Genomic DNA, 57,671 nt, shown 5'->3' with positions numbered 1-57,671 from the left:
GATCATGCTCACCCCGAGCATCATCGGCGGCCTCGGACGCCTGGGCGATCGGCTGCCGCTGTCGCTCCGGCTGGCCACCCGCGACAGCGCGCGCCATCGCGGGCGTACGGCACCCGCCGTCGCGGCCATCATGGGCGCGGTCATCGGCGTCACCGCCCTCGCCATCGGGTCGGCGAGCGACTTCGCGGAGAGCCGGCGCGACTACACGCCTCAGGAGCGGATGGGCACCCTCGCCGTCTACCTGAACGGGGCGGGTCGAGACCACCAGGTCGAGGCGCTGGTCGCTCGCCTCCGTGCCGAACTCCCCACCCACTCACCGCGTGTCGTCCGGGCTGCCGGCGGCGACATCAGAGATCACCGGATAGTTGGGATCGCGGGCTGCCGCGAGACCCGAGCGGGCTGCGGGAACACCGAGGAGTCCTTCCTCTCCGTCCGCGTGAGCGGCATGCTGGTGGCGGACGCCGCCACCGTCGAGGCACTCACCGGCCGGGCGCTGACGTCTGAGCAGCGCGCCGTCCTTGCCCGCGGCGGCGTCCTGGTCAGCGACCCGGCCCAGATCACGACCGCCGGGACGACCCGGGTGAAGACCTACCACCCAGAGACGGCCGAGGACGGGACCGGGACCGAGAAGGACCGGCAGACCAGCACGGTGCCCGCGGCAGTGCTGGCCGGGGCGCCCAACGCAGCACACGGCGAGTACGTCAACGTGCTCGCCGAACTCGTCGGCACGGAGGAGACCGCGCAGCGACTTGGCCTGCACCCAAGAACCATCCAGATCCTGCTCCCCCCGACCGGCACGCCGATCACGAAGGAGCTGGAGGAGCGCGTCGACGAGATCGTCCAGGGACTCCTACCCCAGTCGACCGTCTACGTCGAGCGGGGATTCGTCCAGTCGTACACACCAATCCTGGCGATCCTCGGCGGCATCGGCGGACTCATCGTCCTCGTGGGTACGGCGACCGCCACGGCCCTCGCCCTCGACGACGCCCGCCCGGACTTCGCCACCCTCGCCGCGGTCGGCGCCTCACCCCGAACCCGCCGGCGGACGGCAATGGCGCAGGCGGCGGTCATCGCCGGTCTCGGCGTACTCCTGGGAGTCGCGGTCGGAAGTATCCCCGGCCTGGCGGTGACCTGGCCGCTCACGGCGGGGTCTCCCGGTGGGCACATCATCGCCGTGCCGTGGCAACTGCTGGGGCTGGTGGCGGTCGCGGTCCCGCTGGTGGCGGTCGCGGGCGCCGGGATCTTCACCCGGTCCCGGCTGGTCATGATGCGGCGAAGCGAGTAGCGGCCCCCGGTCCCGCAACGCCGCGACCCCTGCGAGACCCCACAAATCCAACGAAACGGGCCGGGGCCGGTGGTCCTTCATCTGCGACCACCGACTCCGGCCCACACATTGCTTCGCCCCCTTGGAGTAGGGACTCCCTATCCGACGGCTACCGAAGCCGCCGGACTCCTGGAGTCCCGCCGGCCGCCAGTGGATCGGCGGTCACTCGCGCCGCCGACCCGAGTGTGCCTGGACGCCCGGTGCCTACCTCCGCGATCCCTCACGTGCCGTCGTCCCCATATGCGTCCGAACGGTGACAGCCACGCACTTGCCCACGTCACCTCCGGGCACGTCCATTCGCGCCCGCAGTAGAGGCATCGGGGCCCGTCAACCGTTCTCCGCATCCCGGCCAGCCGCAGCCTTGCCCATCCCTGATCCGGTCGGTGAAGGAGCAGGAGGTATCTGGCCTGGGCATCCAGTAATGCCCTCGACCAACGGACCCATCCATAGCCGGGAACGAACACCGGTGCCTCTTGAGTGGCTGAAGGCACCATCTCCGACGTCATCACAGACGCCGCCATATCGACATCGACCTCCCTCTCATGGCCTTGTCGTCTCGGTTTAGACCCGCCCGGCTCGGGTCATACACCGACTAACGATCTGCACTGCGTACACGTGACGGCACAGACGGTCATTAACTTTCTGCGACCTCCGTCGCATCGTCCGACCTCGACGTTTGTACGGGTAGAACCGTATTGCGGCCGTAGTTGATCACACAGCGCTTTGACCAAACTACGAACTGATCATGTCCGGCCGATCACTCCGGCAAGGAGTTTTCCAAGCAATTGTCCGGTTTATGCCGACCTCGCGCACCCCGCGCTTCCTACCCGCCCGACCTCTTACGTCGCGGTTGTGTCGATTGAGTACCTACGGCCTGATCCGTACCATCCCGCCGACGACACCGGTCACATGAGTTGCCCGGCTCGGGATGCGCTCAGCAGCCGCGACCGCTACGGTCGGGGGGCCGGACTGGAGGAACGCCGCGCAGGTGAACGATCACTGTCGGTGCTCCTACCGTGCCTGCCCAACCGACAATCCCGTGAACGCAGCCGATGATGGTGCGAGCACAGCCGGCCGCCAGGTCATCGGAGCGCTCTAAGATGAGCCGTTTCAACCAGACAGGGGTGATCGCGCTGCCGACCGCGTTCCTCGTCGGACCCATCGTGGCTGCCGAGCCGGGAGACCTCTCCGTGGCCCGGCAGTTGCGAGCGCTGGGCTACGACGTGGTGGACACCGACACGGTTGCCGACCTCGCCGCCGTCCTCACCGCCACATCAGCGGGACCTGTCGCGCTGGTCGACCGGCGCTACGTGGGTCACCTCCATGCCCTCCGCCGGGCGATCTGCGACCGGCGGCCGGCGGCCATCGCCGGTCCTGGCACCCTCACCGTCGCCGCGGGTGCGCGCCACCACCTTCTGACCGCACTCTCCAACATCATGTCGGCGGACCGCGCGGACACCACGCACCTGGCGGCCACCACCGAGCGCCAGCGGACGACCGACACACAGACGGAGATCCCCACCCACCTGCGGGGCGGCGCGCAGGTCGACGTCGGCGAGGTCGCCGACCTCCTGGCCACGACCGTCAATGTCGTCCGGATCGACCCAGCGCCCCTGGTCGCCGGCCTCGCCGACACAGCTGAGGAACGGACGGCACTCGAGGCCCGCGCCGCCGCCGTCGACGAGGAGCGGATCCGGCTGACGAGCGCGGTGAAGTCCGAGGACACGATCTTCACGACGTACTTCGTCCGCAGCTACTCAGGCCACGCGGCCCGGTGGTTCGCCCGGCTCGGCTTCACCCCCAACCAGATCACGGTGGCCTCGCTGGTCGTCGCGCTCGCGGCGGCCGCACTGTGCGCGACCGGCACCCGCACCGGCTACGTCGTCGGCGCCCTGCTCTTCCACGCGTCGTTCGCCCTCGACTGCATCGACGGCGACCTCGCCCGCTACACCGTTCGCTACAGCCGACTCGGCGCGCGGCTCGACCTGACCTTCGACCGGGTCAAGGAGTACGCGTTGTACGCCGGCCTCGCGATCGGCGTGGCGCACACCGACCCCTCGATCTGGTGGCTGGCCGCGGCGGCGATGGCGTTCCAGACGGTCCGTCACCAGATGCACTCCGGCTACGAGGAGGTCACGGCCGGGCCAGACGAGGCTCCCGCCCTGGCCAGCCAGGTGCAGGCCCGGCTCAGTGGCGGGCGGTGGAAGGTCTGGCTTCGCCGGGCAGCCGTCCTCCCGCAGGGCGAACGCTCGGCGCTCATCTGCCTCCTCGTCGCGTTCACCACACCGCGGATCGTGTTCGTGGCCCTTCTCGCGGTGGGCCTGCTCGCCGCGAGCTACGGCTTCCTCGGCCGGTTGCTGCGCAGCCTGCGCCGGATGCGCCGCCCGTGGTCGAAGATCGCCGGCAACTCCCTTGGAGCGTTGGTCGACGTCGGCCCGGTGGGGTGGATCGTTCACCACGCCCTGCCCGGACGGTCGCTGCCCGCGCCACTGACCACCCTGATCGCGCTGCTCGCCCTCGCGTTCTCGCTGTCGGTGATACCAGCCGTCGGCGCCTCCTGGGTGATCGTCGGCGTGCTGTGGTACGTCCTGCTGGTGGGGTTCGCGAGCCGGCAACCGCTCAACGGCTGGGCCGACTGGGTGCTCCCGCCGTCTTACCGCGCCGCCGAATACACCCTGGTCATCACGCTTACCGCCCTGGTCGAGCCGAGCGCCCTTCCAGTCGCGTTCGGCTATGTCGCGGCCTGCGCCTTCCACCACTACGACACCGTCTACCGCCTCGGCCAGACCGGCACCTACCCGCCGCGCTGGCTGGTGATCGCCACCGGCGGCCACGACGGCCGGATGCTCCTGATCGCCCTTTTGGCGCTCGGCGGAGCCACGGTCTTCCACGTGGGCCTCGTCCTCGTGACGGTCCTGGTGGCGGCCATCTTCGTCGTCGAGAGCGTGACCGCCACCGTGGCGCAGGTGCGGGCCGATGAGGGCGCCACCGGCTCGGCTGCCGGCGTCCCCGCCACGAGCGGAGGCCCGCGGTGATCGGTCTGGTGCTCGCGGCGGGCACCGGCCGGCGGCTCCGTCCCTACACCGACACGCTGCCCAAGGCGCTGGTCCCGCTGACCGACCCGACGGCCGACGGCCAGGCCGAGCCGCTCACCCCGCTCGACGTGATCCTCGCCAACTTCGCGACGGTCGGCGTGACCGACGTGGCGATCGTGGTGGGCTACGCGGCCGACGCCGTACGCGCGCGGCAGGCCACCCTCGAGCGGCGGCACGGCGTGATGCTCGACCTGATCCACAATGACCGCGCGCTGACCTGGAACAACTGCTACTCCCTGTGGTGCGCGCGCGAGCGGTTCGTCGGTGAGGACGTGTTGCTCGCCAACGGCGACACGGTCCACCCGGTGTCGGTCGAGAACGCTCTGCTCGGCAGCACCCATGCCGAGGGTTCGCTCCTCCTCGCCGCGGACGCCGTCAAGCGGCTCGGCGAGGAGGAGATGAAGGTCACCTGGTCGCCCGAGCGCGGCGTCACCTCCATCACCAAGCTGATGGACCCCGAGACGGCGTACGCGGAGTACATCGGAGTGAGCCGGCTCGCAGCCGGAGTCGGCGCGGCCCTCGCGGACGCGCTCGAGGCGACGTGGCGGCGCGACCCGCACCTCTACTACGAAGACGGCTTCCAGGCGCTGATCGACGCGGGCCAGGTCCGCGTCGACGTCCAGCCGATCGGCGACGTCCCCTGGGTCGAGATCGACGACCACGACGACCTTGCCCGCGCGGCGAAGGTCATCGAGGAGATCGCGTCTGGCACCGGCACGGCACCGACGGCCACGGGCGGGGACGCACCGTGCCCCTCCTAGCCCGGATGATCACCACTCCCGTGGTGGTCGACATACGCCGGGGCGCCATCGCCGACCTGGCCGACCTCCTCGCCGACCAGCGCATCTCGGCCGGCGGTCGGGTCGCCGTCGCGGTGGGTCCCCGGTCGGGCGGCCAGCTCACCGAGAGTGTCAGGCCGACCCTGCGGGAGGCCGACTTCTACACCGTCGAGGGTGGCACGGTCGACGCCGCCCTACGGCTCGCCGGGCAGGTACGCGGCCGGTCCTATGACGCGATCGTCGGTGTCGGCGGCGGCAAGGTGCTGGACGTGACGAAGTTCGCCGCGGCCCGGCTCGGCCTGCCCATGGTGGCGGTCGCGACGAACCTCGCCCATGACGGGATCGGCTCGCCGGTCAGCATCCTCGACAACGACGCCGGCCGTGGTTCTTACGGCGTACCCGCACCCATCGCGGTGATCGTCGACCTCGACGTCGTACGCCAGGCGCCCGCTCGATCCGTCCGCGCCGGCATCGGTGAGGTGCTGTCCAACCTCTCCGCGATCGCCGATTGGGAGCTTTCCCGCGACCTCACCGGCGAACCCGTCGACGGGCTCGCCGTGACGCTGGCTCGCACGGCAGCCGAAGCGGTGGCCCACCACCCGGGCACGCTCGTCGACGACGATTTCCTGCGCGTCCTCGCCGAGGGCCTGGTGTTGTCGGGGCTGGCGATGGTGGTCGCGGGTTCGACCCGCCCGTGCAGCGGCGCCTGCCACGAGATCTCGCACGCGATCGACCTGCTGTACCCCGAGCGCGCTGGTGCGCACGGCGAGCAGGTCGGCCTCGGCGCGGCGTTCGCCTCCACCTTGTGGGACGATCCCGAGAGCCGGTCCCGGGGGACACTGATCGCGAACTGCCTGGTGCGGCACGGCCTGCCCGTGACGCCGGCCGCACTCGGCTTCAGCCTGGAGGAGTTCACGGCCGCCGTCGTGCGGGCACCCGAGACCCGGCCGGGCCGGTTCACGATCCTGGAGCACCGCGACCTCGACAAGGACGCGGTGGTGGCGGCCGTACGCGCGTTCTCCGACCGGATGAATGCGGCGTACGCGACCACTGGCACGAAGGACAGCAACGGCCCAGCCGGGCCGCAGACCGAGGAGAGCACGCCCGACACATGACTACCCTGCCGTCGATCGCTGAGCTTCGCGCCAAGGCACACCCGCCGGGTCTGCTCGACCGACGCAGCGGCGAGCACTGGGCTGGCCGGATGTACATGCGCCGGATCTCGTTGTACGCCACCCGGCTCTTCCTCGTCCTGCGCCTCTCGCCCAACCAGCTCACCGGGCTGATGATCGTCGCGGGTGTCGGTGCCGGTTTCGCGCTGCTCTGGCCGGGTCTGCCCGGTGCGATTCTCGCGGCCCTGCTGGTCCAGATCTACCTGCTGCTCGACTGCAGTGACGGCGAGGTCGCCCGCTGGACCGGCCGGACCAGCATGACCGGCATCTACCTCGACCGGGTGGGCCACTACCTCTGCGAGGCTGCCCTGCTCGTGGGCCTCGGCTTCCGCGCCGCGGGTGGCCAGCCGACGGGGTACGCCGTCCTCGGGCTCGCCGCCGCCCTCGGCGCGATCCTGATCAAGGCCGAGACCGACCTGGTCGACGTGGCCCGGTCCAGGCACGGCCTGACAGCGGTCACCGAAGAGGCGGTCGAGCCGCGGGCGGCGGGTCTGGCTCGGCTGCGCCGGGTCGCCCTGGTGCTGCGGTTCTACCGCATCATCCTGGCGATCGAACTCTCCCTGATCATCGTGGTCGCCGCCGTCATCGACACCGTGCGGGGCGATCTCCTGGCCACGCACGTCCTGACCGTCGCGGTCGCCGTCGTCGCCGGGGTCCAGGTCGTCCTTCACCTGGTGAGCATTCTCGTGTCGAGGCGGCTTGCTTGAGTGCCGCGAATGCAGCCCAGCTCCGGCTGGCCTGTGTGTTCCTCACCATGGGCGACCGTCCGGAGGAGTTGGCCCGGGCCATCCGCAGTGTGCAGGACCAGGCTGGCGATCCGGTCGAGATCGTGGTGGTGGCCAACGGCGTTGCCGCGCCGAAGGTGCCAGACGACGTGCGGGTGCTCGAACTCCCCGAGAACGTCGGCATCCCAGCGGGCCGCAACGCCGGTCTCGAAGCCGCTCACGCCGACATCATCATGTTCCTGGATGACGACGGGTGGCTCCCCTCACTGACGACCGCGCAACGCCTGCGTGAACTCTTCGCGAGCGATCCCAGGCTCGGCATCGTGTCATTCCGGATCACCGATCCCGCGAGTGGGATCACCCAACGCCGGCACGTCCCACGGGTGCGGGTCGGGGATCCCAGGGAGTCCTCCGAGGTCACGACGTTCCTCGGCGGTGCGACGGCGATCCGTAGGTATGTCTTCGACGACGTGGGCGTCTTCCCCGCCGCGTTCTTCTACGCCCATGAGGAGACGGACCTCGCCTGGCGCGCCATGGATGCCGGCTGGCGGATCTGGTACGACGCCGACTGTGTGCTCTGTCACCCGGCCACGTCCCCTACGAGGCATCCACGGTATTTTCGGCTGAACGCCCGCAATCGGGTGTGGTTGGCGAAGCGGAACCTGCCGCGGCCGGTCGCCGCGGTCTACCTGCTGACCTGGGTGGTGCTGACGGTTGCTCGCACCCGCAGTCTCTCCGGGCTGACGGCCTGGTGGGCCGGGCTGCTCGAGGGCCTGGGTACCCCTTGCGGTCGGCGTAAGCCCATCGCCTGGCGCACCGTGTGGCGTATGACCCGTCTAGGAAGGCCCCCTTTGGTATGACAACCGGTCCGATGGCTTCGATGTCCCCATGGCGTCGCCCGGGCCGCATCTGGGCATGTCGTACGCTCGTCGCCATGTGTCCGCCGGATGTGTGCAGGGAGGCTCGGTGAGCACGGCCACCGCTACCCGGCCCGCGACTCCGCGGGCCGAGCTGGCCGCAGAGCACGGTCTCTCGCCAAGCTCGGCCCGTCCACCGCTCCCGCAGTACCTCCGACAGGTGTGGGCGCGGCGGCACTTCATCACCGCGTTCGCGACCTCACGGACCGCGACTCTGTATTCCGGCGCCCGGCTCGGCCAGATCTGGCAGGTGCTGACGCCGTTGATGAATGCCGGCGTCTATTACCTGATCTTCGGCATCCTCTTCAGTTCCAGACGTAACATCGACAACTTCACGGCGTTCCTCGTCACCGGGGTGTTCCTGTTCACGTTCACCCAGCGTTCGGTGACCTCCGGAGCCCGCGCGATCTCGGGCAACCTCTCGCTGATCAGGGCCCTGCACTTCCCGCGGGCGGCGTTGCCCCTGGCGTTCACGATCGTCGAGCTGCAGCAGATGCTCGTCTCCCTCGCGGTGCTCGGCGTGATCGTGCTGCTCACCGGCGAGCCCATCACCTGGGCCTGGCTGCTGGTGGTGCCGGCGCTGATCCTGCAGACGATCTTCAACACCGGCCTCAGCCTCGCCATCGCTCGGATCGGCGCGCGCGTGCCCGACGTCAGCCAGCTCCTGCCGTTCCTCACCCGCACCTGGCTCTACATGTCCGGCGTCTTCTTCTCGATCCCGCAACGCGTGCACGCCGGCCCCCTGCAGGATCTGATGATGGCCAACCCCGCGACGGTCTACATCGAACTCGTCCGCGACGCCCTGATCGATCGGCACGACGCACCCCAGCACGCCTGGATCCTCGCCGTCAGCTGGGCGGTCGTCGCGTTCTGCGTCGGCTTTTGGTACTTCTGGGGAGCTGAGGAGAAATACGGGCGTGGCTGACATCCAGCACACCAACGGCCAGGTGCCCACGGTCATCGTGGACGACCTGCACATCGTCTACCGCGTCTACGGCGCCACCGTCGGCAAGGGCAACGCCCCGGCGGCGTTCAAGCGCATCCTCAAGCGGCAGAAGTCGCCGGCGCTCCGCGAGGTGCACGCCGTCCGCGGCGTCTCCTTCACCTCGCACCGGGGCGAGTCGATCGGGCTGATCGGGCGCAACGGCTCCGGCAAGAGCACGCTGCTCCGCGCCATCGCCGGTCTCCTTCCACCCACCAGGGGCGCCGTCTTCACCGACGGCCAGCCCACCTTGCTCGGCGTCAACGCCGCCCTGATGAGCGACCTCACCGGCGAACGCAACATCATCCTCGGCTGCCTCGCCATGGGCCTCACCCCCGCGCAGGCCAAGGAGCGCTACGACGACATCGTGGAGTTCTCCGGCCTCGGCGAGTTCATCGACCTCCCGATGCGCACGTACTCCTCCGGCATGCAGCAGCGGCTCCGGTTCGCGATCGCCGCGGTGAAGTCCCACGACGTCCTGCTCATCGACGAGGCGCTCGCCACCGGCGACGCGGATTTCCGCAAACGTAGCGAAGAACGCATCCGCGAACTCCGTGACGAAGCCGGCACCGTCTTCCTCGTCAGCCACAGCCTCGACGTCGTGACCAAGACCTGCACCCGCGCGATCTGGCTCGACCAGGGCTCGATCAAGATGGACGGCGACGCCGAGACGGTCGTCAACGCCTACAGCAGCGCGACCCGCTGACCAACCGCACCACAGCCGGTAACGATCGCCCCAAGTCCTTCTCAAAGCGGGGTAGGCGGGGGCGTATGTCGTAGTCTCGTCGCCATGAGTTCGGCGTACCGCAGGGGTGCTCGGTGAGCACAACAACCTCCACCGCCTCCCCGGCTGAGCTGGCGGCACACCACGGTCTCGCACCGAGTTCGGCACGTCCAGCGTTCCTCACCTACGTCAGCCAACTCTGGCAGCGCCGCCACTTCATCGCGTCGTTCGCGACCTCACGGACCGCGACGCAGTACTCCGGCGCCCGGCTGGGGCAGTTGTGGCAGCTGCTGACGCCACTGATGAACGCCGGCGTCTACTACCTGATCTTCGGCATCCTCTTCAATTCCGCCGGCCGGATGGACAACTTCATCGCGTTCCTCGTCACCGGCGTCTTCATCTTCACGTTCACCCAACGCTCGGTGACCTCAGGAGCGCGGGCGATCTCGGGAAACCTCTCGCTGATCAGGGCGCTGCACTTCCCGCGCGCCGCGCTGCCGTTCTCCTCCACGATCGTCGAGCTGCAGCAGATGCTCGTCTCGCTCGCGGTGCTCTGCGTGATTGTCCTGCTCACCGGAGAGCCCATCACCTGGGCCTGGCTGACCATCATCCCCGCGATCGCGCTTCAGACGATCTTCAACACCGGTCTGAGCCTCGCCATCGCCAGAGTCGGGTCGCGGATCCCCGACATCAGCCAGCTCCTGCCGTTCCTCACCCGCACCTGGCTCTATCTGTCCGGAGTCTTCTTCTCGATCCCGCAACGCGTGCACAACAGCACCCTGCAGGATCTGATGATGGCCAATCCCGCGACGGTCTACATCGAGCTCGTCCGCGACGCGTTCATCAACCGCCACGACGCCCCCAACCACGCCTGGATCCTCGCCATCAGCTGGGCGGTCGTCGCGTTCTGCATCGGCTTCTGGTACTTCTGGGCGGCCGAGGAGAAGTACGGCCGCGGCTGAGCGCCGAACCGCTCAGCCGGCCAGGGTCCGCGGGCTCAGCAGGAAGCCCAGTCCCCACGACATGTGCATGGTCGCCACCACCACGGGCAGCCAGGCCTTCGCCCGCCACGACATGTCACGCCCGAAGACCAGCGAGCCCGCCACCACGCCGAGCACGTAGACCGCCGGGACGACGAACCCGACCAGCAGCAAAGGTACGCCCGCCGCGAGTCCAGCAAGCCCGAGGAGTAGGCCAGCCGCACACCCGACCACCGCGGTCGGCGGGGCGAGATAACGGACGTTGAACGTGCCCGGGTGGAGACGTCCGATCGCCCGCCGCCACTTCCCGGTCAGGTAGAACTGCCGGACCAGCGTGGCGAGACTCGACCTCGGCCGGTAGGTCACGCGCAGGTCGGGCGTGAACCACACAGTGCCGCCCGCCTGCCGGATGCGGTAGTTGAGCTCCCAGTCCTGGGCGCGCTCGAACGTCTCGTCGAAGCCACCGAGCCGGTCGAGCGTCTCGCGCCGGAACACCCCGAGGTAGACCGAATCGACCGGTCCGGCCTGCCCGCCCACGTGGAAGCGGCCGCCGCCGAGTCCGAGCGGGCTGGTGTAGGCCCGGGCCGCGGCCTCCTCGAACGCCGACTCGCCTTCGGCCGCCATCACGCCACCCACGTTGTCGGCGCCGGTCTCGAGAAGCACCTCTACCGCACGGCGGATGTAGCCGGGCGAGAGGATGCCGTGCCCGTCGACACGCACGATCACGTCGTACGCCGCCTCCTTGATCGCGGCGTTCAGGCCACTTGGCGTGAGGCCGGCGGGGTTGGCGATCAGGCGTACCCGGGAGTCAGTCGCGACGATCTCGCGGGCGATCTCCTCGGTGCGGTCCTTGCAGGGAGCGATGGCGACGACGATCTCGAGCAGGCCGGGGTAGTCCTGGTCGAGGACCTGCGTGACGGCGTCGCGCAGGTGGCGTTCCTCGTTGAGGACCGGCATGACGACCGAGACCGGGGGCCACCGCACGGCTGGTGTGTCGGGTCTGTCGGTCATGGCGTACGTCTCCTCGAATGGACTCGGCGATCGCCAGCCTTCCGCATCCCCCGGGCTGCCTTGCGGAGCACCAACCTACCGACCAACCCGCATGGTGGGACCGGCGGGCTAGAACCATTTGGTTACCAGGTGCGCACTCTCAGTTGCCGGGTGAACGGGTCCCGGCGATGCTCAACGCTTAGGCGGCGGCGCACACGGCGTTGAGGCTGGTGACACCTTCGGGGGCGGGGGTCGAGGAGGTGCTCGAGCCACCCGACGCGGGAGTCGCGGACGTGCCCGAGGACTGTTTGCGTTCCGCCCCGTCGTTCGAGCTCGCGACGGACGCCCCAGCCTCCCCCACGGGCTTGGCCCCTCCGGCCTGGGAGGTTCCGGCCGGTGTTGGAGTCGGCTTCGACGCGTCAATGGCCTCGCGGACCTTCGTTCTGATCAACGGGAAGTCCGGGCGCGCCGTCTTGATCAACGGTGGTACGAACTGGACGGAGCTGATCTTGTCCTGCTTGGCCTTGAGGGCGAGGTCGACGAACGTGTCGAGTTCGCTCGCCGGGATGTCGGTCGAGACGACCTGCTGGCCGGCCTGGGCGATCGCGCGGAACTTCATCAGGACGTTGGCCGGGTCCAGCTGATGGAGCATCGCGGCCATCACGCAGCGCTGCCGGGCCATCCGATCGTAGTCGCTGGTTCCGGTCCGTGAGCGGGCGTACCACAGCGCGTGGTAGCCGTCGAGCCGCTGGCGTCCCTCCTGGATGGTGCCCCGGATCACTCCGCCCTTGCCGCCGATCGGCACGTCCTGCTTGACGTCGATCGTGACGCCGCCGACCGCGTTGATCAGCTGCTGGAAGCCGCGCATGTCGATGAGCGCGTAGTAGTTGACGTCGAGTCCGGTGACCCCACGGATGGCGTCCTTGGTGGCCTCGATGCCGGGGTCGGCAACACCGGGGAACAGGTCCTTGTGGTCGGTCGCCCAGGTGTAGACGGCGTTGAGCAGGCACTCGTCGCCACAGTCGAAGCCGCGCGGGAACTGCTGGCGCATGACCGTCCCCTCCGGGAACGGCACCCGCTGGAGGTTCCTCGGGAAGCTGAACATCGCCGCACGCCCGGTCTGCTCGTCGATCGACACGAGCGTGATGCTGTCCGGACGCAGCCCCACCCGGTCAGGGCCGGCGTCGGCTCCGAGAAGAAGGATGTTGTAGCGGCCCGCGTACGGATCCTGCACCTTGGTGCCCGCGAAGATTCCCGAGATCGACTCACGCGCCACCGCCACGTAGTGCGACGAGGTGAGGACGAGGCTCACAGCGACGACCGAGAGAACGAGCGCGATGACGGTCGACGTGAGGCGCTGCTTCTGCCTGAGCGCCAGCGGGACACCGAGCCGCCAGGCGTCGATGAACAATCCGAGCCAGCCGAGCGCCAGGAGGACGAGCGCGATCTGGATGACCCGCAGGAACGTGGCGTTCGCGAGGAGCGAGACCAGAGCTCGGGACGACACCAGGCCGACCAGGGCCAGGACCGCCGCGACGCCGAGGACCCCAAGCGCGATCCGCACCGCCACCCGCCCGACCTGGCGGTTGCCGGCGACGATCTGTGCGGAGCCCGGTGCGAAGAGCGTCATGAGGAGCAACGTCACCGCTCGCCGGAAGCGTCGCCCTTCGGTCCTGGCCTGGTTGTCCTGCACGGTCATGACCGCCATACCAACACACCAGACATCTCGGGAAGAATCGCCACGCCGACCTGTTCACGCTCCGATGACCACGATGCGAGTCTTAGGTTGAGCAGGTACGGTGCCCCCTATGCCGAACGGCGGCGACCCCTACGGACCCGACCCTTCTCCCAACGCGGGACAGGAGTCGGACTACGGCTGGCTGTACGACAACCCCAACCAGCCGCGCCCGCGGACTCGATCACGCGGTGAGCGGCGCGGCAACCTGCCTCCGCCTCCTCCGCCCGAGTCCACACAGGTCATGCCCACGAACCCGGGGGCCTACTCCCCCGGCGGCGGGCAGGGTGGCTATCCCCCCGACGGCGGGGGGTACGGCGGCTACCCGCCAAGCGGTGGTGAGTACGGCGGCTACCCGCCAGGCGATGAATACGGCGGATATGCCGGCCAGGACACGTACCCGTCGTCCGGCCGGTCGCGCGCCGAGGACTACCCGCAGCGCTCGACCAGGCCACCCGGTCGGCCACCTGGCCCTCCGCCCGGTCGCCTGCGGGGGCCCCGTCGCCGCCCGCGCGTCCGCGTCCTGCGCATCCTGCTCTTCCTGCTGCTGGCCTACCTCGTCATGCTGGTCGGCGTACCCCTCCTCGCCTGGAGCCGGGTCGACAAGGTGGCCTTCGAGCCAGCCGGCACCCGCCCGGCCGACAGTTCCGGCACCAACTACCTCCTGGTGGGATCCGACAGCCGGGAGGGCCTCACCCCGGAGCAACGCTCCAAACTCGGCACCGGCAACGCCGGCGGTCGGCGTACCGACACGATCATGGTGCTGCACGTCCCCGGTCTCGGCGGCGCGCCCACGCTCGTCTCCATTCCCCGCGACTCCTACGTGCCGATCCCCGGCCATGGCCGCAACAAGATCAACGCGGCGTTCGCGTTCGGGGGCCCGAAGCTCCTCACCGAGACGGTCGAGAACGCCACCGGGCTGCGGATGGACGACTACGTCGAGATCGGGTTCGGCGGGTTCGTCGGTGTCGTCGAGGGCCTGGGCGGCGTCGAGATGTGCCTGGAGAAGCCCATCAAGGACAAGAAGGCACACATCGACCTCCCTGCCGGCTGCCAGGTGCTCAACGGGCCAGACTCTCTGGGGTTCGTCAGGGCGCGGTACTTCGACCCCAAGGGCGACCTCGGCCGGGTCGAGCGCCAGCGGCAGTTCCTCGCCGCGGTGATGAAGGAGACGCTGAGCCCGTCGACGCTGATCAACCCCATCCGCTACACCCGCGTCGGGCTGGCGTCCGGGGACGCGCTGAGCGTTGGGGAGAGCACCGGCGTCATCGACACCGCGCGGTTCGCGCTCGCCATGCGGGCGGTCTCCTCAGGCGCCGGCATCACGACGACCGTCCCGATCTCCGATCCGAACTACAGCACGCCGGCCGGCAGTGCCGTTCGCTGGGACCGGACGAAGGCGCTCGCGTTGTTCCGGGCTCTGCAGGACGACCAGGTGATCCCACCCAGCCTGATCCCGAAGAACTAGGAGTCGCGCGGACAGGGGCGCGGGTAGCGCGACCGCTGACCCGTCGGGCTCCTGGGGGTCCCCGCGAGTTGGGTCCGAAAACTGTAGACCTCACGGTGCTTGGGTCTACAGTTTTCGGACCCAACTCCAGTCGTAGAGCTGACCCAAGATCAAGTCCGAGAAACTGTTCACCGAGACGGCCCACCGTGAACAGTTTGTCGGACTTGATCTTGAACCCAGCCTGCCGTTCCAGCTCACGCCGCGCGGGCGAGCAACGTCAGGACGCCGGAAGCTGGCCCTTCCAACGGTCGCCGGCGTACTCACGGAACACCTGCTGGATCTCAGCGCGCGGCGTAGGAAAGGTGTCGAGCCGGCCGAGGACGACCGCCCCCAACTCCTCAGACCAGCTCGGGTGAAGGAAGAACCTCAGCCGGCGCGTCGCAGCACCATCGGCTAACCGGAGCGCGAGGAACTCCTGTCCTTTGAACGTCGCGAAGCCGGCGGCGGTCACCTCGTCCCAGGTCCAGGCGACGTCCTGCGGCGGCTGACCGCGGTGACTCCGCCACCATCGATGCGGAGTTCGGTGCGGGTAAGGATGAGCCGGACGCAGACGAACGCCAACCACGCCAGAACGCCGGCCAGCGGGATGGCGAGCAGGACAACCTGTCGAGTCGCGACCACCAGGAGCGGAACGCAAAGGGCGACGAATCCCAGGCCCAGCACGCCGACGGTGATGGGCACAGCGCGGCTCACCTTGATCACGGTCGCATCAGAATCCACGACGCCATATCGTGGCAGATCCGAGCAACCCGGCTATTTCAACAGCTGGCGGGCGATCACGACCCGCTGGATCTGGTTGGTGCCTTCGTAGATCTGCGTGATCTTGGCGTCGCGCATCATCCGCTCGACCGGGTAGTCCTGGACGTAGCCGTAGCCGCCCAGCAGTTGCACCGCGTCGGTGGTGACCTCCATCGCCATGTCGGACGCGAAGCACTTCGCCGCCGCGCCGAAGAACGTCAGGTCGGCGTCCGAGCGTTCGCTGCGGGCGGCCGCGGCATAGGTGAGCTGCCGGGCGGCTTCCAGCTTCGTCGCCATGTCGGCGAGCATGAACTGCACGCCCTGGAAGTCGGCCACCGGACGGCCGAACTGCCGGCGTTCCCTGACGTAGGACGTCGCGTAGTCGAGCGCCCCCTGCGCGATGCCCACGGCCTGCGCGGCGATCGTCACCCGGGTGTGGTCCAGCGTCCTCAGGGCGAGCTTGAATCCCTCCCCCTCGACGCCGACCAGCCGATCCGCCGGCAGGCGTACGCCGTCGAAGTAGACCTCGCACGTGGGTGAGCCCTTGATACCGAGCTTCTTCTCCGGCGCGCCGAAGCTCACACCAGCATCAGTCTTCTCCACCACGAACGCCGAGATCCCCCGCGCGCCCTGGTCGGGATCGGTAACCGCGAACACCGTGTAGTAGTCGGAGACACCCGCGTTGGTGATCCAGCGCTTGGCGCCATCCAGCACCCACGTGTCGCCGTGGCGGACGGCCCGGGTCTTCATGGCCGCCGCGTCGCTGCCGGCCTCCGGCTCGGACAGGCAGTAGGAGAACATCGCATCCCCGCGGGCGACGGGCGGAAGGTAGCGCCGCCGCAGGTCCTCTGATCCGGCCAGCAGCAACGGCATCGTGCCGAGCTTGTTGACCGCGGGGATCAGCGAACTCGATGCGCAGGTCCGCGCCACCTCCTCGATGACGATCGCGGTCGCGAGCGCGTCGGCGCCCACGCCGTCGTAGGCCTCGGGGATGTGAGGCGCGTGGAAGTCAGCGGCGCGGAGCGCGTCGTACGACGCCTGCGGGAAGACCGCCTGCTGGTCGACCTCGGCAGCGTTGGGGGCCACCTTGTCGTCGCAGACAGCCCGGCAGGCCTCGCGAATCGCCTCGTGCTCGGGCGTGGGCGCGAACAGCGGTGTGTCGCTCACGGATGCCTCCTTCGGCAGTTCTCGCCCGCATTCGACACCCCGATCCTACTCCGAGGTAACTTTTCCCGCGCGCCTACGATTTCTCGCCCGTACGGGACAGTTCGTCGAGACGGTCCAGCTCCTTGCGGGTGAGCCGAAGGTCCATCGCGGCCGCACTCTCCGTCGCCTGCCGCGGCTTGGACGCGCCCGGTATCGCCACCACCGTGTCGCCGTAGAAGGTGATCAGCCAGGTCAGCCCGACCTGGCTGATGGTGACGCCGTACGCCCGACCGATCGCCCGTAGCTCGTCGATGAGCGGAGCCGTACGCGCCAAGGTCTTGGCATTGAAGCCGGCAAGTGCCCGACGGGCGCCGCGGATCGACCTGATGCGTTCGGGATCCTCGTGGAACTTGCCGGTGAGGAGACCAGAACGCAGCGGCCCGAACGCGATCAGCGTCACGCCGAGCCGGCGGGCGGCGTCGAGCGTCCCGTCCCGCTCGGCCTTGCGGTGCAGCAGGCTGATCTGGACCTGGTTGGAGGCAAGCGAGAGCCCGCGCGAACGCAGCAGGTGACTGGCCAGCTCCATCTGCCGGGCGGAGAAGTTGCTCACCCCCACCGACGTCACCGTGCCCGCGTCGACCAGATCGGCCATCGCCCGCAGCTGGCTGGGAACGGAGGAGAGGCTGCCGTACGGCATGTGAATCTGGTGCAGGTCGACGGGGTAGCCCTGGAGGGAGGCCAGCCGATCGCCGATGGTGGCGCCGATGCTCGAGGCCTTCCGCAACCACGGCGTCCACTTGGTGGCGATCACGACCTTGCCGGGAGCGGCGCCCAGGTCGCGCAGCGCGGTGGTGAGTGACCGCTCGGAGTTTCCCCGCCCGTACATCTCGGCGGTGTCGAACCAGTTGACCCCGCCGTCGAGCGCGCTGCGCACGATCGACGTGACGGTGTCCTTCTCGAGTGCGGGGTAGTACCTCTCCCCTATCCCACGTCCCGCGAACTGCATGCACCCGAGCCCGATCGGCGTGATCTCGAACTCCGTGGCACCAAGCCTGCGCATCCCCATGAGACCTCCATATCCCGTTATTGAGACACAGTGTCTCACTGTCGACGCTGTCAACCACCCGAGCGAGGGGTGGATGCGCGGGTACGGCGTCAGCCGCGACGGGAGGCGTCGAGCACGCCGTGGAGGAAGATCGTGGTGATCGCCGCGCTGGCCTCCTCCAGGCCAAGCTGGCCCTGAACGACCCGGGTCGACGTACCTTCGAGCAGCCCGACGTACGCCGGAATCAGCGCGCTGACCGGCAGATCGGTGCGGAAGATGCCCTCGCTCGCCGCCCGCTCGAACAGCGACTCCAGTGGCGCGACCAGCCCGGACTCGACCGCGGCGGCCTGCTCGGGGCTCTTCTCGAACACCGCCAGCGCGCGGTACTTGCCGACCGCCGCGATGACCGCGCGGGTGAACCGCGCGAGCGCCTCGACGACGGGCACGGTGTCGAGCTTGGCGTCGGCGATCCGTGCCGTGAGGTCCGCGAACGCCGACTCGACCAGGGCCTGGAACAACGACTCCCGGCTGGGAAAGTAGCGATACAGCGTGGCCCGCCCAACACCGGCGGCCTTCGCGATCTCTGACATGCTCGCGGACTCGCCGCGCTCCGCGATGACCGTCGCGGCCACGTCGAGGATGCCGGCCGCGACATGATCGCGGAGAGCTGGGCTTCGTGCCATCGCGCGAAACGCTACCCCAGCGATGCGGCCCTCCAGCGTGACGCATAACCGGAGGATCACGCGTAACCGGAGGACCCCCACATCGTCACCCGATGGCCGCCTACCGGCTACGCCCAGTATTGCTCCCTATCGCACCCAGGTGCGGTAGCCTGCCGGACGCGGGGAGCCCGCCGCCTGAGTCTGACCCAGCCGCTACGGCAGGCGGCACCCAGGCGTGGCGCCGTCCACCGGGAACCACCGCAGTGGCCCACACGCTGGAGGCTTGAGCCCGTGAGTTACCGCATCACCGTTCTTGGCACTGGTTACCTTGGTGCGACCCACGCCGCCTGTCTCGCGGAGCTGGGCTACGAGGTCCTCGGCGTGGACACCGACCCGGCGAAAGTCGCCGCGCTCACCGAGGGGCGGGTGCCGTTCTTCGAGCCGGAGCTCGAGCCCCTGCTGCGCAAGAACGTCGAGGCCGGTCGGCTGCGGTTCACGACGTCGTACGACGAGGCGGCGGAGTTCGGCGACGTCCACTTCATCTGTGTCGGCACCCCGCAGCGTGACGGTGAGTACGCCGCCGACATGTCGTACGTCGACGCCGCCGTCGAGGCTCTCGTCCCCCGGCTCACCAAGCCGGCGTTGATCGTGGGCGAGTCCACCGTTCCCGTCGGCACCGCGGCCCGGCTGGCCGACAAGATCGCCGAGCTCACTCCCCAGGGTGTGCCGGTCGAGCTCGCGTGGAGCCCGGAGTTCACCCGGGAGGGCTTCGCCGTCGAGGAGTTCTTCCGGCCCGACCGGCTGGTGTTCGGCGTCCGCAGCGAGCACGCCGAGCGCGTCCTGCGCGAGGTCTTCGCACCCGTCATCAAGAGCGGCACACCGGTCGTCGTGTCCGACTACGCCACCGCCGAGCTGGTCAAGGCCGCCGCCAACTCCTTCCTCGCCACCAAGATCTCCTACATCAACGCGATGGCAGAGCTCTGTGACGCCTCGGGCGCCGACGTCACGATCCTCGCCGACGCGCTCGGGTACGACACCCGCATCGGGCGGCAGTTCCTGAACGCCGGTGTCGGCTACGGCGGTGGCTGCCTTCCCAAGGACCTGCGCGCCTTCATGGCCCGCGCCGGCGAGCTGGGCGCCGAGGAGGCACTCACCTTCCTGCGTGAGGTCGACGCGATCAACCTCCGCCGCCGGCAGAAGGTCGTCGACGTGGCCGCCGAGATGCTCGACAACCAGTGGGTCGGCAAGCGGGTCGCGGTGCTCGGTGCGGCGTTCAAGGCCAACACCGACGACATCCGTGACTCCCCCGCCCTCAACGTCGCCGGCCGGATCCACCTGCACGGCGCGATGGTGAGCGTCTACGACCCGAAGGCCAACGAGAACGCCCGCCGCTCGTTCCCCACCCTGCGCTACGCCGACTCCGTGATGGACGCCTGCCGGGGCGCCCACGTCGTCCTGCACCTCACGGCGTGGCAGGAGTTCCGGGAGCTCGACCCGGGCAAGCTCGGCGAGGTGGTCGCCGAACGCAAGGTCATCGACGGCCAGAACTGCCTCGACCGGCCGACCTGGCGCGCCGCCGGCTGGACTTACCGCGGGCTCGGCCGCCGCTGACGGCTGAGGGCCGGAATGATCGTATACGTGGTCATTACCCGCCTTGCATGGCGTGGGTGCCGTGTGAGGCATGCAATGACCACGTATACGTGATCATTGCGGGAGGCCCTCACCTTCGTCGCGGACCAATCGCGCCCATTTGGTGACATCCCGGTTAATCCTCAGGGCCAAGCGCCTGCGCCCGGCGGCACCACCCGGCATGATCGAGGGTATGGGCGAACCCTGGGCTGACCCCGAGGTGATCCGCCGCGTCCTCGCCGAGTGCAAGATCTGGGCGGTGGTCGGGTTGTCCAACAACCCCGACCGGGCGGCGTACTCCGTCGCGAGGTTCCTGCAGCAGCACGGCAAGCGGATCGTCCCGATCCATCCGCGGGCGGAAACGGTGCACGGTGAGCCCGGCTACGCCCACCTCGCGCAGGTGCCGTTCGCGATCGACTGCGTCGACGTCTTCGTCCGCTCCGAACTCGCGGGCCCCATCGCGGATCAGGCGGTCGAGGTCGGGGCGCGAGCGGTGTGGTTCCAGCTGGGCGTGGTCGACAAGGAGGCGTTCGCCCGGGCCACCGAGGCGGGCGTGGCGATGGTGATGGACCGCTGCCCCGCGATCGAGTGGCCCCGACACGAACTTCCCGGCTGACCCGCCAACCGCCAACCTGCTCACGCTGAGCACGCACGGAGGAAGCGTCATGTTCGGACTCGACACCTCAACCGAATTCGGTCGGCACGTCGCCAAACGTCTCGAACGAGACACCCTTATCTGGATCACGACGGTCGGGACCAGCTCCAGGCCGTTCCCCACGCTCGTGTGGTTCCTCTGGACCGGCTCGGAGTTCCTGATCTTCAGCCAAGCCGACAAGCCGAAGCTCACCCATGTCGCGCACAACCCCCGTGCCGCGCTCCATCTCGAGAGCAACGGTCAGGGCGGGGACGTCGTGATCTTCTCAGGCACGGCCAGGCTCGACCTCGGCGGTCCCACCCGCGAGGAAGAAGCGGCCTACAAGCGCAAGTACACCAGGGGGATCTCGGGGCTCGGGATGACCTACGAGGAGTTCCGCCAGTCGTACTCCCAGACCGTGAGGTTCACGCCGGAGCGGCTACGCGGCTGGGTGTGATTCACGTTCCGAGCCGGGTCAGGTATCCCCCGACAGGTCCAGCTCGCCCCCGTGACTCCGCTTGGTGTCGATGTTCTCTAGGTACGTCGTGAAGTCCTCGATGCTTCGGGTGTCCTCGCCGTAGACCCGGGATGCCGTGTCGGTGACGTACCGCTCCTGGAGTTCGAGTTGATGCAGCAGCTCCTCGGCCGGTGCGCGGCCGACAGACGTCCGGCCGGCGTACCACCGCGGCAGGTTGAGGTACGACTGCAGGCTGGTGGGGAGGTTCTGCCGGATCGTCACGCCAAGGACATGGAGTACGTCCGGATCGGCGCCGACGTGTTCATGCTCGAGGAGCCCGGCGAGCTTGGCGGTGATCCGGCCGAACCGTTCCATCGCGCCAGCCGGGAGCCGGCCCGACTCCCGCCCGACCCGCCGGCCCAGCTCGGTCAGATCGCGGCGTAGCCGGGAGATCTCCTCCTCACCGACGTCCAGAACGAGGGTGACCTTCTCCGGCGGCGCCGCCAGCGCCCCGGCCGCGTAAAGTCCGACGACGACGATCGGCCAGTACGGCCCGGCGATCCCGGTGAAGGTCACGCCAAGTCCCACGATCCCGCCGATCGAGCCGATCAGGTTCTTGGTCGACGTCAGGTAGCGGATGATTCCGGAGCCGCTACGGCGGTCACTGGTAGCCACGGATCTCCTGGAAGGCCGACTCGAGCGATCCTTCGCGGGCATCGAAAGACCGTCCCCCGGTCAGCGTGGCGAGTTGGTTCATCTCGTCCGTACTGCCCTCGCCGAAGAGAATCGTGAAGATCGGAATCTGCCGCAGTCGTGGCGGGAAAGTCGAATGAGCCTGCTTGAACCCGTCGAGGCGACTACCGGTGGTGTTCTCGCCGTCGGTCATCAACACGATCGAGGTCGCATAGTCGCCTTGAGACTCCGACTTCAGTTGATCGTACGCCTGGAGGACACTGTCATAGACCGCCGTTCCGCCGCCGGATTCCAGTGCCATCGCGGCCGCGCGAATGTCGGCGAGTGCAGTATCCGGTGATTTCTCCGGCACGGTGAACGTCTGTGGGCTCTCGGGAGAAGAAGAGAACGGCAGGAGCGTCACTTCCTCGCGACCGTGGAATCGCTGGAACTTTCCCGCGACGGTGTCGTCGGCACCGGTGAGCTTCACCAGTGCGTTCCGGAGAGACTCGATGCGGTCGCCACTCATCGAACCGGAAACGTCGAGAACGTAGATGGTCCGGGCCGGGCGGCGCAGCTTGTCGAAATAGGTGTTGATGAGTCCGTCAGCGACGCCGAGCTTGGCCGGGAAGGGCAGCTCGACCAAGGACGCCGGACCGAATGCCTTATCGACCTTCACCTGCGGGATCGCCGGGCGACGGTGGGTGCGCACCATGATCTCGCGCTGGACGTCGGGGCTTCGCAGGTAGCCGACCAACGCGCGGTAGCCCTCCGCCACCTGGTCTGTGGCCGAGCTGAGCAGGGTGAGTGGGTAGTCGGCGGTGACCACACCGTCCGAAGGGTAGATCAAGGTCAGCGGCTCGGGCAGTCGGCCCGAGGCGTTGAGCGAGAGCAGCACCGATTCGTAATTGACGATTCCGTCGACCTTGGTCCCGCTCTGCTTGCCGGTCGAGCGTTCGGCATAGGCGTCGCTGAGCCATCCCGAGGAGCCGGCAGTCAGCTTCTGGGCGGAGAAGAACTTCTCCAGTTGAGGGGCCACCTTGTCGACGTCAGGTTGCTCCAAGGCGGCACCAGTGCCAGCGAGTGCGGCCGCCACACCGACGAGTGCGGAGAATCCGGAGTTGGAGGACGCCGGATTGGTCATGCCGTACGTGAACTTTCCGGCGCCCGCTGCCTCGGCCACGTCGGCCCAGGTCACCTGAGCACCGCTGGACCAGCCGAGTTCCTTCGCCTTCGATGCCGCGAGCCCGAGAACCACCGGAGACGTCATGACCTTGGTCTCGGTTGCGGTCTTGCCCGCCGACTCAGGATGCAGGGAAAGATAGCGGTTGGAGGAGAACCAGATCGCGTCGTAGCGGTCGCGGGTGGTGCCGTCGATGACCTGTTGTACGCCGTCCAAGGTGCCGGCGAACGTAAAGCGCACCGTGACACCGGTCTTCTTCGCGGCCTCGGTGAGGATGGGTTCGAGGTCTGCCAGCTCGCTTCCGGCGAGCACGCGAAGCTCTCCCGCCTTCCCCGGGCCGGTCGAGACGTTCTTCTCCTCGCTGGTCGAGCAGGCCGCCCCGAGCAGCGCGCTGACAGCGAGGATGCCGGCCACGAACACGCGCCGACCACGACCTACCCGCGCCCCCCACCATCGCATGACCGGTCAGCCCTCCAGTTCGTTGCGGCTCTGCGAGCGTTCGAGGTAGGAGCTGGCGTGCCCGAGTTCGGTTCGCAGCGCGTCAACGGTGGCTTGCATGTTGGTGACGGCCTGCACCTTGAACGTGTCGATCTTGTCGATGGTGGTGTAGATCTGTTCGAAAGACTTGCGCAACGTCTCGGCACTCACCGCCGGGTCCGCCGCGATCCGCTGGATATCGTCGGTCTGTGCCGCCAGCATGTCGGCATTCGCACGGATAATCTCTTCGGTGGTGCCGCGCAGGGCGTCGACCTGCTCAATGACGAGCTTCTGGTTTGACAACGCCTGCGCGATGGTCACCGCGATCCGCAGGGCCGACACGGTCGTAGTGGCCGCGCGTTCGACGCCCTTGATCAGCTCGTCGTTGTTACGGCGAATCGTGTCGAGCGCGAGGTAGCCCTGCACGCACACGGCGAGTTGGGTGAGCAGGTCCTGATAACGCTGCCGAACGGGAAACAGCACGTCCGCCTGTAGGGCCTTGGCGGACTCTGGATCGGTGGCTTCAACTTCAGCGACCTTCCGCCCCACCGCCTGGTCGAGCGCCTCGGCGAGCACGGCGTACTCCTGCAGCTTGCCCATGGTATTCCACAGGTGCGTGCGTTCGTTTTGAATAGTCGCGTTGTCACGCCGGAGTTCGTCCTGGCCCGACCGCAGCGCGACGACAATCTTGTTGATATTAACGTTGGCGGATTGGTACTTCGCCATGAAATCGCGCAACGAATTGCCGAACGGCAACTTCGACAGCAGCCGTCGACCGGTCAGTTTGCCGATGTCCTTCGGGTCAAGATCCTCAACGGTCCGGCGCAGCTCGACCAGACCCCTTCCGACCTTCTGCTGGGCATCGCCGGCTTCGCCCTTGGCGCCGGCCAGCGCCGCCACCGAACGGTCGAGCATCCGATTGGCGATGCGCGAGGAGGTCGCGACCTCGCCGTGCCCGAGCGTGGTGATGTCGCTGATCTTCGCCGCGAACTCCGGCGAGCGAGGGTCGAGCGCGCTGAGATTACTGACGTACGTCGACGCCCGCTCGGCCAGCGCGGCCCTTGTGTCCTCGGAGATCGGCACGAGGGTTTCGGCTCGCTCCGGTCGCACGGGCGCCACCGGCTCGGGCGGGGTGAGAACAAGCTCTGCGGAGCCTACCTGTGGGTCGACGTCGGTCATCTGAGTTCCTCGTCCTTCGGAGCGGGACCGGCGCCCTTGGCCTCGTAGGTCCTCCCGATCGCGGCCAAGAGCCTTTCGAGCGTCTCGTAGGTGGGCGGGTCGATCAGGTCGACGACATTCGTGCGAACCAGCACTTTGTGGTCCTTCACCACCTGCGCGAACTGTGCCGGCCTGGTCGTGCGGAAGCCAGATGTCGCCGCGAGCTCCTGCAGCTGCGGGTCTTCCACCAGCAGCTTGCCGACCTGAGATCCCTTGTCGTTCAGAGGCACCACCGTGTGCTTGGACAGCACCGATGGCGACGGATACATGAGCACCATGTCGGCCGTGATCGAGCCGTCATCGCGAATGGCGCGGTCGACGAACTGCGCTTCGTAGAGGAAAAGCAGTGGGGTATTTCCCATGCCGAGCGAGAGGTAGTCGTCGAATGGCTGCTCAGACGTGGTGGCGGTGTAGCCCTGTTCGAGGAAAAGTCGCGACACCAGCGGCAGAACCTTCTGGGCATCGGCGCTGCCCTGCACCACCGCATCGCCGTTCAGCACATGGCTGGTGATCGCGAGATACATCGCGGCCGAATTCGAGTTGCGCGGATCGGTCGTACGTACCAACACGTTCTTGCGGACGGGGTACGTCGTGTTGCCGGGAAGCTGATCCCAGCGGGTGCCCTTCTTGGCCAACTCAAGGTATGCCGCCATGTCAAACGTCCAGGTGCCGTCAGCGTCCTTCTTCGCCACCCCCTGGCGAGCCAGGACATCGACGATGGGACGGAACGACGCGATCACCATGGGCGAATAGAAAGGCGCATACGTCTGCGTGATCTTGCGTTCACGCTGAATCTTCTCGGCCGCTGGCGTGCTCGACGGGAAGGCGAAGTCGTACTTGTCGAGATCGACCGAGGTCGCGATCTGCCGCGAGCCCGCGGTGTCGACCTCGACCTTCAGCCCGTGCTGAGCGAACGCGTCCTGGACTCGCTGGTCGTTAAAGAACGCGGCCTTCTCCGACCCAATTACGCCTTTGACGATCGACAGATCCGTCCGGCTCTTCTGAGCCCCGGATCCGCTGTTTCCCAGGTAGATCGCCACGCCGACGCCGATGACGAGCACCGCCGCCAGCACGATCGATGCGGCCCGTTTCACGCGCACTGCTCCATGTCTGCCCCCCGGTCGCACTCATTTGTGCACCACCGGGACAAGTATGCGGAGACCACGCGGATGGCGCGACCTTCGAAATGAAGCAGAAGTGAACATGAAATGACGAATTATCAACGCCGCGGCGGCCAGGGTCAGCGGAAGCCGACGGTGCGCCCGCGCCGGGCTCGGAGCGCTTCGCCCTTGGCCCGGGCGTGTACCTCGAGGTCGCGCTGGAACGCCTCCATCCGGACCCGCAGGTCGGGATCGCTGGCGGCGAGGATGCGGACCGCGAGGAGACCGGCGTTCCGGGCGTTGCCGACCGCGACCGTCGCGACGGGCACACCGGCCGGCATCTGCACGATCGAGAGCAGCGAGTCGAGCCCGTCAAGATGGCGCAGTGCGACGGGTACGCCGATCACGGGCAGCGGCGTGACGCTCGCGAGCATGCCGGGCAGGTGGGCCGCCCCGCCCGCGCCCGCGATGAGCACCCGGAGCCCACGGGACGCGGCGCTCTCGCCGTACTCGAGCATCTCGCGCGCCATCCGGTGCGCCGAGAGCACACCCACCTCGTAGGGAACGTCGAACTCCTCCAGCACCTTGGCGGCGGCCTCCATCGTGGGCCAGTCGGAGTCGGAGCCCATCGCGATCCCGACCGTGGGGGCGGGGGTTGGTTCGGTCGTACCCTCACTCATCGATCTCTCCCGTGAGATAGGCGGCGGCGTGTCGGGCTCGCTCGCGAACGACCTCGAGGTCAACGCCGTACGCGGTCACGTGGCCGACCTTGCGGCCGGGTCTGACTTCCTTGCCGTACAGATGGACGCGCAGGTCGGGATCGCGGGCCATGCAGTGCAGGAATCCCTTGTGCATGTTGGGGTACTTGCCGCCGAAGACGTTGACCATCACCGTCCACGGGGCGCGCGGCCTGGGCGAGCCCAGGGGAAGGTCGAGGACGGCTCGGAGGTGGTTCTCGAACTGGCTCGTGACCGCGCCGTCGATGCTCCAGTGGCCGGTGTTGTGGGGGCGCATCGCCAGCTCGTTGACGAGGACACGACCGTCGCGCGTCTCGAAGAGCTCCACCGCGAGGATGCCCACGACGCCCAGCTCGCCGGCGATCCGCAGCGCGATCCGCTGTGACTCCAGCGCCCGCGCTTCGGGGAGGTTCGGAGCCGGCGCGATCACCTCGTGGCAGATCCCGTCCCGCTGCACCGACTCGACGACGGGGTAGGCGATCGCCTGGCCGGATGGCGACCTCGCGACCACCGCCGACAGCTCGCGGACGAAATCGACCCGCTCCTCGGCGATCAGTGGAACGCCGGACATGAAGATCTCCGCCGTCTCCGCGGTGACGGTCTCGCCGACCAGCCAGACGCCCTTGCCGTCGTACCCACCGCGCGTCGTCTTGAGCACCAGCGGCCAGCCGCCCAGGTCGTCGGCGGCCGCGGAGAGATCCTTCTCATCGACGATGGCGCGGTAGCGCGGGCAGGGGACGCCAAGCGCGCTCAGGCGCTCGCGCATCGCGCCCTTGTCCTGTGCGTAGACCAGCGCCTCCGGGCCGGGACGCACGACCACTCCCTCGTCCTGCAGCCGGCGAAGATGCTCGGTCGGGACGTGCTCGTGATCAAAGGTCACGACGTCGCAGCCGGCGGCGAACGCCCGGAGCGTACGGAGGTCGCGGTAGTCGCCGACCGTCGGCTCGTGGACGACCTGCGCGGCCGAGACGTCCGGCCCCTCGGCAAGCAGCTTGAACTTCACGCCCAACGCGATTCCGGCCTGGTGGGTCATCCGGGCCAGCTGGCCGCCGCCGATCATGCCGACGGTGGGAACGCCTACGAGGTTTGGCACGTCCCGGAGGCTAGCCCACCACTCCCCCGGATCGGGTAACCGCTCGCCCAGGACGGGCGGGATCGTGAAGGGTTTTGGTCGCTATGTGACGGAAAGCCTTCGCGATCTGAGCATCCGCCGCGTCCGCGTCCGCGTCCGCGTTCGGGTTCGGGTTCGGGTTCGCGCCAGCCTTAGGAGCGCGCCGTCCGCACCTCGACACAGCACGCGCCCGGCCTCGGGTCGAGCACCGGCTCAGCCCCTTCGACGCCAAGGCCCGCGAGGAGGCCACTGACGAAGGCGAGGTTGAGGCCACAGACAAGCGCGGGTTGACGGCCTACCAACGCGTGGAAAGGACAGTTGCGCAACGTGGTCCGGCCTCCGGAAGGCTCGCTGTGGGGTTCGAAACCCAGCTGCGCCAGCACGGCGTGGAGTCCGGGTCGCTCGTCGTCCTGACGCTGGAGCCGGCCGATCTGCTCGCCACGCTCCCGGGCGATCCGGAGGGCCGCCGCGCGCGCGTCAGGCCGGTCGTCGACCACGGCGTTGGCCAGGATCTCGGCCATCAGGTCGTAGCGGCGTTCGGGAATGGTGAGGGCGACGCCACCCTCGGCCGCCTCGTAGACCTTGGGTGTCCGGCCCCGGCCGCGCGGCTGGGACGGTGGCACCTCGTATCCCGCCCGCAGGAGACCGGCGTCCACCAGCTTGTCGAGGTGGAACGCCGCGAGGTTGTGGGAGATCGACAACGAGCTTGCGGCGTCGTCACGCGTGACCGGGCGGCCCTGCGCGCGGACGTACTCATAGATCGCACGCCGGCTCGGGTCGACCAGGGTCGCCACCGCCAACCAGGGGCCGCGTTCCGGAGCGGGCATGGTGAGGAGATTATCACCAACGGTCATTGTTGAAATTCGTCGCAACGAGGAGCACCATTAGCCTGACCATCGACGCCCGAGTTGGGGGGATTCCGTGACCGCGCCCCTGCGAGTCGTCCGTGAGGACGCCGACCGCGACCTCGAGGCCGCCGAGTCGGCGGCCCGGCAGTTCCTCCAAGCACTCGGCCTGCGGTTCGACACCGAGAGCCTGCGCGACACGCCCCGCCGGATGGCCAAGGCGTACGCCGAACTCCTCACCCCGCGGGCGTTCGACCTCACGACCTTCCCCAACGACGAGGGGTACGACGAACTCGTGCTCGCTCGCGACATCCCCATCAAGTCCGTGTGCGAGCACCACCTGCTGCCCTTCGTCGGGGTCGCCCACGTCGGTTACCTGCCCAGCGAACGCATCCTCGGGCTGTCGAAGATGGCCCGCGTCGTCGAACTCTTCGCCCACGGCCCGCAGGTGCAGGAGCGCCTCACCAAGCAGATCGCGGACTGGCTGTCGGCCGCTCTGAGCCCCAAGGGCGTCGGGGTCGTGATCGAGGCCGAGCACCTGTGCATGACGCTCCGCGGGGTCCAGGCCGTCGGGGCCAAGACCATCACCTCGACACTGCTCGGGACACTGCGCGAGGACACCCGGTCGCGGGCGGAGTTCCTGTCCCTCACCGCCACCCGTTCGGCCGCTCAGTAACCGCTGGACCGACACAGGCTTGCCAGCCGCGCGGCGAGGGAGCCAAATGATCACGTATACGTGGTCATTGCATGCCTTGCATGGCGTCGACACCATGCGAAGCAGGCGCGAGCATGGGCGCCCCGGCCACCACATCGTTTCCGCCCGCGTTTCGAGCACCCGCGGAAGAGTTTCCAGGACCCATTCGCGCTGATGTAGAGATACCGCCGACTGCTTCGACTCCCTGATGAGCGGGCCATGACAAATGGCACCGCCGGGAGAAAGGAAGCGAAGACAGATGACCATGGTGACGGCACAGATGTCGGTGTCACTCGACGGCTTCTACGCGGGTGCCCGGCACAACGGCGACGGGAACTGGCTGGAGTCGGCAGAGGCCGCGGGCTTCTTCCGCATCACTCGCTGGGTGATCGACGCGAAGGCCTGGCGGGAGCGGCAGGGCTTTGCCGGCGGTGAGCGGGACACGAATTCCGACATTGTCGCCGAGACGTTTGAGGCGGCCGGCGCGTACGTCATGGGACGGCGGATGGCCGACGGCGGCGAGGTGCCCTGGGGAGAGGACCCGCCCTTCCGCGCACCGGTCTTCGTCGTGACCCACCGCCCTCGCGAGACCCTGGTACGCCAAGGTGGCACCAGCTTCACCTACGTCACCGACGGCATCGCCAGCGCCGTGGAGCAGGCTCGGGCGGCGGCGAACGGTAAGAACGTCGCTGTCGCCGGGGGAGGCAGTTTGGTACGCCAGGTACTCAAAGCCGGCCTGCTGGACGAGCTCGAACTCCACATCGTTCCAGTCGTGCTCGGCACCGGGATGCGTCTGCTCGACGCCGACCTCGAACTCGCCGACAAGGAAGCGATCGAACTGACGCCGACCAGGGTCATCCACACGCCGCCCGTCACGCACGTGCGTTACACCGTCAACGGTCGGGCCGGACTCGTGCTCGACGACCGCGGCAGCGGCACCGGCGAGACACCTGGAAGGTCAGCGGCGGACGAGTAACACCACTCCGCGGCGCCCCTGCCGGGCTCATGGGGAACGCCCCCGGAGCTTCCTTCCGGGGGCGGCCACCTGGGTGATGACGCATATCCGAAGAGTCCCGTCACCATGGGGTGATGCGGGCGATACGCGCCCGACACAGCGTCCCCCGACAGTTGGCCATCACCTCCGTCCCTCAGAGGAGAGCCATGGCAGTGACACCGCCGACTGACGCCGAGCTGGACGTGATGATCCGCGCTCGGCTCGCGTCCCTCGGAATCGACCTCGACCAGCTTCCCGCCGGCACCGCCGCCGACCCGGAGACTGGCGCACCAGGCCGGGACTCGGTCCTGGCATCGCTGCGTTCCTTCATGCGCGGCACCGTCACCGCGCTCGCCGCCTACCAGCTTCCGGCGCCGGCGGGTTCCGACCCGGCTACCGGCAGGGCGCTGTCCCAGCAACCCGCGCCGATGCTCTATCCGTCGATCAGCGTCGAATGGCGGAAGCCATGACGACCGAACCCCTCGACCGCACGGTCGACCGCCGGGCGTTCCTCGCCCGTGCCGCCGCCCTGGCCGCCGCCTCGACCGCGGGCGCCGTTGCCCTTCCGGCTCCGGCACACGCCGCCAGCGCCCTGACCACCTCCGGTCCGGCGGCGAGCCGGCTCGCCCCCACGGCACTCGCGCCAAGCGGCGCTCCGGTGAAGGGCAACCCGGCACTGGACCAGCCGAACGCCTACACCAAGCCGCGCCCGGAGGCGATGGCAGACCCGACGGAGCTGACCCTCTCGGAGGCGGCCTGGATGATCCGGGCCGGCAAGCTCACGCCGGAGAAGCTCGTCGAGGCGTACCTCAGCCGGATCGGCGCATGGGACCAGACCTACCAGGCGTTCAACCTCGTCCTGGCGAGCGCCGCGCTCCAGACGGCCCGGACCGCGGCCGGCTCACCACGCCGGGGCGCCCTACACGGCATTCCCCTTGCCATCAAGGACAACTACTTCACCGAAGGCGTGACGACGACCGCCAACTCCTTCCTCTACCGGGACTTCGTGCCGCCGTACGACGCCACGCCTGTGGCGAAACTGAAGGCGAACGGCGCGATCGTGCTCGGCAAGACCCAGATGGGCCCACTCGCCACCACCCGGGCGACCACCCCGGCCGGCGTCATCACCACCGTCAACGCCTGGACGCCGACCAACCCGAGCATCGATCCCGGTGGCTCCTCGACGGGTACGGCCACGGCCGTCGCGGGCCGGATGGCCACCTCGGGCACCGGCACGCAGACCGGCGGCTCGATCACCGCACCGTCCAACGCCCAGAACCTCACCGGACTCAAACCCACCATGGGTCGGGTGCCGCTGCACGGCATCATCCCGTTGAGCTACACCCGCGACCATCCCGGTCCGCTCGCCCGCGACGCCAAGGACGCCGCGATCATGCTGACCGCGATGGCCGGTGAGGACCCCGCCGACCCGCGGACGCAGGGGCTGCCACCGGTGCCCGACCTCATTACCGCCGCGACACCGGTGTACGACCGGGGGAAGGTGAAGCTGCGGTGGAAGACGCGGATCGGCGTGCTCCCCGGCTATGCCAGCGGCACCTCCGCGACCGCGCGGGCCCGAGCGGCCTTCCTGTCCACGCTGGCGGCGATCCCGGGTGCCACGCTCGTGGACGTGCCGTTCCCCGACGAGTGGGATCTGCTGACGGGTAACGCGTTCAACAACGTCCGTCTCCCCGAGCGCGCGGAGCCGTTCATGCCCTATCTGCGCGACAACCTGCGCGGGTTCGGGGTGTCGGTGACCGGCTGGTTGCAGGGCGCGCTGCTCGGAGGGACGGAGTTCCTCACCGGACAGCGAGCCAAGCTGCTTCTTCTCGACCGCGTGCTCGACCAGATCTTCGACACCTGCGACGTGGTGGTGCAGACCGGGCCGGTGCCGTTCGACATCCTGGGCCTGCCGGAGATCGGGTTCCCGATCGGTTTCACCGGTGACGGCGTGCCGATCGGCACCATCCTCGGTGGCCTGCCGTACGCCGAGGACCGGCTCCTGTCCGTCGCTGCGGCGTACCAAGCCAGCACCGACTGGCACTGGCGTCGGCCTCCCAACCCACCCGCCTCGAGTGCGCGCAGCACCACGACGGCGATGGCGGCCCGGGGCACGGTGCCCGCGGCGGCCGCCGATCCGGCCCGCGGGCGGCTCTCCGCCGCTGAGGTCGCCGACCTCATGCAGTGACGAGCCCGAAGGGGTTGATCGGCGGTAGCCGAGACCGGGCCGTCGATCAACTCCGGCAAATGTGCCGGATCTGGTGTGTACTTGGCGTACCGACGCCGGCGGTCCGACTCAGGACAGGTAGGCTCGCCGGACGCCCGTCACCGTCCGTCTCCGCGAGGTGCCGTGAAGCCGATCGACACGCTCTACGGAAAAGTTCGCCATCTCATCCACGAGGTGGCGAAGTTCGGCTTGGTCGGCGCGGTCGCCTTCGTCGTCGACATGGGCGGTTTCAGCCTGCTCCGGTACGGCTTCGACGGCGACGGTCCACTGCACCACAAGCCACTGACCGCGCGGACGATCTCCGTCGTCCTCGCCACGGTGGTCGCCTACCTCGGCAACCGGCACTGGACCTGGCGGCACACCCAACGCCGGGCCGTCCACCAGGAGTACACCCTCTTCTTCCTGCTCAACCTGGCCGGGCTCGTCATCAACCTCGCTGTCCTGGCGTTCGTCAACTACGTCCTCCACCTGCGCGACCCGATGTCCAACGGCGTCGCCAACCTGGTCGGCATCGGGCTCGGCACGCTGTTGAGGTTCTGGTCCTACCGGCGCTTCGTCTTCCGCGCGCCCGCCGGCGCCAGGCTGGACGAGGAAACCGAGACCCGGCTCTCGTCGCCCGCGGGATCCGCCTGATCGGCCAGGCCGCTTGGACCGCCTGGGATGCCCGGTCCGCCTGGGATCTCGGCGTACTGCGCGCTCTGCTCACTCTGGCTTACCTGACCGCTCTGCGCGGCATGCGCGTTCTGCCCACCCTGCGGTAGGAACACCGCGAACACCGCCGGACGACGCGAGATCAGCTCCAACCGGCCACCGCCCGCCTCCGCGAGGTCACGGGCGAGCGCGAGCCCGAGGCCGGTGCCGCTGCGGCCACTGACCGCGCGTTCGAAGATCCGCTGCCCGAGCTCCGCCGGCACCCCCGGTCCCTCGTCGGCCACCTCGACCACCACCGAGCCGCCCAGCGAGGGGCCGGTCATACGCCGCCGGACCACCACTGTGCCCCCGCCGTGGTGGAGGGAGTTCTCCAGCAGGGTCGCGAGGACGTGCCCGAGGGTCCCGGGCGTCGCCGCGACCGACAGACCGGCCTCCCCCGTCACCTCGATGTGCCGCCCCACCCCGTCGTACGCCGGCCGCCACTCCGCGACCTGCTGGCGTACGACCTGGTCGACGTCGACCACCGTCTGCCGGGCCGTGTGCGAGCCGCGGCTCTGGGACAGAAGCCGGTCGACCACGTGGGAGAGGCGCTCGACCTGACCGAGCGCGATCGCCGCCTCCTCCCGGACCACCGCCGGATCCTTCGTCGCGAGGATCTCCTCCAGGCGCATCGACAGCGCGGTGAGCGGCGAACGCAGCTGGTGTGAGGCGTCCTGTGACAGCTGGCGCTCCACCGCGAGCATCTCGGCGATCCGGTGGGCGCTCTTGTCCAGCGCCTGCGCGGCCCGATCAAGCTCGGGTAGCCCGTAACGGAGCCGGTGCGGGCGTGGATCACCAGAGCCGAGCCGCTCCGCCGCCTCGGCCAACTCCACCAGGGAGCGGGACAGCCCACGCGCCTGCCACACCCCGATCGCGACCGCCACCACCGCGGCGACCACACCGAAACCCAGCAGCGCGAAGCGTTCGGTCCAACCGCCACCGAAGTAGTGCCAGCCGTACACCACCACCGGCAGCGCGAACAGCGTCGCGGTGACGAGCGCGATCACGACTGTGGTGACGACGAGCCGGCGTCGCATCAGGCGCTCAACCTCGCTCGAACCGGAAACCGACCCCGCGCACTGTGGTGATGAAGCGCGGATCGGACGCGTCGTCCCCGAGCTTGCGGCGCAGCCAGGAGATGTGCATGTCCAGCGTCTTGGTCGACGACCACCACGTTGTCTCCCACACCTCCCGCATCAGCTGCTCGCGCGTCACGACCCGGCCAGTCTCGCGCACCAGCACCCGCAGAAGATCGAACTCCTTGGCGGTCAGGTGCAGCTCCTCGCCGTCGAGCCAGGCACGCCGGGACTCGACATCGATCCTGACACCAGCGTCCTCGGCCCCGGCAACGGGCTCTGACCACGCCTCGGGGGCCCGGCGCAGCAGCGCCCGCACCCGGGCCAGGAGTTCGGCCAGCCGGAACGGCTTGGTCACGTAGTCGTCCGCGCCCGCGTCGAGACCGACCACCGTGTCGACCTCGTCAGCCCGCGCGGTGAGGACCAGCACGGGTACGCGGTTGCCATCCAGCCGCAGCCGGCGGCAGACCTCGAGTCCGTCCATGTCGGGCAGGCCAAGATCGAGCACCAGCAGGTCGAAGCCGCCGGTTATGAGACTGCCGAGCGCCGCCTCACCCTCGGAGGTCACCTCGACGTCGTACCCCTCCCGCCGCAGCGCCCGCGCCAGCGGGTCAGAGATCGCCATGTCATCCTCAGCGAGAAGGATGCTGTGGGACGTCTCCGCCTCGCCTCGCGGGCGACCTGTCACTCGCCGACCACTCTGCTCGCTCACCATCGAGCCGCTCCAGCTCTCATGGTCGCGTTCGACGACTCGCTCACTCCGCGGGCGACTCGTCCCTCGCCGACCACTCTGCTCGCTCACCATCGAGCCGCTTCTCGTCATTGCCTGATCGTACGGCGGATCAGGTGCTGGGCGGGTGTTCACGGTCCGACCCGCGGCGCGGACACGACCGCTCGCGGCCCGCCGATTGAACGCGACCGGGCGAGGGTACGTGCTCACCAGCACGATGCGGGGGGACACTTTGATGAGATCTACAAGGCGAATGGTCTGGCTCCTTGCGAGCGCTGCCGGGACGATGGCTGTCCTGGCCGCCGGATGTGGAGGGTCTGGAGACCCCTCTCCCACGGCGTCGATGTCGGTGACGGACGCGGCCTCGCCCGGCGCCGCCGTCGTCAAGACCGAGGAGGTCGACGGCATCGGCAAGGTGCTGGTCAACGGCAGCGGGATGGCGCTCTACGTCAACAACGTCGACAAGCACACGTCGATCAAGTGTGTGACCGCCTGCGCGGCCGTGTGGCGACCGTACACCGTCTCCGTCAGCACGGTCACCAGCAAGATGCCGGGCATCAACGGCACGTTCAGCATCGTGACCCGGCCAGAGAAGACCAAGCAGCTTGCCCTCAACAACCGGCCGCTCTACACGTTCATCCAGGACCGCAGGCCCGGCATGGTGCGGGGTAACGCGTTCACCGACACCTTCTCGGGTAAGAAGTTCACCTGGCATGTCGCCACCGCCACCGGTGTGATGGCGACCGCCACCGCGTCCCACCCGATGCACAGCAAGAGCCCGACGTACGGCCGCTGACAGGGCGGGGTTACGACGGTCAGCCGGCGACCGTGCGGGTCCGGGGTCCAGCGCGGAGCACCTGCGAGGGCACCTGATGTCCGACCATGCGTTCCGCGCGGGCCGCGACCTCCAGCAGCAGGTCGAGGTTGACACCGGTCGAGACGCCCATGTCCTGCAGCATGTGGACGACTTCCTCGGTGGCGATGTTGCCGCTCGCACCGGGTGCGTACGGGCACCCGCCAAGACCGCCCACGCTCGCGTCGAAGTCGGTCACACCCATCTGCAGGGCGGTGAGCAGGTTGGCCAGACCCGTGCCACGGGTGTTGTGGAAGTGCAGGGTCAACGCCACGCCAGGAAGCCGCTCGAACGTCCTCGCCACCAACTCCTCCACCCGCGTGGGCGTGGCCATCCCGGTGGTGTCGCCGTACGCGAGCGAGTCCGCGCTAGCGTCAACCGCGGCTTGCGCGACAGAGAGCGTGCGGTCGACCGGGACGTCGCCTTCGTACGGGCAGCCCCACGCCGTCGACACCACGACCTGGCACGACGCCCCGGATGCGTGGGCGAGGTCGATGATCGGACGGAGATCGGCCAGCGACTCCTCAGTCGTACGGTTGAGGTTCGCGCGGTTGTGCGTGTCGGACGCCGAGACGACGACCTCGATCTCGGTCAGCCCGGCGTCGAGCGCTCGGCGGGCGCCGACGAGGTTGGGTACGAGGGCCGAATAACGCACGTCGGGGTGCCTGGCGATCCGTGACCACACCTCCAGGGCGTCGCCCATCTGCGGGATGGCCTTCGGGTGGACGAAGCTGACCGCCTCGATCCGGCAGAGACCGGTCTTGGAGAGCGCGTCGATGAGTTCGATCTTGGCTTCGGTCGGGACCGGTGGTTCGTTCTGGAGCCCGTCGCGCGGACCCACCTCCCGCAGAGAAACCTCACCCGGCAGTCGCATCGCGTCCACCTCCCCCTCCAGTCTCGCTCGACTGGGCAGCTGCGTCCTGGCGCTCACGCTATGGCGCGTCCGTCCAAGTCGCGCGCTATGACTGATTGATCACGTATACGTGATCATTTGGATCCTCGCACCGCAGTCAGGCCTCGACTCAGCTACTCAGCGGGCCACACCGGCGGGCGCTTCTCGTTGAACGCCGCGATGCCCTCCCGGCGGTCCGGTGAGAACGCCGTCGCCCGCCAGGCCGCGTCCTCGATCTCAAGGCCCACCGCGAGATCGACGCCCAGACTGTGCCGCAAGGCCCGCTTGGCGTTGCGGACCCCGACTGGGGAGTTGGCCGCGACCTGGGTCGCGACCTCCATCGCCACGGTCAGCGCGCGTCCGGGCGGCACCAGCCGGTCGACGAACCCGAGGCGGTACGCCTCACTGGCCTCGACCCGGCGCGCGGAGAAGATCAGGTCGGCCGCGCGGGACCAACCGATCCGGCGGACGAGCAACTGGGTGCCGCCTCCGCCGGGTACCAACCCGACGGACACCTCCGGAAGCCCGAACACCGCGGTCTCGTCGGCCACGATCAGGTCGCAGGCCAGGGCCAGCTCAAAGCCGCCGCCAAGCGCGTACCGGTGAACAGCCGCGACCACCGGCACCGGCAGGTCGAGCACACCCCCGAACGCCCGCCGCATCACCGGCCGCTGCCGCCACAGGTCGGCGTCACTGAAGCCGCTGCGTTCCTTCAGGTCGGCACCCACGCAGAACGCCTTCTCAGTGGTGCTCGACATGACGACGGCGCGGACGCGCGGATCGGCGGCCAGGTCGGCGGTTGCCCGCCCGATCGCCTCCGCCTGTGCCGTCGAGATGGCGTTCAGGGCGTCGGGACGGTCAAGAAGGAGTTCTGCCACGTGACCGGCGTCGTCGCGCCGGACCCGAACACCGCCGTACGACGTCTCCGACATGCCCAGCAGCCTAGATGACCCCGCCCGTCGAAGGAGCCAGCCGCGAAGCTCAGCGGCGACGCTCCGGGGTCTCCTCGTCGTCGTCCTCGCGGGCGTACACGAGTTCGGAGATCATCCGCTGGACGTCCTCGACGTGCGGAACGTCGGGCAGGGTCACCTTGCCCTGCTCGCCGGCGGACCAGATGACGAGGGTGCCGCAGCCGAGCAGCCGGTCGATGAGGCCGCGCTCGCTCGAGACGTCGTTGACGCGGGTCAGCGGGATGTCACGACCGGTGCGGGTGATGACGCCCTGGCGGGTGATGAGGCGCCGGTCGGTGACGGCGTAGGTCGAGGCGATCCAGTTGAGGAACGGCCAGACCGAGTAGATCAGGACGGCGAGGCCAGCGAGCACGACGATGCCGAGCTGGACCCACTGTTGGTACTCACCGGCCGGAATCAGCGCCACCAGGACGACCGCCGCCGCGGCAGTACAGAGCAGGAGGAGCACCGGACCGATCATGATCTTCCAGTGGGTCCGCATGCTCATGACGAGCTGCTCGTCCTCGCCGAGCAGCTTGGCCGGAATCCCCATCGGCGCTCCTTGTCCCCGTCTGGTCATACGACAGGCAGATCATGCCGCACGGGAGTTCTTCATCGCACGTGCACCACGTCTCCGGCGCCCAACGGGTGGTCGCCGTCGGCGGCGCGGACGACGAGCCGACCGTCCTCGTCGACGTCGCGGGCGGTGCCGTCGAGCCAGCGGTCGGGCCCGAGCTGCACGCGTACCCGCCGGCCGAGGGTGGCACAGCGGCTGCGGTAGGCACCGCGGAGTCCGCCGCCCGCCCCTGCGTCCGGATCCCCGACGGCCAGGCGCCAGTCCGTGTAGAACGTCTCCAGCGCGCGGACCAGCGAGACGAGCAGGGTGCCGCGGTCGGTGTTCGCCGCACCCGCGATCCGCAGCGACGTGGCGGTCGGGCGCGGCAGCTCCTCCGGCGTCGTCGTGACGTTGAGGCCGATGCCGACGATGGCCGCCGCGCCCTCAGCCGTCTCGACCCGCTCGATGAGGATCCCGCAGAGCTTGCGGTCGTCCAGGAGGACGTCGTTGGGCCACTTCAGGTGCGGGCGCACCCCCGCGACCGCGCTCACCGCCTCGACCACCGCGCAGCCGGTGAGGAGCGGAAGCCACGGCCAGCGCCGGGCGGGTACGCCGGTCGGGCGGAGAAGGAGAGAGAACGTCAGACCCGAGCGGGGCGGGGATGTCCAGCCACGGTCGAGCCGCCCCCTCCCGGCGGTCTGATGCTCCGCCGCGAGGAGGGTCCCCTCAGGAGCGCCCTCGGCGGCCAGGGCCCGCAGGTCGGCGTTCGTCGAGCCGGTCGCGGACACGACGCGCAGGTCGCGGACAAGCCGGCCTGGACCGATGAGCGCCGCCCGGAGACTCTCAGCAGGAAGCGCTGGGCGGTCGAGGTCGACGTACGACGGTGGCATCAAGCCAGGGTATTCCGCGCCGCCGCGCGCCCGCGCATTTGGTGGGTCGGGAGCCATCGGGCTGGGTCGGGGCACCCTTGGCCAATAGAGCCGTACAAGGGTGTCCCCGACCCAACGCTTCACGCTCACGGCGCGGACGCCGAGGCCTCGGCCGCGCGCCTGGCCCTTGGCCGCTCACCTGGACCTCGGCCGGGTACGTCAGGAGAGGAAGATCTCCACGACGGGGACCAGCTCGTTCGGGCGCTGCACCGGCAGCTCCAGGGTGACTGTGCCCTCGGGGATGTTCTTCACGCCGACGTTGCTGTCTGTGGCGACGCCGAAGTACTCCTGGAACCGCACCTCGGACGCGTCGTGCAGCAGCTGCGCGTACTTCACCCGGCCCGCGAGCCCGGGCAGGTGCACGTGCCGGAACGGCCACGCGAACAGATGCAGGTAGAGCCGGTCACCGCGCTGCGTGTAGCGCCCGTCGACCGGCGGGGTGAACTCCGAACGCCCGGCTCCGTAGATCGACCGGCCGTTGCGGCGGGTCCAGCGCCCGATCTCCTCCAGGGTCGCGAGCGCGCGTGCGTCGAACTCACCGCGGCCCGTCGGGCCGACGTTCAACAGCAGGTTTCCGTCCTTGGACACCGAGTCGACGAGCATCCGCACCAGCAGGTCGGGCGACTTCCAGTCGAGGTTGTCCCGGTCATAACCCCAGCTGCCGTTGAGGGTCTGGCACGCCTCCCAGGGCACCTCCTTGCCGTCGATCGTCGGCGCGGTGTGCGGCTGGAACTGTTCGGGCGTGGTGAAGTCGCCCGGGTAGTCGAGCCGGTTGTTGATGAGGGTGTCGGGCTGGAGACCGCGGACCAGCTTGACGAGTTCCTCGGAGTTCCAGTCGTCGCGGCCCTTGCCGGGCAGGCCGTACGCGTCCCGGCCCGGGTAGGAGAAGTCGAACCACATGACGTCGACGTCGCCGTACCGCGTCAGCAGTTCTTCGACCTGGCCGTGGAGGTACGCGCGGTAGATCGCGATGTCCCGCTTGCCCGCCTGGCTGGCGCGGAACTCCTCGTCCTCGATCCGCGGGTGCAGGATGTCGACCGGATAGTGCGGGTGGTGCCAGTCGATCAGGGAGTGGTAGAAGCCGACGCCCAGATCCTCGGCGCGGAACGCGTCGACGAAGGGGCGGAGCAGGTCCCTGCCGGCGGGCGTGTTGGTCGCCTTGTAGTCGGTGAGGTCGGAGTCCCAGAGACAGAAGCCCTCGTGGTGTTTGGTGGTGAGGACGGAGTACTTCATGCCGGCTTCCCGGGCCGCCTTCGCCCACACCCGCGGGTCGTAGAGGTCGGGATCGAAATGCTCGAAGTACGGCTGGTACTTCTCGTCAGTCAGCTGTTCGCGCTTCTTCACCCACTCGTGCCGTGCCGGCAGGGCGTAGAGGCCCCAGTGGACGAACAGCCCGAACCGGCGTTCGCGGAGCTTGTCAAGGGACGCTTGCGGTGCCGACATGGATCGACCTTCCTCCCACACCGGATCAGAGCACCGGATCAGATAGGTCAGATGTCTACCAACCACCATGCTGGCCGGACAAGGGGCCGACCATGACCGGTCCCGGCGAAATGACCACGTATACGTGATCATTCCAGGTCGCACTCGCCACGCCGGCGAACCTGCCAAAGGTCGGATGTCTGGCGCGGGGCTGACCCCCTGCCTGTCAGCCGGTGTTCTGGAGACCGGCCGCGATGCCGTTGACGGTCAGCAGCACCAGCCGGCGCAGTCGCTCCGCATCACCCTCTGACAGGCGTTCGGTCCGCAGCGCACGGAAGGCGCGCAGCTGGAGGTACGACAGTGCGTCGACGTAGGGATTGCGCAGGTCGACCGCACGGCCCAGCACCCGGCGGTGCTCCAGCAACCGCTCGTGACCAGCCACCGCCAGCACCCAGTGGGAGGTGCGGGCATGCTCCTCGAGGACCTGCGCGGCCAGGTCGGGCCGGTTGCCCAGCTCGAGGTACCTCCGCGCGATCCGGGCGTCCGTCTTGGCCAGCGACATCTCCACGTTGTCCAGCGTCACCGCGAACAACGGCCACTGCGCGTACGCCTCCCGCAGCGCGTCGAGGTCACCGACGGCCTCCAGGCCCGAGCCGACCCCGAACCACCCGGTCAGGTTGACCCGCGCCTGCGTCCACGCGAAGACCCACGGGATCGCGCGGAGGTCCTCCAGGGAGGAGATGGCGAGGCCGCGGCGAGCCGGCCGCGACCCGATCGGCAGCTGACCCAGCTCCTCGACCGGCGTGACCCGGGCGAACCAGTCGGCGAACCCCTCGCTGCGGACCAGCCGGTGGTACGCCGTCCGCGCCGCGTCGTCCATCGTGCGGGCCAGGCCAGCGAACCGCTCCGCGGCCCCGGCGATCCGCTTCTCGACTGTCGGCGTGGACGCGAGCAGGGTGGCCGCGGCTACCTGCTCGATGTGCCGCCGGGCGATCGTGGGGTCGCCGTACCGCGCGAAGATCACCTCGCCCTGCTCGGTGAGCTTGAACCGGCCGCTCACCGAGCCCGGCGCCTGCGCGAGCACCGCACGGTTGGCCGGACCGCCACCACGCCCGAGCGCGCCGCCGCGGCCGTGGAAGAGGGTGAGCCTGATCGAGTGCCGGTCGGCCCAGCCGGCGATCGCGGCCTGGGCGTCGTACAACGCGAGCGTCGCCGACAGCGGACCGGCATCCTTCGCGGAGTCGGAGTAGCCGAGCATCACCTCGTAGCGCCGCTCGGTCTCCTCCAGTCGCCGGCGTACCGGCTCTTGCTGGATGGCCTCATCGAGGATCCCGACCGAATGCCGCAGGTCGTCCTCGGTCTCGAAGAGGGGTACGACGTCCAGGCTGATCGGCCGCCCGTCAAGGGCCCGGTCGGCCAGCTCGTAGACCGCCGCCAGGTCCTGCGAGGACTGCGTGAAGGACACGATGTAGCGCCGGCAGGCATCGGGCCCGAACCGCTGCTGGATCTGGGCTATCACCCGGAAGACCGCGAGCACCTCCTCGGTCTCCGGCGAGAGCTCGCCGCCGGTCAGCAGCTCGGCGAGCGCGCGGGCGTGGACCTTCGAATGCTGGCGGACCTCGAGCTCGGCCAGGTGGAACCCGAAGGTCTCGACCTGCCAGATGAGGTGCTGCAGTTCGCCGTACGCCAACCGCCGGGCGCCCGCCGCGGCCAGCGACGACTGCACCGTCCGCAGGTCGGCGAGCAGCTCCCCCGCATTGCCGTAGGCGAAGTCGGCGTTGCGCTGCCGGGTCGCGGACAGCTTGCGGGCGGCGAGGAGCAGGACCTGCCGGTGCGGCTCGCCCGGCGAGCGGCTCGCGACGTCCTCAGAAAGATCGGGATAGGCGGCGCGGGCGTCGGCCAGCAACCGGCGTACGCCCGGATCCGGCGGTGTCGTCTCGGCGTCCGCGGTCAACGCCCGGCCCACCCGCTCGCACACCCGCTCCAGCGCGCGGAGCACGTGGTCGGCCTGGATCGCCATCGCCTTCTGCGTGAAGGCAGCCGTCACGAACGGGTTGCCGTCCCGGTCGCCGCCGATCCACGATCCGAGCCGGACGAACGCCGGCACCTTCGGCGGCTGTGTGCCCGCCTGCTCCCCCGCGATCCGGTCGTCGAGCTGGCGATAGACCTGCGGCAGCACCTGGAACAACGTGTCGTCGAAGACGGTCATCGCCGTCCGCACCTCGTCGAGCGGGCCCGGCTTGGTGGTGCGGATCTGGGATGTACGCCAGAGGAGGTCGATCTCCTCCAGCATGCGGCGGCGGATCTCGGCCCGCTCCCCGGCGCCGAGCCGCGGATCGTCGCGGTCGGCCAGGAGCATCGAGATCCGGCGGATCGCGGACGCCACGGCCCGGCGGCGGGCCTCGGTGGGGTGCGCGGTCAGCACCGGCCGGAACTCGAGTCCGGACAGCAGTGTGAGCGCCTGGTCCTCGCCGTACTGAGCCGTCACCTCCGCCACCGCGGCGGCGACGGAGTCACGGACCGGCGCATCGGCGGTGTCGTAGTCGCGCAGGGCCCGGACCCGGTGGTACTCCTCCGCGAGGTTTGTGAGGTGGAAGTAGCAGGTGAAGGCGCGGGCGACGTTCTCGGCGCGCTCGACGTCCCAGTCGGACACGAGGCGTTCGCTGGCCTCGGCCGCCTCCTCCGCCCGGACGGGATCATCATGGTGGGCGGCGATCGTGAGCTCACGGAGCCGTTCGACGTCGTCGAGGAGCGCCAGCCCGCCGTACTCCTTGAGCACAGTGCCGAGCAGCTCGCCCAACAGCCGGACGTCGGCCCGCAGCGGTGCCGGGACCTCGAAGCGAGCAAGCGCGCGCGTTGGCTGGGTGGTGGGCATGTTCGCAAGCGTAGTCCGCCCACCTCTCCGACGGCCGTCCCGCGGGGTCGTGGCGGACGGCCAACAGGTGAAGCGCGCGCGAACCCGACCGGGCCCGGACACGGTCATCGTGAAACCGCGGGGCGGGCGAGGGCCCGCCCTCCGCGGTTGCCGTGCGCGCAGCCGGAAAGACTCGGCGGAGTAGGCTCGCTGGCCGCAGCGACAGTTGGGGAGGACGCACGATGGGAGCCGGGCAACCTGAGGTTGCGCAAGGCAGCGCGAACGGCGCGGCGGGGTCGAACGCCACCGATATCCACACCACCGCGGGCAAGCTCGCCGATCTCGAACGCCGCCTCCACGAGGCCGTGCACGCTGGCTCCGCCCGGGCGATCGAGAAGCAGCACGCGCGCGGCAAGCTGACCGCCCGCGAGCGGATCGAGTTGCTGCTGGACGAGGGGTCCTTCGTCGAGCTGGACGAGTTCGCCCGGCACCGGTCCACCAACTTCGGCCTGGAGCACAACCGCCCCTACGGCGACGGTGTCGTCGCGGGGTTCGGCACCGTGAGTGGCCGGCAGATCTGCGTGTTCAGCCAGGACTTCACCGTGTTCGGCGGCAGCCTCGGCGAGGTGTACGGCGAAAAGATCGTCAAGATCATGGACCTCGCCCTCAAGACCGGGTGCCCCATCGTCGGGATCAACGAAGGCAGCGGCGCCCGTATCCAGGAGGGCGTGGCCTCGCTCGGCCTCTACGGCGAGATCTTCCGGCGCAACATCCTCGCCTCCGGTGTCGTCCCGCAGATCTCGCTGATCATGGGCACCTGCGCCGGCGGTCACGTCTACTCCCCCGCCCTCACCGACATCACGGTGATGGTCGACCAGACCTCGCACATGTTCATCACTGGCCCGGGCGTCATCAAGACGGTCACTGGTGAGGACGTGTCGTTCGAGGATCTCGGTGGTGCTCTCGCCCACAACACCAAGAGCGGCAACGCGCACTACATGGCGAGCAACGAACAGGACGCGATCGACTGGGTCAAGGCGCTCCTTTCGTATCTCCCACAGAACAACCTCGAAGAACCCCCGGCGTACGACGAAGAGCCGGACCTGTCGATCACCGACGAAGACCGCGAACTCGACACGCTGATTCCCGATTCGGCGAACCAGCCGTACGACATGCACACGGTGATCGAGCACATCCTCGACGACGGTGAGTTCCTCGAGGTGCACCCGCTGTTCGCGCCCAACATCGTGTGCGGCTTCGGGCGGGTCGACGGGCACAGCGTCGGCGTGGTGGGCAACCAGCCGTTGCAGTTCGCGGGCTGCCTGGACATCGACGCGTCCGAGAAGGCCGCACGCTTCGTGCGTACCTGCGACGCATTCAATATCCCGATCCTGACGTTCGTCGACGTACCCGGATTCCTGCCCGGCACCGACCAGGAGTGGAACGGCATCATCCGGCGCGGCGCCAAACTCATCTACGCGTACGCCGAGGCGACCGTCCCGCTGGTGACAGTGATTACTCGCAAGGCCTACGGCGGCGCGTACGACGTCATGGGGTCGAAGCACCTCGGCGCCGACATCAACCTGGCCTGGCCCACCGCGCAGATCGCGGTCATGGGTGCGCAGGGTGCGGTCGAAATCCTGTACCGCAAGGAGTTGGCGAAGGCGGAGAACGCCGAGGAGCTGCGGGCGAGGTTCGTGCAGGAATACGAAGACACCCTCGCGAATCCTTATGTGGCGGCCGAGCGAGGATATGTCGACGCGGTGATCCACCCAAATGAGACGCGGGTGGAGGTTGTCCGGGCGCTGCGGTTGCTACGGAACAAGCGCGAAACCCTGCCGCCTCGCAAGCACGGCAACATCCCGCTCTGACCCTTGCGGCGGTAGCGCTCTTGCAGCCGCGAAGTTGATCAACGGTGGCGAATTCGGACCCGCTCCGCTGCCGATGCCCCAATTGCGGACCGTTGATCAACTACCCTTCCTGGGTTGGCTGGCGGGAGCGAAATCAGGGGTTTCAAGCCAGTGCCTCTGCCTTGCCGCTCATGCCGCGCTCGTCCATCACGTACACCAGCCCCCATGGGTCCGTGCGCTGGGGACCTAGCATGGCAGGGGCGGAGGACGGCCAGTAGCGAAGCCACGGCCGGTCCCCACCTCCATGATCGCGATCACGAGCACAGGAAGGGCGCGCGGATGGCGAGCGACGACAAGCCGTCGAGCGGCACGGAGCCCGGCGCAGAGACGGCCGTCGCCGACCAGCCGCTGCTGCGGGTCGTGAAGGGCAACCCGACGCCGGAGGAGTTCGCCGCTCTGGTGGCCGTGGTCTCAGCCAGGCTTCGTGGTGCGGAGTCCGCCCAGCCTCAGCAGGGCCGGCCGCGAAGCCAACCCGGCTGGGCGGCGTACTGGCGGCGTACCCGTACTCCCCTCCGCCCTAGCCCCGGCGCTTGGCGCGCCAGCGCATTGCCCCGGTAAGGGGACTTCCGTTAATTAGCTGCTCGTTCCCCCGGCGATTCATTCAGGTGGGTGAGGCTACGTCATCCAGCGTTGTCGGTGCCGGGAGGCATGGTCCCGGTCGTGATCTTTCCGAAGCAGAGTGCGCCGCGATTTGGGCCTGGTCGTTTGGTGGTCGATGGCCTGGACGCAACCGTGTGTCGGAAGGCGACCTTCGCGTTTGACCCGGCGCCGGCGCAAGAGCGGGGGTTGCAGGCGCTGCTGGGCGCGTGTTGTGAGGTGTACAACGCTGGGTTGCAGGAACGCCGAGACGCCTGGCGACGCGCCAACAAGAGCGTGTCGCTGTTCGATCAGTTCACTCAGATCAAAGGGTTGCGTGGGGTACGCGATGACGTTCTCGCGTGGGGGATCCAGCCGATCCGTGGGGCGTTGCGGCGGTTGGATGAGGCGTTCGCCGGGTTCTACCGCCGCATCAAGGCGGGGCAGACGCCCGGTTACCCACGGTTCAAGTCCCATCGCCGGTTCCACACCGTCTGCTGGGACGAACCCACATCGTGGAAGGTCGACACCGATCAGCGCAGGTTACGCATTCAGGGTGTCGGCACGATGCGGCTGCCCAAATCCGCTAGGCGCCAACTCGCACGCCTCGCCGATAGTGGTGGTGTTCCGGTGACGCTGAGCGTGACACGCCAGCGTGCCGGCGGCACCAGCGAGCATCCAAAGTGGGTGTGGCGGGCCAGCGTCGGGTTCAAAGACGTCGCACCGGTCCGCGTCACTCCGCAGCTAAGTGACGGGTTGGAGCCGGCCGGCGGACGGCTGGTGGGTGCTGATCGTGGTGTGACGGTGACGTTGGCCACCTCCCAAGGCCAACTACATGTGATGCCGGGCTGGATGCGGAACGCCCGAGAAAGGATCGTCGGGCTGCAACAGCAGCAGGCCTCGACGGTGAAGTATTCGCGGTCCTGGCGCACCCTCAGCACCAGAATCGCCCGGGAGCACCGCAAGGTCGCCCAGCGCACCGACAACTGGGCCAGACAAACCGCTCGGGATCTCGTCGCCGGTGCCGAGGTAGTCGCGTTGGAGAACCTCCACCTGCAGGCGATGACCCGGTCGGCGAAAGGCACCATCGACAATCCGGGCCGGAACGTGGCCGCGAAGTCCGGGTTGAACCGCGCGAGATGCTGGGACGGCTGGCGACATGGGTGTGCGTCAAAGCGGAAGAAGCTGGACGCCGCACCTGGCTGGTCGACCCCGCGCACACCTCCCAGCAATGCGCCCGCTGCGGCCACACCGACAAGAACATCCGGCAGAGCCGAGACGTGTTCGTGTGCCAGCGCTGCGGGCATACCGCGCACGCAGACCTCAACGCCGCCGCCAACATCGCCGACCGAGGCCGAGCCTGCGAAACCGCCTGGCGACAAGCCGGCACACCACCACTACCACGACGCACGCCACGCCTACGTCGACGACGAACCCAAACAGCACGGCACGGGCTAGCGCCCACTTGAACCGGCACGGCACGGCACGACCGGGGCCGGGTCGGCTCCGGGGCCGCCACGTCGGCGGCCGAACGCAGGATTAACCAGTTTATTCCCGCACAGACCCTAACGATCCCACCTCGGTCTCGTTCCCAGGCCTCCTTATTCGAGTGACAGGCCTGACCGAGGCCCTAGGCTGTGGGCCCATGGGGCGGACGAACGAGATCGCAGATCGGTACGTTGAGGAGTACGCGGCGGTCGATCCCGTCACCGCGACGTACGCGGGGATCGCTGGCCACGACGACCAGCTCACTGACTACTCTCCCGACGGGTTCGCCGGCCGGGCTGAGCTGGCTCGCCGCACGCTGGCCGCCCTCGACGCCGACACTCCCGACTCCGAACGCGAACGCGTCGCCGCCGAGGCCATGCGGGAGCGGATCGGTCTCGAGCTGGAGATGTACGACGCGGGACTCTCCACGAGTGACCTGAACGTCGTCGCCAGTCCGCAGCAGGAGCTGCGTGGCGTGTTCGACCTCATGCCCACCGAGACGCCCGAGGACTGGCGGGCGATCGCTCAGCGGTTGGCTGGGCTCCCCGAGGCGCTCGCCGGTTACCGGCGTACCCTCGCGCAGGCGGCCGACGACGGCCGGGTGGCTGCCCGCCGGCAGGTCGAGGCCTGTGCCGACCAGTGCCGATCCTGGCTGCCACCCGACAACGACTTCTTCGGCGTACTCATCGCGCAAGCAACAGTTGACGGATCCACCGCGGGCAGCGCCGGCCTGGTCGCGGACCTTGACCGTGGAGCGGAGGCGGCCCGCCAGGCCGTCGCTGCGTTCGAACGCTTCCTGCGCCAGGATCTCGCACCGAAGGCCCGCGAAACCGACGGTGTCGGCCGTGCGCACTACTCGCTCACCTCCCGGCATTTCCTCGGCGCCGCGATCGACCTTGAGGAAACGTACGCCTGGGGTTGGGACGAGCTGGCGCGGATCGAGCGGGAGATGACGCAGCTCGCGGCACGGATCGTGCCGGGCGGCAGTGTCGAGGATGCGGTGGCGGCTCTCGACGCTGATCCCGCCCGCAAGATCCCTGACAAGGACAGCTTTCGGGCCTGGATGCAGGAGCTTGCCGACCGCACCGTGGAGGAGATGGCCGGCGTACATTTCGACATCCCCGACGAGATCCGCCGCATTGAGTGCCGGATCGCGCCGACCAATGAGGGCGCGATCTATTACACCGGCCCGAGTGAGGACTTCACCCGGCCGGGCCGGATGTGGTGGTCGGTGCCGAAGGGTGTGACGTCGTTCTCCACCTGGCGGGAGGTGACGACGGTCTACCACGAGGGAGTGCCGGGGCATCACCTGCAGGTCGGACAGACCGCGGTACGCAAGGATTCGCTCAACCGCTGGCAACGCATGCTCTGCTGGGTGTCAGGTCATGGCGAAGGCTGGGCGTTGTACGCCGAACGCCTGATGGACGAGCTCGGCTACCTCGACGACCCGGGCGCCAAGCTTGGCATGCTGGACGCGCAGGCGTTCCGGGCGGCGCGGGTGATCGTCGACATCGGAATGCACCTCGGTCTCACCGTTCCGTCGAACGCCGACGGCTGGCGGGTGGGCGAACGCTGGAACCCCCAACTCGGGCTTGAGTTCCTGCTCGCTCACTCGCGTATCGACGAGGAGTTCCTGCGCTTCGAGCTCAACCGGTATCTCGGCTGGCCGGGGCAGGCTCCGTCGTACAAGGTGGGCGAGCGTATCTGGCTGGCCGCCCGGGATGACGCCAAAGCGCGGAAGGGCGCGGCCTTCGACCTGAAGGAATTCCACCGGGCTGCCCTCGACCTGGGCGCGCTGGGCCTCGACCCACTCCGCCAGGCCCTCGCCCGGCTCTGAGTAGAGTCCCGCCGCGGGGACGTCGGCGCAGAAACAGTGGAGCATTTCAGGTGCTCCGCGCCGGGAAAGCTCCACTGCCTCTGCGCTGCCCCGGGCTTCACCGCGTGAGAGCAAGCTGGTTGATCCTGACGTGAGTCAGCGACGTCACGCGCCAAATCCTCACCATGCAATATGAATTCAGCCTGCTTCGTGGGAAGTTGCCACGCGAGGCCCCGCGCATGGACGAAGTTGATCAACGGTCCGCAAATCGGGCACCCCCCACGGTGGGTGTCCGGATTCGGGACCGCTGATCAACTTCGCGCCAACAACTCCAGAAGCCGCGCCCCGGAAGATGGCCTTTGAATAAGCGTGCAGATAAAGCGCCACAGGGCAGCTGGTCACCATTCGGCGAGGGAGCCGTCATCACGCCGGAAGGTCGGTGTACGCCACCGGTGTCCCACCTCGGCGGCCCGCTCAACTTCCTTCTCATCGACCTGGATGCCAAGGCCCGGCAGGGTAGGCCGCGCGACATAACCGTCGGAGAAGCCGAAGACCGACTTGTCCACCAGGTAATCAAGCAGATCCGAACCCTCGTTGTAATGGATGCCGAGGCTCTGCTCCTGGATCAACGCGTTGGGGCTCGCGAAGTCCACCTGCAACGACGCGGCCAGGGCGATCGGCCCGAGCGGGCAGTGCGGCGCCAGCGCGACGTCGTACGCCTCGGCCATCGACGCGATCCGGCGTACCTCCGAGATCCCACCGGCGTGCGAAAGGTCAGGTTGCGCGATCGCCACACCGGCACCAAGGATCTTCTTGAAGTCCCAACGAGAAAAGAGCCGCTCGCCCGTCGCAATAGGAATGGACGTCGACGCGCAGATCTCCCCGATGTGCTCGCTCATCTCGGGGACCAACGGCTCCTCGACAAAGAACGGTAGGTACGGCTCCAGCAAGGGCAACGTCCGCCGGGCCATCGCGATCGTGAACCGGCCATGGAAGTCGATCGCGATGTCGAACTCCGGCCCGCAGGCTTCCCGGATCGCCGCCACCCGGTCGGCCAGGGCAAGCGACTGCGCCGCGGTGTCGACCCGCCGCATCTCACCGCCGCCGTTCATCTTGATCGCGGTGAAACCCTGCTCCTTCATCTTCACCGCGGCCTCGGCCACCTCGGCCGGACGGTCGCCGCCGATCCAGCCGTATACCCGCATCCGGTCACGCACGTGACCGCCGAGCAGTTGGTAGACAGGGACGTCGAACGCCTTCCCGGCGATGTCCCACAGAGCCTGGTCGATACCCGCGACCGCGCTGGAGAACACCGGCCCGCCGCGATAGAAGGCGCCCTTGGTGAGCACCTGCCAGTGCTCCTCGATCCGTAGCGGATCCTGGCCAACGAGATAGTCGGCCATCTCCTCCACCGCCGCGGCGACCGTGTGGGCGCGACCCTCCACGATCGGCTCGCCCCAGCCGGTGATGCCCTCGTCGGTGTCGATCCGGAGGAAACACCACCGGGGTGGTACGAGGTACGTCGTCAGCCGAGCGATCTTCACCAAGGCTCCCCTCTCACGCTGCCCGGATCGAAGGTACCGGAAAAGCCGCACCCCGCAGACACGACCGACCGCAGACGACCGTCCCAGGCGACCACTCTGGCCAGCGCGGAAGGAGCTAAGGTCGACACTGCGGTTGGTTCGCCCGGCCGGTGTCGGCCAGGCGAGGCAAGAGGGAACCCGGTGCGAACCCGGGACTGCCCCGCAGCGGTAAGTGGGAACGACCGCCGTAACACCGCACTGGGCGGCATCATCAGCCGCCTGGGAAGCGACGGCCAGTAGGAAGCACGCTGATCCCGGCACCATCGATCGGCGCCGCACCCGCCCACGAGTCCGAAGACCTGCCAACCGCCCGCACGCCATCCGGCGTGCGGTGGTCCGTGGCCTCGCGGGAAGGACACCGGGCGTACGCCGACGGGCGGGCGATCAAAGCGCCGTCCCCGAACGTTCGCTCTACCCTCCAGACCGCACCGCCACGGGTCTCACCCTGAGTTCACGAGGGAAGGACTCCATGGCAGCAGTGCGTACGACCGTCCTCGGCTATCCCCGCATCGGCGCGCATCGGGAGCTCAAGCGGGCGACCGAGGCGTTCTGGTCGGGCCGGACCGACGCCGCCGGCCTCGAAGCGGCCGCGGCGCGGATCCGCCGGGACACCTGGGAGACGCTCCGCGACGCGGGGCTCGACGACATTCCATCCAACACGTTCTCGCTCTATGACCATGTGCTCGACCAGGCGGTCCTGGTCGGCGCAGTGCCGGAACGCTTCGCGGGTCTGGACGGACTCGAACGGTACTTCGCGATGGCGCGCGGTGCCGCGGAGACGCCGCCGCTGGAGATGACCAAGTGGTTCGACACCAACTACCACTATCTGGTCCCCGAACTCGCCCCCGACACCGTGTTCCAGCTCGACCGTCGCCAGCTCAAGCCGGTCAAGGAGTTCCGTGAAGCCGCGGCCGCGGGCATCCAGACCCGGCCGGTCCTGCTCGGGCCACTGAGCTTCCTCCTCCTGGCCAAGCCGGCGGCGGGGGCGCCGAAGGAGTTCCGGCCGCTCGACCTGCTGCCGCGGCTGGTGGAGGTGTACGCCGAACTCCTGGGCGAACTCGCGGCGGCGGGCGCCGCCTGGGTGCAGCTCGAGGAGCCGGTCCTGGCCGCCGACCGTACTCCCGAGGAGCTGGCCGCTCTCCGCACGGCGTACGACCATCTCGGCGCGCTCGCGCTCGACCGCCGGCCCAAGCTGGTCGTGACGGCCTACTTCGGCCCGATCGGCGAGGCGTTGCCGGTGCTCGGGCGGACGCCGATCGAGGGCATCGGGCTCGACCTCGTGGCCGGTGCCGCCGACATCGACCAACTCGTTCGCGCGGGCCTTGCCCACAAGGCGCTCTTCGCGGGGCTCGTCGACGGCCGCAACGTCTGGCGGACCGACCTCCCGCGCGCCCTGGCGACGGCCGCGTCCCTCCTCGGGTCCGTCCGCGAGTTGGTGGTGGGCACATCGTGTTCGCTGCTGCACGTCCCGCTGGACCTCGACCTGGAGGAGAACCTCCCCGCGTCACTGCGCGGACGGCTGGCCTTCGCGCGGCAGAAGGTCGACGAGGTGGTGTTGATCGGAAGAGCGCTGCGGGACGGACGGGACTCAGTCGCCCGCGAACTCACCGAGGCCGACGCCGCCCTTACCACGCGGGCACCAGGCGTCGTCGACGCCCGGGTGCGTGCCCGGCTCGCCGCGCTCGGCGACGGAACCCCTCGCGGTGACTACGAGGCGCGCGCCGCCCTCCACCGCGGGAGCGCCGACGTACCCCTCCTGCCGACCACGACGATCGGTTCGTTCCCGCAGACGAAGGAGATCAGGACCGCGCGGGCCGACCTCCGGGCGGGCCGGATCGACGAGCCGGCGTACACCGCGCGGATGCGCACCGAGATCGACAAGGTGATCGCGCTGCAGGAGGACATCGGCCTTGACGTCCTCGTGCACGGCGAGCCGGAACGCAACGACATGGTGCAGTACTTCGCCGAACGCCTGGCGGGGTACGCGAGCACCGACCACGGCTGGGTGCAGTCGTACGGCAGCCGCTACGTCCGGCCGCCGATCTTGTACGGCGACGTGTCGCGGCCGGTGCCCATGACCGTGGAGTGGACGACGTACGCCCAGTCCCGGACCACCCGCCCCGTCAAGGGAATGTTGACAGGGCCCGTGACCATGCTCGCCTGGTCCTTCGTGCGTGCCGACCAACCACTCGCCGAGACGGCGCGACAGGTCGCGCTCGCCCTACGCGATGAGATCCGCGACCTCGAGGCCGCGGGCATCCGCTACGTCCAGGTCGACGAACCCGCACTACGCGAACTCCTCCCGCTCCGGGCCGCCGACCAGCCGGCGTACATCCGGTGGGCGGTCGCGGCGTTCCGCTTGGCGACGTCGGGAGCCGCCGACAGTACGCAGATCCATTCCCACATGTGCTACTCGGAGTTCGGCGACATCGTCGACACGATCGACGCGCTGGACGCCGACGTGACGAGCGTGGAGGCGGCGCGGTCGCGGATGGAACTCGTCGGTGACCTGGCGCGGGCGGGCTACCACCGGGGCATCGGCCCGGGTGTGTACGACATCCACTCCCCGCGCGTCCCGAGCGTCGCCGAAATCGAGGAGGCGCTGCGGCTCGCGCTCGCCGCGGTGGAGCCCAGCCGGCTGTGGGTCAACCCGGACTGTGGTCTGAAGACCCGCGGTTACGCCGAGGTCGAGCCGGCCCTGCGGAACCTGGTGGAGGCGACGCGGCGGGTACGCGCGAGTCTGCCGGGCTGAGCCGGGGCGGCGTTCCCTTCCCGTGGGGGATGCCGCGCGGCCGCACCGTTTCGAGTCGGGGGCACCCTTGGCCAATAGAGCCGTACAAGGGTGCCCCCCCCGACCCAACGTAGACCGGCCGGGCTGGGTCAGCGGTCGCAGCCGCCCTCGCCGTCCGGCCGGACGTGCGGGCGGGCCACGTCGATCGTTCCCTTGTACGCGTACGGATCCGTACCGGCCACCATCACGATGTCGCGGTAGTCCCACTTCGCGACGTGCGTGTCGTCCGGCACGCGGTGCCAGGGCAACAGCGACTCCGCGCTCATGTAGTGGTTGGTGAGGGCCCGGCGGAACCCATGCCTGCCCGAGTTCGGTAGCGACCGGTGCAGCAGGTAGCCGTTGAAGATCACCGCTGCTCCGGCCGGGATCTCGACCGGCACCGCGTCCTCGTCACGGTGGGGGAAGTCGAACGCCTCCACCGTGCAGTCGAACCGCTCGTCGTCCTGCTCCCGGTCGGGATAGATCACGCCGCGCTTGTGCGAACCAGGAAGCACCCAGAGGCAGCCGTTCTCGACGGTGGCGTCATCGAGGGCGATCCAGGTCGCCGTGAGGGAGCGGTCTCTGGTCGGGATGAAGAACTCGTCCTGGTGCCAGGCCTGCCCGGGCTTACCTTCGGACTTCATGAAGATCATCGACTGCATGCACTTGACGTTCGGACCGATCACCTTCGTCAGGGCCTCGACGATCCTGGGATGGGCGAGGGAACGCCCGATCAGCTTCGACACCTTGTGCGGCATGTGAATGCACAGGTAGCGGCGCATGACCTCCTCGTCGGAGCCGTCGAGGTCGGCCTGGAACTCCCCACCGACCTCCCCCAACTCGCCGCGGCACAGTCGGGCCGCCTCGGCGTTGGTCGCCGCGACCTCCGCCGGGGAGTACGCGTTCGCGAGGACGGCGTACCCATCCTCGCGAACCTGCTCGATCAACGCATCCGACACGGTCTCGTGAAGGATCACCGATCCCGTGGGGCGTACCTCCGCCGTTGCCGAAGACATGGCTCACTCCCTCTCTGAAGGACCTCTGCTCCCTGAAGGACCCTTGTGACCGGCGTTCCTGTCCCCATCAAGGATCGCCTCCCGGCAACGGGAAGGGCCATGCCCAGAGTGCGCCACAACCTGGCTGTTCGTGACCTGCCGACTCGGCGCCGCTCAGACCCCCGCGCGCCGGGACGCGTAGGTGCGGGCGAGCGCGAACGTCCGCCCGGCGACGTCGCGGATGCTGCTCCGGTCGAAACCGTGCAGGCCACTGCGCAAGGTGTCGGCGAACGGCGACGTCCAGTGCCGCGAGATGCCGCCCCGACCGGCGAACGCACCGGCGACCGAGCCGACTGTCGCGCCGTTCGAGTCGGTGTCAAGACCAGCTTGCACGGTCAGCCCGATCGCGCTGGAGTAGTCGTCCTCGGCGTACAGGAGGCCAAGGACGCAGGCCGCGGCGTTGTTGATGGTGTGTACCCAGTGGTAGTGGCCGTAGCGTTCCTGTAGCCGTGTGAGCGCGTCGTCCCAGCTGGTCCTGGCGTCGCGGACCTCCACCGCCCAGCGCAGCGCTTCAGCGAGTCGGGACCGTCGGGGCACGTGGTTGAGGGACTCCTCCACCGCCTCCCGCAACGAGCCCGCGGTGAACGCCGCGGCGACGAGCGCGGCCGCCCACATCTCGCCGTAGATGCCGTTGCCCACGTGCGAGAGGGCTGCGTCCTGATAAGCGAGCAGTGCGGCGTCGCGTGGCCGCCCGGCGCAGACGTACCCGAAGATGTCGCCGCGGATCTGCGCCCCGATCCACTCGCGGTAGGGGTTGTCCACCACCGCCGTGCGTACGGGCTCGATGCCGTTGACCAGGTTGCGGTAGGTGACCCGCTCGGCGGTGTAGGTGAGGTGGTACGGCAGGCGCAGCAGCCACTCCCCGGCGACGTCCGCCGCGGTGTAGTCGAGGCCCTTGCTCTCCAGGATGTGCAGGCCGAGGAGGGTGTAGTCGAGGTCGTCGTCGCGCGGCGTGTAGGTGATCCGGCCCTTGGTCGTCTCGTTCCAGCAGGCGTTGAGAACGAAGCCCTCGGGCATCGGGTCGAGCCGGCGGATGTAGTCCGTGATCGGGTAGTTGCCGGACATCTCGAGATAGGAACGAAGGTGTTCGTGGGTCCAGTGCGGGCCGTTCTCCACCGGCTTGCCGAGGCAGTTGCCAGCGCAGCGGCCAAGCCACGCGGCCTCGATCCGGTCGCGGAGCTCGGCCGCGCCGAGTGGCCGCTCGAAGCCCGTGGATGCTGGAAGCTCGGCTTCGATCTCGGGAAGCGAGGAGGGCTCGACGTAAGGCCAGTCGGGCGAGCGCGGCAGGTCGGCCAGCTGATCGAGGAGCTCACGCGCGCTGCTCGGATTCACCTGCGTCGGTGGACCGTCGAGCTGCGCTTCCACCGCCGACACGTCGTAGCCAGACTCGCGCCGCTGCGCGAGCTCATGCACGAGAACGGCCGGAAGGTCGGAAAACTCCATCGCNACGGATCTCCTCACAGGTCTGGGGTGGAGATAGCGTCGCCCCAATCGACACGATCAGCCACCGAGGCATCACGGAAAGTTTCCTAGCGACACTACCCAGTCGGTCTCGCGACCTTACGCGACACCGCCGACACAGTGCCCAAGCGCGTTCGACTCCTCGCTCGCCGAGCCACGCCGTGCCCAAGCGCGTTCGACTCCTCGTTCACTTCGCGGGCGGCTCGCTTCGCATCGCCAACCACTCCACTCTCGCTCGCCGAGCCACGCCGTGCCCATGGGCGTACGGCTCCGTGCCGCGCGAAGTGTCGATGGCTCTCGTAGGATGCGCCCGTGAGCGATGCTGTGCAAGCACGACGGTTGATCCTGGCCTCCGGATCCCCGGCCCGCCTCTCGACGCTCCGTGCCGCCGGTATCGAACCCGAGGTCATCGTGTCCGGCGTCGACGAGGACGGCGTGGACACCGACACGCCCTCCGACCACGCCCTGATCCTCGCCCGCCGCAAGGCGTTGGCCGTCGCTCGCACCGTCACCGGAGCACCCGCGCTGGTCCTCGGGTGCGACTCGATCCTCGAGCTCGACGGCGAGATCTACGGCAAGCCGGCCTCCCCCGCCGAGGCGTGCACGCGGTGGCGACGGATGCAGGCCCGCACCGGCATCCTCCACACCGGGCACTGCGTCATCGAGACCGACACCGGCCGGACCTCCGAGGCGACCGCGGCCACCACGGTCCACTTCGCCGCGGTGTCTGACGAGGAGATCGAGGCGTACGTCGCCACCGGTGAGCCCCTCAACGTGGCCGGCGCATTCACCGTCGACGGGCTCGGCGGGCCGTTCGTCGAAAGTGTTGAGGGCGACTACCACAACGTCGTAGGACTCTCGCTCCCGCTGCTGCGCCGACTGCTCGCCGACCTCGGCGTCTTCTGGCCCGACCTGTGGAACCGCCCCACCTGAACCCGTCGGCATTCGGCTCTCGTGGCGTGCCAGGTTCTGGCCTTGGCGCGGGGCGTCTCACATTGTGTACGCCTTATCCGGTACGAGGCAGGGCATGTTCCCACCAGGCAAGGCAAATTTGCCTAGTGGGGTGGGGAATTGCCGCGTGAGGCCTGCCAAAGGGTGTACACAATGTGAGACAGAAGCCCGGCCTCTCACTATCCAATACAACCGGGTGTACGCCATTCGAGACAGCCGCACCTCACGCGGCATCTCCCCACGAAGCACGCTCAATTCGGCTTGCCTGGTGACGACTCGGCGCACGAGAACCCGAACTGGTCTGACATCGGCTGTACCTCAGTAAGACCGTGAAAACTCCAGGGGGTCATAGAGCCTGTCGCGTAACTCGTGGCGGGTCGAGTTGGGACGTGTTCGCTGGTTGCGTTGTGTAGTGGCGCGGGTGCGTTTTGTGGGTGTGGTGGGTGTGTGGGCATGGTGGAGGGCCCGTGCCGGTGTGGTCCGGGGCGGGCCGGGGTTGAGGTGTGGGGCCTGTTCTGTTAGCTGCCGCGGGTTTTTGTGCGGCGGCGGTGTTGGATGAGTTTGGCGAGGTTGTGGGTGACGGCCCAGATGTGGAGTTCGGTTTCGACGT

The 57,671-nt window shown here is 68.8% G+C and carries 50 protein-coding genes, 1 pseudogene and 1 riboswitch (1 of these 52 running past the window's edge); of the genes and pseudogenes, 26 read left to right on the top strand and 25 right to left on the bottom strand.

The features are described 5' to 3' along the window. The 9 genes from B141_RS0119595 to B141_RS0119555 form a co-directional block, all read left to right on the top strand. A protein-coding gene (locus B141_RS0119595) for an FtsX-like permease family protein (protein WP_020576883.1) crosses the window boundary here: on the top strand, positions 1 to 1,285 show its final stretch. Its footprint begins 1,376 nt before the window's first position; only the last 1,285 of its 2,661 coding nucleotides appear in the window; the start codon falls outside the window, past its left edge; the stop codon is at positions 1,283 to 1,285. A 1,139-nt stretch (positions 1,286 to 2,424) separates the two neighbouring features. After that, a complete protein-coding gene (locus B141_RS41590) occupies positions 2,425 to 4,359 on the top strand; it encodes a DUF5941 domain-containing protein (RefSeq protein ID WP_020576882.1) in 1,935 nt (644 codons plus the stop codon). Then, positions 4,356 to 5,180: a phosphocholine cytidylyltransferase family protein gene (locus B141_RS0119585; protein ID WP_020576881.1), complete on the top strand. Its 825-nt coding sequence runs from the start codon at positions 4,356 to 4,358 to the stop codon at positions 5,178 to 5,180. The genes B141_RS41590 and B141_RS0119585 overlap by 4 nt, the downstream gene beginning before the upstream one ends. Positions 5,181 to 5,185: 5 nt before the next feature. Continuing rightward, on the top strand, positions 5,186 to 6,313 hold the full coding sequence (locus B141_RS0119580; RefSeq protein WP_020576880.1) for an iron-containing alcohol dehydrogenase family protein: 1,128 nt from the start codon (positions 5,186 to 5,188) through the stop codon (positions 6,311 to 6,313). Beyond that, complete coding sequence (locus B141_RS0119575; RefSeq protein ID WP_020576879.1) at positions 6,310 to 7,077, top strand: CDP-alcohol phosphatidyltransferase family protein; 768 nt, start codon at positions 6,310 to 6,312, stop codon at positions 7,075 to 7,077. The genes B141_RS0119580 and B141_RS0119575 overlap by 4 nt, the downstream gene beginning before the upstream one ends. Next, on the top strand, positions 7,074 to 7,955 hold the full coding sequence (locus tag B141_RS0119570) for a glycosyltransferase family 2 protein (protein ID WP_237742742.1): 882 nt from the start codon (positions 7,074 to 7,076) through the stop codon (positions 7,953 to 7,955). Before B141_RS0119575 ends, B141_RS0119570 begins: the two co-directional genes overlap by 4 nt. 106 nt (positions 7,956 to 8,061) lie before the next feature. Continuing rightward, positions 8,062 to 8,937: an ABC transporter permease gene (locus B141_RS0119565; RefSeq protein WP_020576877.1), complete on the top strand. Its 876-nt coding sequence runs from the start codon at positions 8,062 to 8,064 to the stop codon at positions 8,935 to 8,937. Further along, positions 8,930 to 9,700, top strand: coding sequence for an ABC transporter ATP-binding protein (locus tag B141_RS0119560; RefSeq protein WP_020576876.1), 771 nt, complete (start codon positions 8,930 to 8,932; stop codon positions 9,698 to 9,700). The genes B141_RS0119565 and B141_RS0119560 overlap by 8 nt, the downstream gene beginning before the upstream one ends. A 113-nt stretch (positions 9,701 to 9,813) precedes the next feature. Next, a complete protein-coding gene (locus B141_RS0119555; RefSeq protein WP_020576875.1) occupies positions 9,814 to 10,680 on the top strand; it encodes an ABC transporter permease in 867 nt (288 codons plus the stop codon). A 12-nt stretch (positions 10,681 to 10,692) separates the two neighbouring features. Here the strand turns inward: B141_RS0119555 and B141_RS0119550 are convergent, their stop codons facing one another. Both B141_RS0119550 and B141_RS0119545 read right to left on the bottom strand, forming a co-directional pair. Continuing rightward, positions 10,693 to 11,709 (bottom strand): glycosyltransferase family 2 protein, encoded by a 1,017-nt coding sequence (locus B141_RS0119550; RefSeq protein ID WP_020576874.1) that lies wholly within the window; start codon positions 11,707 to 11,709, stop codon positions 10,693 to 10,695. A 178-nt stretch (positions 11,710 to 11,887) separates the two neighbouring features. Then, the gene (locus B141_RS0119545; protein ID WP_157181127.1) at positions 11,888 to 13,387 is read right to left on the bottom strand and encodes an LCP family protein; all 1,500 of its coding nucleotides are present in this window, start codon (positions 13,385 to 13,387) and stop codon (positions 11,888 to 11,890) included. 109 nt (positions 13,388 to 13,496) lie between these two features. On the opposite strand from B141_RS0119545, the gene B141_RS41585 reads away from it, so the two are divergent. Beyond that, positions 13,497 to 14,891 carry an LCP family protein gene (locus B141_RS41585; RefSeq protein WP_020576872.1) on the top strand — a complete coding sequence of 465 codons (1,395 nt, stop codon included), beginning with the start codon at positions 13,497 to 13,499 and terminating at the stop codon, positions 14,889 to 14,891. Positions 14,892 to 15,147: 256 nt separating this feature from the next. Here B141_RS41585 and B141_RS0119535 read toward each other — a convergent pair whose 3' ends face one another. The 5 genes from B141_RS0119535 to B141_RS41580 all read right to left on the bottom strand — a co-directional run bounded on the left by B141_RS0119535 (position 15,148) and on the right by B141_RS41580 (position 18,542). Then, positions 15,148 to 15,381, bottom strand: a complete 234-nt coding sequence (locus tag B141_RS0119535; protein WP_020576871.1) for a hypothetical protein — start codon at positions 15,379 to 15,381, stop codon at positions 15,148 to 15,150. Then, positions 15,378 to 15,650 carry a hypothetical protein gene (locus tag B141_RS0119530; RefSeq protein ID WP_020576870.1) on the bottom strand — a complete coding sequence of 91 codons (273 nt, stop codon included), beginning with the start codon at positions 15,648 to 15,650 and terminating at the stop codon, positions 15,378 to 15,380. The genes B141_RS0119535 and B141_RS0119530 overlap by 4 nt, the downstream gene beginning before the upstream one ends. A 33-nt stretch (positions 15,651 to 15,683) precedes the next feature. Beyond that, positions 15,684 to 16,835, bottom strand: coding sequence for an acyl-CoA dehydrogenase family protein (locus B141_RS0119525; RefSeq protein ID WP_020576869.1), 1,152 nt, complete (start codon positions 16,833 to 16,835; stop codon positions 15,684 to 15,686). Positions 16,836 to 16,908: 73 nt separating this feature from the next. Further along, positions 16,909 to 17,880, bottom strand: coding sequence for an aldo/keto reductase (locus B141_RS0119520; RefSeq protein WP_020576868.1), 972 nt, complete (start codon positions 17,878 to 17,880; stop codon positions 16,909 to 16,911). 89 nt (positions 17,881 to 17,969) lie between these two features. Further along, positions 17,970 to 18,542 (bottom strand): TetR/AcrR family transcriptional regulator, encoded by a 573-nt coding sequence (locus tag B141_RS41580; protein WP_020576867.1) that lies wholly within the window; start codon positions 18,540 to 18,542, stop codon positions 17,970 to 17,972. Positions 18,543 to 18,812: 270 nt separating this feature from the next. Here B141_RS41580 and B141_RS0119510 point away from each other — a divergent pair, with 270 nt between their 5' ends. From B141_RS0119510 to B141_RS0119500, 3 genes are all read left to right on the top strand, one after another. Further along, complete coding sequence (locus tag B141_RS0119510) at positions 18,813 to 20,132, top strand: UDP-glucose dehydrogenase family protein (protein ID WP_020576866.1); 1,320 nt, start codon at positions 18,813 to 18,815, stop codon at positions 20,130 to 20,132. Between the two features lie 211 nt (positions 20,133 to 20,343). Further along, positions 20,344 to 20,766: a CoA-binding protein gene (locus B141_RS0119505; protein ID WP_020576865.1), complete on the top strand. Its 423-nt coding sequence runs from the start codon at positions 20,344 to 20,346 to the stop codon at positions 20,764 to 20,766. 49 nt (positions 20,767 to 20,815) lie between these two features. Beyond that, complete coding sequence (locus B141_RS0119500; protein ID WP_020576864.1) at positions 20,816 to 21,241, top strand: TIGR03667 family PPOX class F420-dependent oxidoreductase; 426 nt, start codon at positions 20,816 to 20,818, stop codon at positions 21,239 to 21,241. Between the two features lie 18 nt (positions 21,242 to 21,259). Here the strand turns inward: B141_RS0119500 and B141_RS41575 are convergent, their stop codons facing one another. The 7 genes from B141_RS41575 to B141_RS0119465 all read right to left on the bottom strand — a co-directional run bounded on the left by B141_RS41575 (position 21,260) and on the right by B141_RS0119465 (position 28,593). Continuing rightward, positions 21,260 to 21,916, bottom strand: coding sequence for a hypothetical protein (locus B141_RS41575; protein ID WP_020576863.1), 657 nt, complete (start codon positions 21,914 to 21,916; stop codon positions 21,260 to 21,262). Continuing rightward, positions 21,903 to 23,555 (bottom strand): vWA domain-containing protein, encoded by a 1,653-nt coding sequence (locus tag B141_RS0119490; RefSeq protein ID WP_051114126.1) that lies wholly within the window; start codon positions 23,553 to 23,555, stop codon positions 21,903 to 21,905. Before B141_RS0119490 ends, B141_RS41575 begins: the two co-directional genes overlap by 14 nt. A gap of 6 nt (positions 23,556 to 23,561) precedes the next feature. Further along, a complete protein-coding gene (locus tag B141_RS0119485; RefSeq protein WP_020576861.1) occupies positions 23,562 to 24,752 on the bottom strand; it encodes a toxic anion resistance protein in 1,191 nt (396 codons plus the stop codon). Beyond that, the gene (locus B141_RS41570; protein WP_202805845.1) at positions 24,749 to 25,864 is read right to left on the bottom strand and encodes a hypothetical protein; all 1,116 of its coding nucleotides are present in this window, start codon (positions 25,862 to 25,864) and stop codon (positions 24,749 to 24,751) included. Before B141_RS41570 ends, B141_RS0119485 begins: the two co-directional genes overlap by 4 nt. A gap of 167 nt (positions 25,865 to 26,031) precedes the next feature. Then, positions 26,032 to 26,571, bottom strand: coding sequence for a 5-(carboxyamino)imidazole ribonucleotide mutase (gene purE, locus B141_RS0119475; RefSeq protein ID WP_020576859.1), 540 nt, complete (start codon positions 26,569 to 26,571; stop codon positions 26,032 to 26,034). Next, positions 26,564 to 27,688, bottom strand: a complete 1,125-nt coding sequence (locus tag B141_RS0119470) for a 5-(carboxyamino)imidazole ribonucleotide synthase (protein WP_020576858.1) — start codon at positions 27,686 to 27,688, stop codon at positions 26,564 to 26,566. The genes purE and B141_RS0119470 overlap by 8 nt, the downstream gene beginning before the upstream one ends. Before the next feature lie 203 nt (positions 27,689 to 27,891). Continuing rightward, positions 27,892 to 28,593 (bottom strand): helix-turn-helix transcriptional regulator, encoded by a 702-nt coding sequence (locus B141_RS0119465; protein ID WP_020576857.1) that lies wholly within the window; start codon positions 28,591 to 28,593, stop codon positions 27,892 to 27,894. 67 nt (positions 28,594 to 28,660) lie between these two features. Between B141_RS0119465 and folE the strand changes: the two genes are divergently transcribed. From folE to B141_RS0119440, 5 genes are all read left to right on the top strand, one after another. Beyond that, entirely contained in the window at positions 28,661 to 29,260 is a 600-nt protein-coding gene (folE, locus tag B141_RS0119460; protein WP_020576856.1) for a GTP cyclohydrolase I FolE, read from the top strand. Between the two features lie 277 nt (positions 29,261 to 29,537). Beyond that, the gene (locus B141_RS0119455) at positions 29,538 to 30,254 is read left to right on the top strand and encodes a dihydrofolate reductase family protein (RefSeq protein WP_020576855.1); all 717 of its coding nucleotides are present in this window, start codon (positions 29,538 to 29,540) and stop codon (positions 30,252 to 30,254) included. A 185-nt stretch (positions 30,255 to 30,439) separates the two neighbouring features. Further along, positions 30,440 to 30,742 carry a hypothetical protein gene (locus B141_RS0119450; protein ID WP_020576854.1) on the top strand — a complete coding sequence of 101 codons (303 nt, stop codon included), beginning with the start codon at positions 30,440 to 30,442 and terminating at the stop codon, positions 30,740 to 30,742. Beyond that, positions 30,739 to 32,460, top strand: coding sequence for an amidase (locus tag B141_RS0119445; protein WP_157181126.1), 1,722 nt, complete (start codon positions 30,739 to 30,741; stop codon positions 32,458 to 32,460). The genes B141_RS0119450 and B141_RS0119445 overlap by 4 nt, the downstream gene beginning before the upstream one ends. Before the next feature lie 162 nt (positions 32,461 to 32,622). After that, positions 32,623 to 33,132: a GtrA family protein gene (locus B141_RS0119440; RefSeq protein ID WP_020576852.1), complete on the top strand. Its 510-nt coding sequence runs from the start codon at positions 32,623 to 32,625 to the stop codon at positions 33,130 to 33,132. Here B141_RS0119440 and B141_RS41565 read toward each other — a convergent pair. Together B141_RS41565 and B141_RS0119430 are read right to left on the bottom strand one after the other, a co-directional pair. Continuing rightward, positions 33,042 to 34,226 (bottom strand): HAMP domain-containing sensor histidine kinase, encoded by a 1,185-nt coding sequence (locus B141_RS41565; protein ID WP_051114125.1) that lies wholly within the window; start codon positions 34,224 to 34,226, stop codon positions 33,042 to 33,044. The genes B141_RS0119440 and B141_RS41565 overlap by 91 nt on opposite strands. 7 nt (positions 34,227 to 34,233) lie before the next feature. Further along, the gene (locus B141_RS0119430; protein WP_040421808.1) at positions 34,234 to 34,980 is read right to left on the bottom strand and encodes a response regulator transcription factor; all 747 of its coding nucleotides are present in this window, start codon (positions 34,978 to 34,980) and stop codon (positions 34,234 to 34,236) included. A gap of 358 nt (positions 34,981 to 35,338) precedes the next feature. Here B141_RS0119430 and B141_RS0119425 point away from each other — a divergent pair, with 358 nt between their 5' ends. Further along, a complete protein-coding gene (locus B141_RS0119425; RefSeq protein WP_020576850.1) occupies positions 35,339 to 35,791 on the top strand; it encodes a COG4315 family predicted lipoprotein in 453 nt (150 codons plus the stop codon). Between the two features lie 19 nt (positions 35,792 to 35,810). On the opposite strand, the gene B141_RS0119420 is transcribed toward B141_RS0119425, so the two are convergent. The 6 genes from B141_RS0119420 to B141_RS0119395 form a co-directional block, all read right to left on the bottom strand. Further along, the gene (locus B141_RS0119420; protein ID WP_202805844.1) at positions 35,811 to 36,722 is read right to left on the bottom strand and encodes a hydroxymethylglutaryl-CoA lyase; all 912 of its coding nucleotides are present in this window, start codon (positions 36,720 to 36,722) and stop codon (positions 35,811 to 35,813) included. A 152-nt stretch (positions 36,723 to 36,874) separates the two neighbouring features. Beyond that, the gene (locus B141_RS0119415) at positions 36,875 to 37,672 is read right to left on the bottom strand and encodes an enoyl-CoA hydratase/isomerase family protein (protein WP_020576848.1); all 798 of its coding nucleotides are present in this window, start codon (positions 37,670 to 37,672) and stop codon (positions 36,875 to 36,877) included. A 49-nt stretch (positions 37,673 to 37,721) separates the two neighbouring features. Beyond that, positions 37,722 to 38,243 carry a PH domain-containing protein gene (locus B141_RS0119410; protein WP_020576847.1) on the bottom strand — a complete coding sequence of 174 codons (522 nt, stop codon included), beginning with the start codon at positions 38,241 to 38,243 and terminating at the stop codon, positions 37,722 to 37,724. Positions 38,244 to 38,302: 59 nt separating this feature from the next. Then, positions 38,303 to 39,136, bottom strand: coding sequence for a biotin--[acetyl-CoA-carboxylase] ligase (locus B141_RS0119405; protein WP_020576846.1), 834 nt, complete (start codon positions 39,134 to 39,136; stop codon positions 38,303 to 38,305). A gap of 198 nt (positions 39,137 to 39,334) precedes the next feature. Continuing rightward, complete coding sequence (locus B141_RS0119400) at positions 39,335 to 40,618, bottom strand: alpha-L-fucosidase (protein WP_020576845.1); 1,284 nt, start codon at positions 40,616 to 40,618, stop codon at positions 39,335 to 39,337. 205 nt (positions 40,619 to 40,823) lie between these two features. Next, entirely contained in the window at positions 40,824 to 43,472 is a 2,649-nt protein-coding gene (locus B141_RS0119395) for a phosphoenolpyruvate carboxylase (protein ID WP_020576844.1), read from the bottom strand. Positions 43,473 to 43,693: 221 nt separating this feature from the next. Here B141_RS0119395 and B141_RS0119390 point away from each other — a divergent pair, with 221 nt between their 5' ends. The 5 genes and pseudogenes from B141_RS0119390 (at position 43,694) to B141_RS0119375 (ending at position 49,262) form a co-directional block, all read left to right on the top strand. Next, positions 43,694 to 45,322, top strand: a complete 1,629-nt coding sequence (locus B141_RS0119390; protein WP_020576843.1) for an acyl-CoA carboxylase subunit beta — start codon at positions 43,694 to 43,696, stop codon at positions 45,320 to 45,322. A gap of 318 nt (positions 45,323 to 45,640) precedes the next feature. Continuing rightward, positions 45,641 to 45,919 carry an acyl-CoA carboxylase subunit epsilon gene (locus tag B141_RS0119385; protein ID WP_020576842.1) on the top strand — a complete coding sequence of 93 codons (279 nt, stop codon included), beginning with the start codon at positions 45,641 to 45,643 and terminating at the stop codon, positions 45,917 to 45,919. Positions 45,920 to 46,009: 90 nt separating this feature from the next. Then, positions 46,010 to 46,999: pseudogene (locus tag B141_RS0119380) on the top strand (RNA-guided endonuclease InsQ/TnpB family protein); the annotation flags it as partial. Between the two features lie 77 nt (positions 47,000 to 47,076). Then, a complete protein-coding gene (locus B141_RS52865; protein WP_420313598.1) occupies positions 47,077 to 47,406 on the top strand; it encodes a zinc ribbon domain-containing protein in 330 nt (109 codons plus the stop codon). Positions 47,407 to 47,582: 176 nt separating this feature from the next. Then, the gene (locus B141_RS0119375; protein WP_020576841.1) at positions 47,583 to 49,262 is read left to right on the top strand and encodes a DUF885 domain-containing protein; all 1,680 of its coding nucleotides are present in this window, start codon (positions 47,583 to 47,585) and stop codon (positions 49,260 to 49,262) included. Between the two features lie 377 nt (positions 49,263 to 49,639). Here B141_RS0119375 and dgoD read toward each other — a convergent pair whose 3' ends face one another. Continuing rightward, positions 49,640 to 50,785: a galactonate dehydratase gene (dgoD, locus tag B141_RS0119370; RefSeq protein ID WP_020576840.1), complete on the bottom strand. Its 1,146-nt coding sequence runs from the start codon at positions 50,783 to 50,785 to the stop codon at positions 49,640 to 49,642. A gap of 117 nt (positions 50,786 to 50,902) precedes the next feature. Continuing rightward, positions 50,903 to 51,145: riboswitch (cobalamin riboswitch) on the top strand. A 148-nt stretch (positions 51,146 to 51,293) separates the two neighbouring features. Between dgoD and metE the strand changes: the two genes are divergently transcribed. Further along, the gene (gene metE / locus B141_RS0119365; protein WP_040421802.1) at positions 51,294 to 53,576 is read left to right on the top strand and encodes a 5-methyltetrahydropteroyltriglutamate--homocysteine S-methyltransferase; all 2,283 of its coding nucleotides are present in this window, start codon (positions 51,294 to 51,296) and stop codon (positions 53,574 to 53,576) included. A gap of 128 nt (positions 53,577 to 53,704) precedes the next feature. Here the strand turns inward: metE and B141_RS0119360 are convergent, their stop codons facing one another. Together B141_RS0119360 and B141_RS41560 are read right to left on the bottom strand one after the other, a co-directional pair. Continuing rightward, the gene (locus B141_RS0119360; protein WP_020576838.1) at positions 53,705 to 54,610 is read right to left on the bottom strand and encodes a phytanoyl-CoA dioxygenase family protein; all 906 of its coding nucleotides are present in this window, start codon (positions 54,608 to 54,610) and stop codon (positions 53,705 to 53,707) included. Positions 54,611 to 54,763: 153 nt separating this feature from the next. Continuing rightward, complete coding sequence (locus B141_RS41560) at positions 54,764 to 56,092, bottom strand: ADP-ribosylglycohydrolase family protein (RefSeq protein WP_020576837.1); 1,329 nt, start codon at positions 56,090 to 56,092, stop codon at positions 54,764 to 54,766. 330 nt (positions 56,093 to 56,422) lie between these two features. On the opposite strand from B141_RS41560, the gene B141_RS0119350 reads away from it, so the two are divergent. Then, on the top strand, positions 56,423 to 57,043 hold the full coding sequence (locus B141_RS0119350; protein WP_020576836.1) for a Maf family protein: 621 nt from the start codon (positions 56,423 to 56,425) through the stop codon (positions 57,041 to 57,043). Positions 57,044 to 57,671: the final 628 nt, after the last annotated feature.

Source organism: Actinopolymorpha alba DSM 45243 (assembly GCF_000373925.1).
In the GTDB taxonomy this organism is placed as follows: domain Bacteria; phylum Actinomycetota; class Actinomycetes; order Propionibacteriales; family Actinopolymorphaceae; genus Actinopolymorpha; species Actinopolymorpha alba.
The sequence above is the reverse complement of the archived record's forward strand: the minus strand, read 5'-3'. Positions and strand labels throughout refer to the sequence as shown.

Bases quoted from the DNA above. Each gene is read 5' to 3' on its own strand.
- B141_RS0119455 (WP_020576855.1), top strand. From the start codon at position 29,538: ATGACCATGGTGACGGCACAGATGTCGGTGTCACTCGACGGCTTCTAC.
- B141_RS0119445 (WP_157181126.1), top strand. From the start codon at position 30,739: ATGACGACCGAACCCCTCGACCGCACGGTCGACCGCCGGGCGTTCCTC.
- B141_RS0119385 (WP_020576842.1), top strand. From the start codon at position 45,641: ATGGCGAGCGACGACAAGCCGTCGAGCGGCACGGAGCCCGGCGCAGAG.
- purE (WP_020576859.1), bottom strand. From the start codon at position 26,571: ATGAGTGAGGGTACGACCGAACCAACCCCCGCCCCCACGGTCGGGATC.
- B141_RS0119500 (WP_020576864.1), top strand. From the start codon at position 20,816: ATGTTCGGACTCGACACCTCAACCGAATTCGGTCGGCACGTCGCCAAA.
- B141_RS0119375 (WP_020576841.1), top strand. From the start codon at position 47,583: ATGGGGCGGACGAACGAGATCGCAGATCGGTACGTTGAGGAGTACGCG.
- B141_RS0119545 (WP_157181127.1), bottom strand. From the start codon at position 13,387: ATGACCGTGCAGGACAACCAGGCCAGGACCGAAGGGCGACGCTTCCGG.
- B141_RS0119505 (WP_020576865.1), top strand. From the start codon at position 20,344: ATGGGCGAACCCTGGGCTGACCCCGAGGTGATCCGCCGCGTCCTCGCC.
- B141_RS0119415 (WP_020576848.1), bottom strand. From the start codon at position 37,672: ATGTCGGAGACGTCGTACGGCGGTGTTCGGGTCCGGCGCGACGACGCC.
- B141_RS41585 (WP_020576872.1), top strand. From the start codon at position 13,497: ATGCCGAACGGCGGCGACCCCTACGGACCCGACCCTTCTCCCAACGCG.
- B141_RS0119390 (WP_020576843.1), top strand. From the start codon at position 43,694: ATGGGAGCCGGGCAACCTGAGGTTGCGCAAGGCAGCGCGAACGGCGCG.
- B141_RS0119550 (WP_020576874.1), bottom strand. From the start codon at position 11,709: ATGACCGACAGACCCGACACACCAGCCGTGCGGTGGCCCCCGGTCTCG.
- B141_RS0119520 (WP_020576868.1), bottom strand. From the start codon at position 17,880: ATGGGGATGCGCAGGCTTGGTGCCACGGAGTTCGAGATCACGCCGATC.
- B141_RS0119360 (WP_020576838.1), bottom strand. From the start codon at position 54,610: ATGTCTTCGGCAACGGCGGAGGTACGCCCCACGGGATCGGTGATCCTT.
- B141_RS0119430 (WP_040421808.1), bottom strand. From the start codon at position 34,980: ATGGTGAGCGAGCAGAGTGGTCGGCGAGTGACAGGTCGCCCGCGAGGC.
- B141_RS0119410 (WP_020576847.1), bottom strand. From the start codon at position 38,243: ATGGGGATTCCGGCCAAGCTGCTCGGCGAGGACGAGCAGCTCGTCATG.
- B141_RS0119405 (WP_020576846.1), bottom strand. From the start codon at position 39,136: ATGCCACCGTCGTACGTCGACCTCGACCGCCCAGCGCTTCCTGCTGAG.
- B141_RS0119490 (WP_051114126.1), bottom strand. From the start codon at position 23,555: ATGCGATGGTGGGGGGCGCGGGTAGGTCGTGGTCGGCGCGTGTTCGTG.
- B141_RS0119400 (WP_020576845.1), bottom strand. From the start codon at position 40,618: ATGTCGGCACCGCAAGCGTCCCTTGACAAGCTCCGCGAACGCCGGTTC.
- B141_RS41590 (WP_020576882.1), top strand. From the start codon at position 2,425: ATGAGCCGTTTCAACCAGACAGGGGTGATCGCGCTGCCGACCGCGTTC.
- B141_RS0119485 (WP_020576861.1), bottom strand. From the start codon at position 24,752: ATGACCGACGTCGACCCACAGGTAGGCTCCGCAGAGCTTGTTCTCACC.
- B141_RS0119395 (WP_020576844.1), bottom strand. From the start codon at position 43,472: ATGCCCACCACCCAGCCAACGCGCGCGCTTGCTCGCTTCGAGGTCCCG.
- B141_RS41565 (WP_051114125.1), bottom strand. From the start codon at position 34,226: ATGCGACGCCGGCTCGTCGTCACCACAGTCGTGATCGCGCTCGTCACC.
- B141_RS41580 (WP_020576867.1), bottom strand. From the start codon at position 18,542: ATGGCACGAAGCCCAGCTCTCCGCGATCATGTCGCGGCCGGCATCCTC.
- B141_RS0119470 (WP_020576858.1), bottom strand. From the start codon at position 27,688: ATGATCGGCGGCGGCCAGCTGGCCCGGATGACCCACCAGGCCGGAATC.
- B141_RS0119450 (WP_020576854.1), top strand. From the start codon at position 30,440: ATGGCAGTGACACCGCCGACTGACGCCGAGCTGGACGTGATGATCCGC.
- B141_RS52865 (WP_420313598.1), top strand. From the start codon at position 47,077: ATGCTGGGACGGCTGGCGACATGGGTGTGCGTCAAAGCGGAAGAAGCT.
- B141_RS0119420 (WP_202805844.1), bottom strand. From the start codon at position 36,722: ATGCGACTGCCGGGTGAGGTTTCTCTGCGGGAGGTGGGTCCGCGCGAC.
- B141_RS0119575 (WP_020576879.1), top strand. From the start codon at position 6,310: ATGACTACCCTGCCGTCGATCGCTGAGCTTCGCGCCAAGGCACACCCG.
- metE (WP_040421802.1), top strand. From the start codon at position 51,294: ATGGCAGCAGTGCGTACGACCGTCCTCGGCTATCCCCGCATCGGCGCG.
- B141_RS0119465 (WP_020576857.1), bottom strand. From the start codon at position 28,593: ATGACCGTTGGTGATAATCTCCTCACCATGCCCGCTCCGGAACGCGGC.
- B141_RS0119580 (WP_020576880.1), top strand. From the start codon at position 5,186: ATGATCACCACTCCCGTGGTGGTCGACATACGCCGGGGCGCCATCGCC.
- B141_RS0119425 (WP_020576850.1), top strand. From the start codon at position 35,339: ATGTCGGTGACGGACGCGGCCTCGCCCGGCGCCGCCGTCGTCAAGACC.
- B141_RS41560 (WP_020576837.1), bottom strand. From the start codon at position 56,092: ATGGAGTTTTCCGACCTTCCGGCCGTTCTCGTGCATGAGCTCGCGCAG.